The sequence below is a fragment of the Sphingomonas cellulosilytica genome (genome assembly GCF_052321755.1).
Lineage (GTDB): Bacteria > Pseudomonadota > Alphaproteobacteria > Sphingomonadales > Sphingomonadaceae > Sphingomonas.
In genome coordinates this window covers 1-52,214 of sequence record NZ_JBQRTT010000004.1, presented here as the reverse complement: position 1 = coordinate 52,214, position 52,214 = coordinate 1, and the positions used below count along the sequence as shown (strand labels likewise).

Sequence of the window (52,214 nt, the reverse complement as noted above, 5' to 3'; positions counted from 1 at the left end):
CGGATGATCGCGCTGTGCGCGGAAAGCGCCGACGACCGGCCCGAGACGTGGATCAACGGCGGCATCGAGCAGGCCTTCGTGGCGCTGCACCGGCTCGGCTTCGCCCATTCGATCGAATGCTGGGAGGGCGAGGAACTGGTCGGCGGCCTGTACGGCCTGGCGCTGGGGCGGGCTTTCTTCGGCGAATCGATGGTCAGCCGCCGGACGGATGCGTCCAAGGTCGCGCTCGCCTGGCTGGTCGCGCGGCTCAAGGTCGGCGGATTCAGCTTGCTCGACTGCCAGTTCCAGACGCCGCACCTCGCCTCGCTGGGCGCGGTGGAGGTGTCGCGGGCGGATTACTGCGCGTTGCTGGCCGGCGCGCTCGACGGCACCACCGCATCGTCCGCCTCGGCGGCAGGCTCGGCGTCGTCGGCCGCGGGGGACTTCCTTGCGCTCGATCGGCTTGCGCCCCCGCCGCCGGCCGACACCGTGTCCGGGCCCGTCGCGGGCCAGGACATCGTGCAGCTCTTGGTCCACACGTCATAGACCGGATGCTGGACGACATTGAGCGCGGGGCGCTCCTTGAACAGCCAGCCCGAAAAGGCGCGGCGCCAGTGACGATCGCTGCCGCGCACGTCGAGCTGGACGAAGGCGCCGGTCAGCTGATCCTGTTCCCAAGGCGCGGTATGTTCGCACGCGCGCAGGCGGATGATGGCATCGCCGATCCGCACCGCCTGCCCCGGCTTCAGCGTCACGTCGCGGCTGACGCCGTTGCGCTTGTTGAGCAGGCCGACGACCGCGACGCGCTGCGCCATCGGTGTGCCGCCGGTCGGCAGCGCCACGTCGCTGGCGGCGATCGTCTCGATGCCCTCGGCGGCAGGCCGGCTGTCCGGCGCCAGTTCCTGCGCCGCGATCACCGGCCCGCGCTCGTCCGGGCGATGCAGCGCGCGAAACCCGAACACGGCGGCCAGCGCCAGCGCCACCAGCAGGACGCCGGCCGCCAGCCAGCGGCGGCTCACCCTTCGGGCGTCCAGGCTTCGTAATCGCCGGTGGCGGCGGCGCGCTTGCCGCCCTTCTCCAGCGAGCCCGACGGGCGATAGGCGAGCGGCGTGCCGGTCATGTTGGGCATCGCCGGCTTCTGCCACTCACGCACCGGCGGCAGCGCGCGATCGGGCACTTCGTCGATATGATGGTGCAGCCAGCTGAACCATTCGGGCGGCACGCGGCTGGCGTCGTTCGCACCTTCATAGATCACCCAGCGCCGGGCACGGCCGCTGTCGTCGCGACGCCCCTCGTAATAGGCGTTGCCGAGCGAATCGATGCCGACCTGCGTCATGCCGCGCAGACCGTAGAACATCGTGCCCCACGATGCGCCGTTCCACCAGGTGAAGGGATTGAGGTTGATGCCCATGATGCCCCAGCGCTTACCCGCGTCGGCGACGGCCTTCAACCCGTGGATCGCATGTTGCGGGCCAGCACCGCTGTGGCCGTTCCACCTTGGATACCGCAGGCTTTGCGACTAGCGACGCGGCCGCCACCACGCCACTGCCACCATGATCCAGCCGGCAAAGAAAGCGGCGCCTGCGACGCCTCCGGCGAGCAGTGGCAACGGCGGCGCACAATAGTCAAAGCACATCGTGCCTGGCTTGGTAATGGGTTCTAGACCGAAGAAATCGATGAAGCAGTCCCAATGCGCTTGACCCATCACTGCCGCATAAATGTAGAGATTAACGATCGCGACCTGAACCAATCCGGCGACAAGCGAGATCGCAAAGAAAAGCATCGCTATCAACAGACGGCGATCACGTTTCATGCTGCCCTCCCTGACCAGTCCGGATCAAGCTCCGCCATGGGGCATTGATGCCATTCTGCGGCGGTCGCCCCCCGCTATTTCGCCCAGCTTACCTTGTCGCCCTCGGCGATCCCCAGCTCGGCGGTACGCCCGCCGACCAGTTCCAGCACCGCGGCCACCGGCTCGCGCGAGGGCACGGGCGTCTGCGAGAAGGGAACGGTGTTTTCCGCGATCGTCGCGATCGTACCGTCGGCGCGGATGAAGAGGATGTCGAGCGGCGTCGGCGTGTTCTTCATCCAGAAGCTCGCCTCGCGCGGGCCGCCGCCGGTGGCGGGATAGGGGTAGAACGACATGCCGCCATCGGGCTTGAGGTCGGTGCGGTACATCAGGCCCCGCTCCTGCTCGGCTGGCGTCACCGCGCGCTCGACGCGGAAGGCGTGGGTGCCGTTCGCGCTGGTGATCGTCACCGGCAGCGTCGCCTTCGCCGTTTCATCGACGGGCCTGTCATGCGAGAACATGCCGGTGCCTACGGCAACTCCCGTAGCGCCCAACCCCAGCGCCGCGACGATCGCCACGACCGCCTTGGTTCCGATCATGCCCTCAATCCTCTTCGACGCTCACGGCCAGCGGCCCCTTGCGGCCCGCGACGATGCGGGCGCGCAGCCGCTGGTCGGGCTCGATGGCGGCGAGGCCCGCCCGGCGCAAGGTCTCCATGTGGACGAACACGTCGCCGCCATCGCTGTCGCGGACCAGGAAACCATAGCCTTTCAGCCGGTTGAACCATTTGACCTGCACCGGTTCGAAATCGCCCGCGGCGTCGATCAGCGCGACGGGATCGACCCGGTCGACGTTGCGGGGCGGGCGCGGCGGCTCCTCCACCGCCTGGCTGAGGTCGATCGCCACCACCTCGCGCGCCTGGTAGCCGCGGCCGCGCTGGATCGCGAGCGTCTCCACCCGCGCGCCTTCGGGCAGGCTGCGCCGGCCGTGCGGCTGGAGCACGGAGAAATGGATCAGCACGTCGCCGATCCCATCGTCGTCCGCCACCGCGAAGCCGAAGCCCCGCGTCACGTCGAACCATTTGATGACGCCGGCGACCGCGATCGGCCCTGTATCCCGGACGCTGTCGGTGGCCATGTCGCCGCGATCGCCGGGCATCACCCCGTCGTCGCGATCGTCGCCCTCTCGTTGCGGCTCGCTACGCATCACTGCACCCCTGTTGCCGCCACGCTAGCACGGTTCGTCGCTGCTGCAATTGCGAATGGCCGGTTTACCCTGATTCTCCGAGTTCTTCGGTGTCCCGTGCTGCGACAATCCTGCGGGCGAGGGCGAAATCATGCCCCGCGCGCAGCATCGCGGCGAGTTGACGGTCGCGAACGGCGCGATCGTCGACCGCCGCACCGAAGGGTCCGATCCGCCGCCGCCGCGCGAAGGTGAGTGCCGCTTCCCATGCCTGGGCCGCGATGGCGGGCGCCAGCGCCTCCGCATCCGCCTCGTCGACGCGGGCCTGGCGCAGCGCCGCGCCAACCCGGCGCGCGCCGAGCCCGCGCCGGGTCAGCGCCGCCGCCTTGCTCTCGGCATAGAGCCGGTCGTCGACATAGCCCAGTTCCGCCATGCGGCCGGCGAGCGCCTGCGGGTCGGCCGGCTCCCCTTCCCATCCCCGCTCGCGGATCTTGCGGGTCAGGTAATCGGCCAGTTTGCCGCGCGTCGTCGCGAACCGCTCGACATAGCGCAGGGCCAGCCGTTCGAGCGCGGCCGCGTCGAGCGGCGGCGGGGGGCGACGTTCCTGCCTCATGGCCATGTTGTTGCCACAGTGGCAGCGGATTGAGAACGTTGATCCCGCGTTTATACCGCAGAATGACGACGGCCGCGTGACGGCGGCAACGAACAGGAATTTTCCGAATGACCGATCAGTCCGCGCCTTCGCCGACGCCCCGATTGGCCTCCACGCCGACCCTCGACGCGCTGCCGCGCCGCTTCGCCGATTTCGCGACGCTGGGCGAGGCGCTGGATTATGCCGCCAGCGGCACGCGCGGCCTGAACTTCCACGACGCTCGCGGCACCCTGGTGCGGCCCTATCCCTTCGCCGAATTGCGGACCGATGCGATCGCGATGGCGCGCCGCCTGATCGCGGCGGGCGTGCAGCCGGAGGACCGCATCGCTCTGGTTGCCGAGACGGGGCCGGAATTTGCCGCCCTGTTCTTCGGCACGGTCTATGCCGGCGCCTGGCCGGTGCCGCTGCCGCTGCCGACCAGCTTCGGTGGCCGTGATTCGTACATCGAGCAGCTGCGCGTCCAGCTTGCCAGCTGCGACCCCAAAATGCTGATCTTCCCGCCGGAGCTCGCCGCGATGGCGGCGGAGGCGGCGCGGCTTGCCGGCACCGAGGGGATCGACTGGTCGGAATTCGCCGCTCGCGCAGCGCCTGACGCTGCGCTGCCGCAGGCGGATGGGCAGGACATCGCCTATCTGCAATATTCCAGCGGCTCGACGCGCTTCCCGCACGGCGTCGCGATCACCCATCATGCGCTGCTGAACAACCTCGCCGCGCACAGCCACGGCATGCAGATCGACGGCACCGACCGCTGCATCAGCTGGCTGCCCTGGTACCACGACATGGGCCTCGTCGGCTGCTTCCTGTCGCCGATCGCCAATCAGGTATCGACCGATTACCTGAAGACCGAGGATTTCGCGCGGCGTCCGCTGGCCTGGCTGGACATGATCTCGCGCCACGATGGCACCGCCCTCTCCTATTCGCCGACCTTCGGCTACGACATCTGCGCGCGCCGCATGTCGTCGCAGACCAAGGCTGCCGAGCGGTTCGACCTGTCGCGCTGGCGGGTCGCCGGCAACGGCGCCGACATGATCCGTCCCGACGTGATGCAGGCGTTCGTCGATGCCTTCGCCGACGCCGGGTTCAAGGCCAGTGCCTTCCTCCCCTCCTACGGCCTTGCCGAAGCGACGCTCGCCGTCTCGCTGATGCCGCCGGGCGAAGGCATTCGCGTCGAGCTGGTCGAGGAGACGCAGCTGTCGGGTGGCGGCGATTCCCTCGCCGCCAACGACGGCCCCCGCCCGCAGCGGTTCCGCGCCATCGTCAATTGCGGCAAGCCGGTCCGCGACATGACCGTCGAGATCCGCGAGGAGGACGGCACGCCGCTGCCCGACGGCGCGATCGGCAAATTGTGGTGCAAGGGGCCGAGCGTGATGGTCGGCTACTTCCGCGACGATGCGGCGACCGGCGCCTGCATGGTCGACGGCTGGCTCGACACCGGTGACATGGCCTATATGTCCGACGGCTACATCTACATCGTCGGCCGCGCCAAGGACATGATCATCGTCAACGGCAAGAACCATTGGCCGCAGGACATCGAATGGGCGGTGGAGCAGCTGCCCGGCTTCAAATCGGGCGATATCGCCGCCTTCGCGATCACCACGCCGGGCGGCGAGGAGACGCCCGCCGTCCTCGTCCAGTGCCGCAGCAGCGACGATGCCGAGCGCCTGCGCCTGCGCGAGGAGATCCGCGAGCGCGTCCGCTCGGTCACCGGCATGAACTGCGTGATCGAACTGATCCCGCCGCGCACCCTGCCGCGCACCAGCTCGGGCAAGCTGTCGCGTGCCAAGGCGCGCAACCTGTATCTCAGCGGCGACATCAAACCCTACGCGATCGCCGCCTGAACTGACCGCGCTCCCTCGGCCGTCATCCCGGCGCAAGTCGGGATGACGGCGGGGCCGGGCATCCGGCCCGTTCGTGCCCGATCTGTCCATCCGACACGCTTACGCCTGACGATAGGCGCGCATCATCATGCCCCGGCCGCCAGACGGCCAAATCCGGTGCGGCCCTAACCATCCGTCAACCTCGCGCCCCTACAATCCGCCGGGTGAGCCAAGAACCGCCCCCCGCCACCGATCCGCACGCGATCAGCTTCCTGCAACTGCTCGGCTTGCGCGACGGCGCGGATGCGGCGCAATGGGCGCGGATCCGCTCGACGCAGCTCGATGCGGGCCGCCAGCTCGCGCTGCTGCTGCTCGCCGCCAACCTGATCGGTGCCGGCATGACCGTGTCGCTGTTCGCGCCCGACATCGCCCCGCTGCTCCTCGGCGGCTGGGCGGCGCTGACGACGATCGTGTCGGTCGGGATCGCCGTCCGCCGGCTCGGCACCCGCCACCGGCAGGACGGATATGCGACACAGGCCGATGTCCGCGCCACGGTGGTGGAGGGCGTCGCCCTCGCGGTCGCCTGGGCGATACCCTGTCTGGTCTTCAACCCGCCTTCGGGGTCGCTCGCCGCCTATGTCCTGTGGATGATCCTGTCGGTGGTGATGACCGCGGGCGCGGTCGCGATGGCGCCGCTGGCGCTGGCGACGCTGGCCTTTGTCGGCGGGCTCGGCCTGGCGGTCACGGTCAAGCTGCTGATCCTGTACAGCTTCGCCGCTGCCGGTGCGACGGCGGCCTTTACCGCCATGCTGATCGGCATCGCCGTCAACCGCGCCCGGACGCTCGTGGTGATCCGCGCCGCGCAGATGGCGCTCGGCGAACGCGACGAGACGGTCAGCCTGCTGCTGCGCGAGTTCGAGGACAGCAGTGCCGACTGGCTGTGGGAAACCGATTCGGCACGGCGCGTCATCAAGGCCTCGCCGCGCTTCGCCTATGCCTGCGGCCTCGATCCCGTCGCGATCGAGGGCATGCCCTTCCTCCAGGTACTCGCCGGGCCGGCGTGGGAGACGGGGAATTTCTCCGCCGGGCTGCGCACGCTCGCCGACAAGCTCAAGACGCGCGAAAGCTTCCGCGACCTGCGCCTGCCGCTGATCGTCGCCGGCGAAGAGCGCTGGTGGGAACTCGCCGCCAGCCCGCGTTTCGACGAATCGGGTGCATTCTGCGGATTCCGCGGTGTCGGTTCCGACGTCACCGAACAACGCGCCAGCGCCGACAAGATCAACCGCATGGCGCGCTTCGACACGCTGACCGGCCTGCCCAACCGGCTGATGGTCAACGAAACGCTGGTCCGCGCGATGGCGGATGCCGACAAATGGGGCGGACGCTGCGCCTTCATGATGATCGACCTCGATCGCTTCAAGGCGGTGAACGACACGCTCGGTCACCCGATCGGTGACCGCCTGCTCGGCCGCGTCTCCGAACGCCTGAGCCAGTTGATGAGCGACAACACGATGTGCGGCCGCCTGGGCGGTGACGAATTCGCCGTCGTCGTCCGCGACGGGAGCAACACCGCCACCCTGGAGGCACTCGCCCGGCGCATCATCGAAACGCTGTCGCGCCCGTATGAGGTGGATGCGCACACGCTCTATATCGGCGCTTCCGTCGGCCTCGCCGTCGGTCCGCGCGATGGCCGCACGGCCGAGATGCTGATCCGCTCCGCCGACCTGGCGCTCTATCGTGCCAAGGATGCCGGCCGCGGCGTCTATCATGCCTACGAACCCGAACTGCACGTCCAGGCCGAGGAGCGCCGCGTCCTCGAAATGGCGCTGCGCCAGGCGCTCGAAAAGGGCGAGATGCACCTTCACTACCAGCCGGTGGTCGACGCCGGCACCGGCAACCTCACCGGGTTCGAGGCGCTGCTGCGCTGGCAGAGCCCGCAGTTCGGCAACGTCTCGCCGGTCAAGTTCATCCCGCTGGCGGAGGAAGCGCGGCTCATCCAGCCGATCGGCGAATGGGTGGTGCGCACCGCATGCGCGGAGGCGGCAAGCTGGCCCTCCAACGTCCGCGTCGCGGTGAACGTGTCGCCCGACCAGCTGCAGAACCCGAACTTCGTTGCGGTCGTCACCTCCGCGCTCGCCAATTCGGGCCTGTCGGCGGAGCGGCTGGAGCTGGAGGTAACGGAAAGCGTCTTCATGCACGAGGGCCTGGGCGCGACCAAGGTGCTGGAGCGCGTCCTCGACCTCGGCGTCCGCCTCAGCCTCGACGATTTCGGCACCGGTTACTCGTCGCTCGGCTATCTGTCGCGCACGCGCTTCTCGTCGATCAAGATCGACCGCAGCTTCGTTCAGGGCGCATCCAAGGGCGTCAAGGAAGCCATCGCCATCATCCGCGCCGTCGTCGCCCTCGCTCAGAGCTTGGGCATGGCCACCACCGCGGAAGGGGTGGAGACGGAGGCCGAGCATCGCCTGGTGCAGGACCTGGGCTGCACCAAGGTGCAGGGCTATTATTTCGGCCGCCCGCTGCCCGTGGAAGAAGCCCGCACCCTCGCCCATCGCCGCTGGGACGACAGCGCAGCGGCATAACAGGAACGCCCGCGCGGACGATATTCCGTCACCGGAGAGAGGTGCATCCCTGCCGTTCGTGCTGGGCCCGTCGAAGCACGGGTGAGTCTCATGTCCTCCGTCACGGGTAGGACGGGCCAGCGCTCTTGCGTCCAGGAGCGACGAACGCCGCTATTTCTCCGGGTCGTGCCCCCAGTTCATCAGCGAATAGCGCCAGTCGCTTTGCGCCTTGTCCTTGGCCGGGCCGCCCTGCGCCAGATGGCGGTGCACGTAGCCGACCACCTTCTTCATGTGCGCATAGTCATCGTCGGTCAGATCCGCCTTCTTGGTCCGCAGGATCGTGACGATCCGCTCACCCGATTTGTGGCCGACGCTCTCGCCCGATCCCTTGCCGTCCTCGCCCTTCCAGCCGACGCGCTTGCTGTCGTCGCTGTCCAGGAAGCGCTCCAGTTCGGCCGGCGCCATGTTCACCGCCTCGCCGAAATCCTTGTAGATCGTCGCGTGATCGTCCGCCGCAGCCATCGCATCCTCCAGTCTGCCCGCGCCAACGCGCGAGGCGGAAGGCGGGTTGCGGACGTTCAGCCGAGCATGCCGCGATAGGTCTGCGGCGGGGCGGGCAACAGCAGCCGCGCCGTTCCGCCGGCGAGCACCACCAGCGCCACCGCCGCAAGCCCGGCGCGCGGCACCCGCCACCGCCCGAGCATGATCCAGCCGATCGCCGTCGCCGCCATCGGCCACAGGTGATAACGAAGGTCGGAGGCGATGCTGAGCACGCCGAAGCTCATCTCCAGCGCCAGCGCCGACACCAATAGCGCTGCCGCGAGCCGCGACGCCGGATCACTGCCCCGCAACGCGCGCGGCAGCGCGACCAGCGCCAGCACCACCCACAGGACCGGCCAGCCGAGCGGCGTCTCCACCAGCAGCGTGGCGAGTCGCTGCCATGCAAGCGCGGCCCCGCCCGGCGCCGCCAGCCCCAGGCGGTTTGGCTCATTCGCCTCCGGCGGTGCGGCGCCGGGCCAGCGATAGGGCACCAGCCAGCGCCACGTGGAGTTGAGGTGCGCCAGCCGATGCGCTGCGTAGCTCCACGGATGCCGCACTGCCGCCAGCGCCAGCCGTCCGTACAGCACGCCCGGCGGCGCTTCTCGAAGCGGCGCGACCTCCGCCTCGCAGCGCGTCGGCTCGCCCAGCGGATCCCAGAAATAGGGCCGCACGCACGTCCGCGCCGCCAGCCGCGAAATCGCCGGTGCCGGGATGCCGATCGCGGGATCGCCGCTGCGCACGGCGATGCCGGCAAGGTCGTAGATCGGCTGCGTCCGCTCGACGCCGCTGCGTGCCGCCGCGAACAGGTCGTGGTTGATCGGAGAGGCCAATGCGATCACCGCCAAGATGGCGACCAGCGTCGCACCTGCGCCGACACCCGCCTGTCGCAGCGACGGCATGCCTCCCCTGCGACGCAGCAGCATCACGCATAACGGCACGACGGCGAAGACGGCATTCGCCCGCACCAGCATCGCATAGCCGAACAGCAGCGCCACCAGCGACCACACCGCCCGCGGCACCCGGCGTCCTCGCAGTCGCCACCAGCCGATCAGGCCCAAGCCGGCGAGCAGCGCGCCGAGCATCTGGGTGTCCTTCAGCACCACCGGCTGCCAGCCCAGCAGCGGCGGCCACACTGCGACACCGATCAGCAGCGCCGCCGCCCGGCCACGGCCGGATGCCGCCAGCGCCGCCGCCAGCGCACCGAAGCCCAGCCAGTAGCCGCCAAGTTGCAGCACCGCCATCGGCCCCTGCCCCGACGGCCCGAACAGCGACCACAGATGCGCCATGATCGGCGGATGCCAGTCGTCGTAGGTCCCGCTCAGCGCCTGTTGATACTGGACCAGGCTGTCATATTGCAGATAGCCCGGCCAGAAGATCGCCAGCGACGCCACGAATAGCAACGCCGCCGCGCCACCGGCATAGGCGGCGGCGCGGTCATCCCTCATGAGGGTAACGAATGATGTGGAGTCGCTTCGCTCCCTGCCATCCGCCTCGCTCCGCCTAGAAGTGCAGCGCGCGGCCGTAGGCGCTGAGCACGCTTTCGTGCATCATCTCGGACAGCGTCGGGTGCGCGAACACGGTTTCCATCAGCTCGTGCTCGGTCGTTTCCAGCTGGCGGGCGACGACATAGCCCTGGATCAGCTCGGTCACTTCCGCACCGACCATGTGCGCGCCCAGCAATTCGCCGGTCTTGGCGTCGAACACCGTCTTGATGAAGCCTTCCGCCTCGCCGAGCGCGATCGCCTTGCCGTTGCCGATGAAGGGGAATTTGCCCGCCTTCACCTCATGACCGGCTTCCTTCGCCTTGGCCTCGGTCAGGCCGACGCTCGCCACCTGCGGGCGGCTGTAGGTGCAGCCCGGGATGTTCCACGTCTCGAACGGATGCGGATCCTTGCCGGCGATCTTTTCGACGCAGACGATACCCTCATGGCTCGCCTTGTGCGCCAGCCAGGGCGCGCCGGTGACGTCGCCGATCGCATAGATGCCGTCGACATTGGTGCGGCCGAAGCCGTCGACCTTGATGTGCCCGCGCTCCGTCTCGACGCCCAGCGCCTCCAGCCCGATATTTTCGGTGTTGGGGACGATGCCGATCGCGACGATCGCATGGCTGAACTCGGTCGAGGTGACCTTGCCGTCCGCGCCCTTGATCGCTGCGGTGACGCCATTCGCGCCCGGCTCCAGCTTTTCGAGGCCCGACTTGGTGAGGATCTTGATGCCCTGCTTGGTCAGCGCCTTGGTCATGAAATCGCTGACCTCGGCATCCTCGACGGGCAGGATGCGGTCGAGCATTTCGACGATCGTCACGTCGGCGCCCATGTCGTTGTAGAAGCTGGCGAACTCGACACCGATCGCGCCCGATCCGATGACCAGCAGCTTGGTCGGCATCACCTCGGGCACCATCGCGTGGCGATAGGTCCAGATGCGCTTGCCGTCCGCCTTGGCGAAGGGCAGGTCGCGCGCGCGCGCGCCGGTCGCGACCATGATGTGCTTCGCTTCGAGATCGAGCGTCTTGTCGCCCTGCTTGACGGACAGCTTGCCCTTGCCGGTCAGCGCGCCGACGCCTTCGAACACCTGGACCTTGTTCTTCTTCATCAGGCCCTTGACGCCGGCATTGAGCTGCCCCGCGACCTTGCGGCTGCGGTCGACGATCTTCGCAAGGTCGAACCCGACGTTGTCCGCCTTCAGCCCATAGGCGTCGGCGTGGGTCATGTAGTGATAGACCTCCGACGTGCGCAGCAGCGCCTTGGTCGGGATGCAGCCCCAGTTGAGGCAGATGCCGCCCAGCCGCTCGCGCTCGACGATGCCGACCTTGAGGCCGAGCTGGCTCGCCCGGATCGCCGCGACATAGCCGCCCGGACCCGAACCGAGGATGAGGAGGTCGAAGGTGTCAGCCACTGTGAAATCCTTACCGGGGAGGATGAAAGAAGGGAGTCAGGCGATCGGCGCCACGCGGCGGGGCGCGCGATTCTCGTCGGTGGCGACGAAGACGAAGCGCGCCTGCGTCACCTTGCAGGCATCGTCGGCGTGGCGGGCGCGGCGCCAGGCCTCGACCTCGATCGTCATCGACGTGTTGCCGACCGCGGCGAGCCGGGCATAGACCGACACCTCGTCGCCGACGAGGACGGGCGCGTGGAACTTCATCGCATCGCAGGCGATCGTCACCGCCCGGCCGCCGGCATGGCGCGAGGCGACCGAGCCGGCGGCAAGGTCCATCTGGCCCATCAGCCAGCCGCCGAAGATGTCGCCATAGGGGTTGGCGTCCGCCGGCATCGCGGTGACGCGGATCGTCGGCGCATCCGCCGGCAGGCCGCTCATGCCCGCTTCCGATCGATCGTGCGGGCGCGGCGCAGTGGGCCGATGCCCATCAGCACCGTCGCCAGCATCGCGCCCGCGCCGCACCACCAGATCACGTCGCGGCCGAGCGGATAGGCCCAGGCCGCCGCCCAGGTCATCGCCACCGCCGCGACGAGCCCTGCCGCGATGTAGAGCAGCTCGACGGTCGTTCGTGCCACCGCGACCGCCTCAGGCGAGCATGCCGAGCGGCCGCTCGACCAGCTCCTTGAAGACCTTCATCAGCTGAGCGCCGTCCGCACCGTCGATCGCGCGATGGTCGAAGCTGCCGGTCGCGGTCATCACGGTCGCGACGCCGAGCTCGCCATTGACGATGTACGGCCGCTTCTCGCCCGCGCCGATCGCCAGGATCATGCCCTGTGGCGGGTTGATGACCGCCTCGAACTGCTTGATGCCGAACATGCCCATGTTGCTGATCGACGCCGTGCCGCCCTGGAATTCCTCGGGCTTCAGCTTGTTGTCCTTGGCGCGCGCGGCGAGGTCCTTCACCTCGGTCGAGATCGCCGACAGGCTCTTGGTGTCGGCGCCGACCACGATCGGGGTGATGAGGCCGGAGGGCGTCGATACCGCGACGGAGATATCCGCCCGCTTGAAGCTGATGAGCTGGTCGGGCGTGAACATCACGTTGCACTTGGGCACCGCGATCAGCGCACTCGCCAGCGCCTTCACCAGCATGTCGTTAACCGACAGCTTGACGCCGCGGCTTTCGAGGCTGGCGTTGAGCTCGCCGCGCAGCTTCAGCAGCGCATCGAGCTGCACGTCCACCGTCAGGTAGATATGCGGCACCTGCTGCTTCGATTCGGTCAGGCGGCGCGCGATCGTCTTGCGCATGTTGGAAAGCTTGCTCGCCTCGTGCGGGATGTCCGGCACCTGGGCAGGCTTGGGCGCGGGCGCCGGGGCGGCGGCGGCGACCGGCGTCGCCTCGCCCTTCGCCTGGGCGGGCGCGGCGGCGGCTCCGGGCTTCGCATTGTCGACGTCGGCGCGGACGATACGGCCGTTCGGCCCCGATCCGGTCACGCCGGAGAGGTCGATGCCCTTTTCGCCGGCGATGCGGCGGGCGAGCGGGCTCGCCTTGACGCGGCCGCCTGCGGACGGTGCCGGCGTACCGGCATCCGCCGGCTTGCCGTGATCCTCAGCCTGGGTCAGCGTACGCTCGGCGGGCTTCGCCTCGCTGCCGGTCTTGTTGGGGTCGGTCGGCTCTGGGCGGCCCTTGAACTGGTCGTCCTTCGGCTCGGGCGTCTCGCTCTTCGCAGGCGGTGCGGAGACGGCGGAGGCGTCCTCACCCTCTTCGGCCAGGATCGCGATCGCGGCGCCGACCTTCACGTTGTCCGTGCCTTCGGCGATCAGGATCTTGGCGATCACGCCTTCATCCACCGCCTCGAATTCCATCGTCGCCTTGTCGGTTTCGATTTCGGCCATGATGTCGCCGCTCTTCACCGTGTCGCCTTCCTTGACGAGCCACTTGGCGAGCGTGCCCTCTTCCATCGTCGGCGACAGCGCGGGCATCTTGATCTCGATCGACATGCAGGTCCTCTTGCCTGGGGAGCAGGCCCTCCCCTTCGCGCCCCAAGCGCGGGGGGTCAACCCTTGCGCGCGCCGTCCCCACGCGTCACGTAACGTAAAAAGGGGCAAAACCATGCGTATCTACCTCGTGGTCGTCGACGACAGTCCGGAAGCGGAGATCGCGCTGCGCTTCGCCGCGCGCCGCGCGGTGAAGACCGGCGGCGGCGTCGAGATCCTGACGCTGATCCCGCCGCAGGAGTTCATCGCCTTCGGCGGCGTACAGGCGACGATCGAGGACGAGGCGCGGCAACAGGCCGAAGGGCTGGTCGCCGCAGCGGCGGGAACGCTGGTCGCCGAATCGGGGCTGCGGCCCGCGATCACCGTGCGCGAGGGCGATGGCCCCAAGATCATCCGCGAGATCATCGCCGCCAATCCCGACATCGCCGCACTGGTGCTGGGCGCCGCCCCCACCGGCGCGCCCGGCAAGCTCGTCAGCCATTTTGCGGGTTCGGATGCGGGCGCGTTGCCGGTGCCGGTCATGATCGTGCCCGGCTCGCTCACCCGCGAGGCGATCGACCGGCTGAGCTGAAGACGCCTTGTAAAATCGATTGCAAGACAAGGCGTTGCGTCCTTAAAGGGCGCGATGACGCGCAACCCGGCGGCCTCGCTTCCCTATGCAGCCACGCTGGACCTGCTGAGCCGCGCGCTCGCGACCCTGGAAGACCTCGACGAGGGCATCGCCGCCGCACGGCTCTGCGGCGTGATCGATCTCGTCGCGGCACGCCTGGGCGAACACAGCCTGTCGCGGCACTGATCCCTGCCATCCGTCCGCCACGCTCCGCGGGCGGGCATGACGATCCAAACCCTCTTTTCATCAAGCACTTGAGCGAAGGCCCGTAACACGGCACCATCGCGGCCATGCTGCTACCCGTACTTGCCGCCGCGGCCGCCGTCGCCAGCCCCTCGCCCGATGCCGCCCGCCTCAAGGCGAGCGTGTCCGCGCTGGTCGGCTTCGGCACGCGCCATACCCTGTCCTCCGCCACCGATCCCAAGCGCGGGATCGGCGCGGCGCGCACCTGGATGGCGCGGCAGTTCGAGGCGCTGTCACGCGACTGCGGCGGCTGCATCACGGTGGAGCGCATCAATCGCCGCTTCACCGGCCCGCGTGCGCCGAACGGCGTGGTGGTGGAGGACGTGCTCGGCATCCAGCGCGGCCGCGATCCCAACCGTGTCGTCATCGTCGGCGGCCATATCGACAGCCGCGTCACCGACGTGATGGACGCGACCTCGGACGCACCCGGCGCCAACGACGACGCTTCCGGCGTCGCGCTGGTGCTGGAAACGGCGCGCCTGCTTTCCAAGCGCCAGTTCGACGCGACCATCGTCTACGTCGCCTTTTCCGCCGAGGAACAGGGATTGTGGGGCGCCGAACTCCTCGCCGATACCGCGGCCACGCGCGGATGGCAGGTCACCGCGATGCTCAACAACGATATCGTCGGCAACACGATCGGCCAGGGCGGCGTGCGCGATGCCAACCGCGTCCGCGTCTTTTCCGAAGGCATCCGCGCATCGGAGGACCTGCCCCAGCAGATGCGCCGTCGCGGCGAAGGCGGCGAGGACGACGGGCCGAGCCGCGCGCTCGCCAAGGTGATCGACGGGATCGCCGATGCCATTCCCGGCGGCGTCGACGTGGCGATCGAGCGGCGCCCCGACCGGTTCGGGCGCGGCGGCGATCACGAACCGTTCCTGAAGCGCGGCTATCCCGCCGTCCGCTTCTCGGTCGGTGCGGAGAATTGGGACGCGCAGCATCAGGACCTGCGTACGGAGAATGGGGTCGTCTACGGCGACACGATCGACCGGATGGACTTCGCCTATCTCGCCAAGGTCACGGCGATCAACGCCGCCACGATCGCCCGTCTCGCCGCCGCACCGGCGGCCCCGGCCAGCGTCGGCCTGTCCGGCGACCTGTCGCGCGACACGCAGGTCAGTTGGCCGGCGGTGCCCGGCGCTGCCGGCTATCGCATCCGCTGGCGGCCGAACGACACCGCACGCTGGACGCAGTCGCAGGACGTGACCGGAACGGCCGCGACGCTGCGCCAGGTGCCGGTGGACGATACGTTCTTCGCGGTGTCCTCGCTGGCTGCCGATGGCAGCGAAAGCCTGCCGACCTTCGGCGGACGCGCACCCCGCCGCTGACGGGTTGCGCGATGCGCGCGAACTACCCCTTGTTCCCCAGCCATTCCTCCAGGCTGTCGGGAATCTCCTTCGGCCGCCCGGCCTTGGCGAAGCCTTCGGCCAGCATCTTCGCCACCCGCCGATCGCGCGCGACGACCGAGGATTCGCCGATCACCACCGCGATCAGCCGGCGCCCGCCGCGCTTGGCGGAGGCGGCGAGTGCGAAGCCGGCTTCGGCGGTATAGCCCGTCTTGATGCCGTCGGCGCCGGCAAAGCTGCCGAGCAGGTGATTGTGGTTCTGCACGCGCCGACCCGCCCAGCTGAACGACCGGGTGCCGAAGAGCGGATAGCGATCGGGATGATCGCGAAGCAGCGCCAGCGACAGGCGGGCGATATCCTGCGCGGTGGTCAGATTGGCGCCGGGCAGCCCGGTCGCGTTGGTGAAGGACGTATCCTCCAGGCCCAGCACCCGTGCCTTGGCGGTCATCATCCGGGCGAACCGGTCCTCCGTGCCGCCCACCGTCTCGGCCAGCGCGACGGCGATGTCGTTGGCGGAGATCACCGCCACCGCCCGCATCGCCTCCTCCACCGTCATCCGCGTCGCCGGTGTCACCCCGACCCGCGATGGCCGCTGGTTGGCGGCATAGCGCGAGATGCGCACCCGATCGCCCGGCCGCAGCCGCCCCGCATCGAGCGCGTCGAAGACGAGGAACAGCGTCATCATCTTGGTCAGCGACGCCGGCCGGCGGACGATGCCGGCATTCTCGGCGTAGAGGATACTGCCGTCGCGCGCGTCCATCAGGATCGCCGACACCGGCCGCGCCACCGCCGCCGCCGGTGGCACGCCGGCCAGCGCGGACAGCAACAGCGCGCCGCCCCACGCATGCAGCGTGCGCCGCGTCGGATGGGTCATGACCGCTCCCGAACGGTTATTGCGGCGCCTGCCCGTTATCGGTGGGCGGCGGCGGCGCATCGCGCGTCACCCGCGCGGTCATGCCCGTCGCATCGGCATCGTCGAGCATCTGGGCATCGGGCGCGATCTTTTCGGGCGGCGGCGCTTCGTCGACGGCATTGAGGTCGATCGCCGCGGGTTCCGGCGTCGGCTCGGCGCTCGGCAGCGCCTCGGGCGTCGCCGTCTCCAGCGGCGCGACCTCGGCCATGTTGGCCTCCTCCGGCTGCTCCGGCTCGGATCGCGAACATCCCGCCAGCAGCAGCGCGGCTGCCGCCAGCATCGCACCCGTCGTCATCACTCGATTGCGCATCATCGTTCCCCTTACCGTGCCGCGACCATCTGGCGTGCCGAACGCGCCTCGATCTTCGCCGCCAGCGTCGCGTCCCATCCGTACGGATCGTCACGGAAGTTCATCTGGCCGTTGCCGCTCGCAAAGGCCGTCCAATAGAGCAGGAACACCGACACCGGCTGCGGCAGGCGCGCGCGCACCGTGTCGCCCTTGTCGACCGCGGCGGCGATCGCCTCCGGCGTCCAGGCGGGATCGCCCTTCAGCAACAGGTCGGCAAGATCGGCGGGCTTTTCCAGCCGCACACAGCCATGGCTCGCCAACCGGCTGAAGCTCGCGAACTTCGCCCGCGCCGGCGTATCGTGCAGGTAGACGGAAAAGGCGTTGTCGAAATCGAATTTATAGCGGCCGAGCGCGCTCTGGTCGCCCGCCCGCTGCTGCAGCCGCGTGCCGTCGATCACGCGAAATCCGTTGCGCTTCAGGTAGCCCGGGCTCTTCTTTTCCTTCGGCCACAATTCCTTGGTGGCGATAGAGGTCGGTACGTTCCACGGCGGATTGATGACGATGCTGTGGATCGTCGAAGACAGCATCGGCGTCTCGTCGCCCGGCCGCCCGGTCACCGCGCGCATCGACATCACCGGCTGGTCGCCGTCGAACACGGTCAGCACCGCCGCCGCGACGTTCACCTGGATGCGATCCTTGGGCAGTTCCTGCGGCAGCCAGCGCCAGCGCTCCATGTTCGCCATGATCTGGCGCACGCGCGCGGTCGCCGGCACGTTGAGCGCGGCCAGCGTCTGCCCCGCCACCGTGCCGGTGGGGTTGAGGCCATAGCGCCGCTGCGCCCGCCGCACGGCATCGACCAGCTTGGCATCGAAGGTGGCGCCGGTGGTGGCGACGTCCTTGTCCTCCACCGCCAGCCGCTGGCGCAGCGCGATCACCCGCGCACCGCTGGCGCCGAAGGCGAGGTCGGGGCCTGCCGCCAGCGTCGGCCAGCCGCCGTCCGCGGCGATGGCGCGATACCGCTCCAGCCCCGCCTTCAGCCCGTCGTAACCGGCATAGGGCGGCGGCAGGGAGGCAAACCAGGCCGCGATCCGGTCCTGCCGCACCGCATCGGCAAAGCCGGGCAGCGGATCGAACATCGGCGGGCGCAAGCCCCAGTCGCGCTGGAAATCATCCTCCGCCAGCCGTCCGGCATGCACCGCGCGTGCGTAATCCAGCGCATCGCGCACCAGCCGCTCACGCCCGGCGGCATCGAGCGGCGGCGGCGCGACCAGGGTGAGGCCCTGCGCCATGGCGCGCGCGGGCAGCAGCGTGGCAAGCTGCGCCGCCTGCGCCTCAGTCAGTTGCGGCAGCGCCACCGTCTGGATCACCGGCGGCACGGCGACGGCCGGCGCGACCTGCGGCACGACCTGCGCGGGTGCCGCGACCTGCGCGCCCGCCGCCGTCGGCGCGAGCATCGCCGCCATCGTGACCATCGCAATCTTACGGTTCATCATAATCCCCTGAGGCATCGTCCGCCGTTCGCATCGTCCACCTCGCTCTAGGCTGAACGAGCCGCGGATGACACTGGCGAGATGCGGAATTTTGCTTTTCCTACACCGTCATCCAGCGTTCGCCGGATGACCGCAGCGGGGCATCAATAGCCGGCGTAATCGCTGAACTTGGTGATCGTCGGGTCGAACTTCAGCACCACCTTGCCGGTCGCGCCATGGCGCTGCTTGGCGACGATCATCTCGGCGAGGCCATAGACGCGCTCCATGTCGCTCGCCCATTTGGCGTGATCCTCGAACACCTTGGCCTCGTCGCCTTCCATGGGCCGCTTGGGTTCGCGCTGCGCGGTGTAATAATCCTCGCGGAACACGAACCACACCATGTCGGCGTCCTGCTCGATCGATCCCGATTCGCGCAGATCGGACAGCATCGGGCGCTTGTCCTCGCGACTTTCCACCGCGCGGGAGAGCTGCGACAGCGCCAGCACCGGCACGTTCATGTCCTTGGCCAGCGTCTTGAGCCCGCGGGAGATTTCCGAGATCTCCTGCACGCGGTTCTCCTTGCCGCCCTTGCCGCCGCTGGTCAGCAGCTGGAGGTAGTCGACGACGACCAGGCCGATCTGGTTGTTGTGCCGCCGCTGCAACCGCCGCACGCGGGTGTGCAGCGCGCTGATGCTGAGACCGCCGGTATCGTCGATGAACAGCGGCAGCGTCTCCAGCTCCGCCGCCGCCGCGGCGAGCTGCGCGAACTCGGCCTTGCTGATCTTGCCCATGCGCAGGGATTCCGAACTGATCTGCGACTGTTCGGCCAGGATACGCGTCGCCAGCTGGTCGGCGCTCATTTCGAGGCTGAAGAAAACGACCTTCGCCCCCACAGATTCGCTCGGCGGGATGCCGTCCGCCATGTCGCGCATCCAGCGCCGCGCGGCGTTGAAGGCGATGTTGGTGGCGAGCGAGGTCTTGCCCATGCCGGGGCGCCCGGCGAGGATCATGAGATCGCTGTGGTGCATGCCGCCGATCTTGGCGTTGACGCTATCGAGCCCCGTGGTGACGCCCGACAGGTTGCCGCCCGAATTGAGCGCACGCTCGGCCATCTTGACCGCCATGGTGGTGGCCTGCGCGAAGGTCTTGGTGGAATTCTCGACCACGCCGTCGCCGGCGACCTTGTAGAGTTCCTCCTCCGCCGCCTCGATCTGCGCGCGCGGATTGACCTCTTCCGACGTGTCCATCGCCCGTTCGACCAGCGTGCGCCCGACGCTGACGAGGGCGCGCAGCATGGCGAGGTCGTAGATCTGCGTCGCGAACTGCCGCGCGCCGATCAGTCCCGCGCCCGACCCGGTCAGGCTGGCGAGATAGGCCGGCCCGCCCAGCTCACGCATCCCCTCGTCCGCCTCGAACATCGGACGCAGCGTGACGGGCGTCGCCAGCATGTCGTTGACCCGCAGCGTCTTGATCGCGGCAAAGATGCGGCCGTGGACGGGTTCGTAGAAATGCGCCGGCTCCAGCCGATCGACCAGATCGTCGGCGAGTCGGTTGTCGATCATCATCGCGCCGAGCATCGCGGCTTCGGCCTCGACGTTGCGGGGCAGCTGGAGGGGTTCGGCGGGGGCCGCCGGAATCGGAAATGCGAGAGTGGCCATGGGGCGCTTGTAATCCCAAACGCCCCCGCGCGTCACGGCCCCTGCGTCACCGTTTGTCGGATCGGTCCAACCCGACTATCGCAACATCATGGCCGACCCGCGGATCATCGACGTGCACCTGGACGAGCACAGCATCGGCTGGCGTTCGGCCGATGTCGAGCAGGAGCGGCGGATCGCGATCTTCGACCTGCTGGAGGGCAATCACTTCGCCCCGCAGCGCGTCCATCCCGACGGCTATGCCGGTCCCTACCGCATCAAGCTCGAATCGGCGGAGGGCAGGCTCGGCATCCACATCCACCGCGAGGATGACACCCATCTCGAGACGCTGGTGCTGGCGCTCGGCCGCTTTCGCCGGCCGATCAAGGATTATTTCGCGATTTGCGATAGTTACTATCAGGCGATACGGGCCTCCACCCCGCAACAGATCGAGACCGTCGACATGGCCCGCCGTGCCATCCACAATGATGCCGCCCAGCTTCTGAAGGACCGCCTGGAAGGCAAGATCGACGTCGATTTCGACACCGCGCGGCGCCTCTTCACGCTGATCTGCGTGCTGCACCTGCGCGGCTGATGGCTTACGGACTCCTCAAGGCGGCAGGCGTGCTCGTCGCCGCCGGCGCGCTCGGCATCGGCGGCTGGGCATTCGCCACCCACTGGGCGCCCAAGGCCAGCCAATATCCGCTGCAGGGCCTCGACCTCGGCGAGAATCCCGGCGAGGTCGAATGGGGCACCGTGCGCGCACGCGGCGCCGATTTCGCCTATATCGTCGCGACCTCGGGCGCCGATCGCCGCGCGCCGACGTTCGAGGCGAACTGGGCCGCCATACCGGAAGCCGGCCTGCGCCGCGGCGCCGTGCATCTCTTCTCGCTGTGCCAGCTGGCCGCCGATCAGGCCAATGCCTTCAACGCCTTCGTACCGCGCGCCGCCGATGCGCTGCCCGCCGCAGTCGACGTCAGCTATCGCGAGGATTGCACCGCACGCCCCGATCGCGCCGTGCTGGTCGGCGAGCTGGCCACCTTCGTCCGCATGGTGGAGGCGCACACGCGCAAACCGGTGCTGCTGCGCCTGACCAAGGCGGTGGAACGCGATTACCAGCTGACCGCCGCGATCGATCGCCCGGTATGGGCGGTCGCCAACCTCTTTCCCCCAGCCTATGCCGCGCGGCCCTGGCGGATGTGGCGCGCAAGCGACATCCGCCGGGTCGATGGCATCGAAGGCCCCGTCAATTGGGACGTCGTCGCACCATGAGCCAGGAAGCCACCCGCCTGATCGCCGCCGCGCGCGAGGCCGCGACCCGCGCGCATGCTCCCTATTCACGCTTCGCGGTCGGCGCCGCATTGCTGATGACCGACGGGAGCCTCGTCACCGGCGCCAACGTGGAAAATGCGAGCTACGGCCTGTCGCTCTGCGCCGAAACGGTCGCCATCGCCACCGCCAGCGCGGCGGGCCGCCTGCGCGAGGTCGTCGCGGTCGGCGTGATCGGCGGTGCGATGGACGCGGACGGCCACGCGACCGGCACCGCCCCGGTCAGTCCCTGCGGCCGCTGCCGCCAGATCCTGAACGAAGCCGCCCAACTCGGCGGCCGCGACCTCATCGTCCATTGCGGCGGGGCAGAAGGCGACACAATCGCCAGCTATCGCCTGTCGGAGTTGCTGCCGCAGGCGTTCGGGCCGGCGGATTTGGGGATCGGCTGATCGGCGCGGCATCAGCCTGCACTGACGGCCAGTCCGACGCCCACTGCTATCGCGCCCCCTGCGCACGCGATCGCGGCGATCATCACCGCGCCATCGCGGACCATCAGTGCCAGGCCGAACGTCGCGATGGCCGCCATCGGCGCGGTGGTGGCGAGCGGCAGCAGCTCCAGCGGCGGTACGGTCAAGGCAAGTAATATGCACGCGACCGCAGCGACGCGCACTGCCGGTCCTCGGGTGAGCGCGGGCAAGCGACCATGGAACCAGCGATCGGCCCAAGCTGCAGGCTTGCCCGCCTTGCCGGTTGCCTTGCGCACCGTGGCGCTTGCCACCGACCGTCGCTTCAGGACAGCCGGCAACCACAGGTGATCGCGACCGAGTGCCAGTTGCACCGCCACGAGCACGATCACCGCGGCCAGCAGCGAAGGCAGACCGGGGATCGCGCCGATCGGCGATATGTCGATCAACGCAGGCAACAGCAGGAACGGCCCGAACGACCGGCTGCCGAACGCCTCGACCGCATCGCCCAGGGCAACGCGTTCCTGCTGTTCCGACAGGTCGTCCAAGGCCTTAAGGATATCGCCGATGCTGCCGGGACCATCTGCCATGGCAGGCAAACGGAGAGGCATGATCCCGGTTCCGGACAGCGGAGGCGCTCACTCTGCCTGTGGGACTATGCCACGACTGCATCGTACGATGCGTGGCTGACGCAACGCAGCCGTCGTGCCGATCGTCACTACCCGCTTTCTACCTGCCCCAGGCACGACAATGCCGCCCTGCGGGAGTTCGTGCAGGGCGGCATCGCCTCGGCCCCAAGGGGCCGCCCCCCGAGCAAGGGGTTAGAGGTTCGCGCGCGTCAGCGGCAGGCGCACTTGGGTGCGGGGCGCCAGACACGGCGGGTCTTGGTGCGGACCGCCGCCGGCTTGCGCACGTAGGTGACCGCATCCTCGTAGATGTCCGTGGTGGTCGTGGTCACCACCGGCGCGGTCTGCACGACGACGGTCGTGGTGGAGGCGCCGGGATAGTAATAGCCGCCGCGATAATAGCCGCCGGCGCCGCTGGTCGTCGTCACCGTGGTGGTGCCGTCTGCCGAGCGCCACACCGGGTTGCCCGGCGCATAGCCGACGGGAGGCGGCGGCGGAGGAGGAGGTGGCGGCGCGACGTCCGGCGCGACGGGCACGTCGTAGCCGCGGTCGTATTCGCGATAGGCGAGCGGCGGGGGCGGCGCCCGGCGATCCTCGGCGCGATCGATCGCATAGCCCGCGGCGGCACCGACCCCGGCACCGATCAGCGTGCCGCCCAGCCGGTTGCCTCGTCCGGCAATCACATTGCCGGCGACGCCGCCGACTAGGGCGCCCGCCACCGCACCGCCGGCGCCATCATCGCGACGCGCGACGGGCGCATCATACCGGCGGTCGTCATAGCCCCGATCGTCGTAATAGCCGTCTGCATTGCCGGCATAGCCGTCGTCGTAGCGGTCCCAATCGATCCCGGCACGGGTGTCGTACACCGAGCCACGTCCATCGACGAGCACGGCATCATCGTAATAGCGCACCCAGTTATAGCCATAGGCGGGCTGCGTCAGGCCATAGGCCTGCCAGTCGGTGACGTAGAAGCGCGGTGCCACCCAATAGCTTGGCAGAGCCCAGCCGCGATACGGCCGGCGGTAGGCCGACCAACCGCCCGGCGCATTGGCGCCGCCCCACCAGCGGCCGCCGACCTTGCTGCCCCAGCGCGGCTGGCCCTGATGGACGACCGGCGGCCGGACGCCACCCCCGCCACGCGGCGCCTGCCAGCCGGTGCCCTGCCAACCGCCGCCGCGCCGAACCACGGGAGCAGGGGCCATGCCCTGCCCCGGCACGCCGTAGCTCGCCCCCGGGCCATGGGCGACGACGCGTTGCTGCGCGTCGGCCCCACCGGACGCTACCAGCGCCAGCCCGGCCGTCGCGATCAACAGATAACGCATCGTCTTCTCCCTGCAGCCGGCGCCCCCGCCCCGCACCAACAGTTAACAAACCATTGATGAAAGCTGTATCACCGCCGGCCGGGAGTCGCCAGAGCGCCGCCACGGCACGCCCTGTCCCGTTTCGGATCAGCCGATCCGACCGGCGAGCAGCGCCGCCAACACCTCGCAGCCCGCCGCATCCTCTGCGTCGAACCGGGCGGGCTCGGGGCTGTCGAGATCGAGGACGGCGATCACCGCGCCATCGCGCACGATCGGCACCACCAGTTCCGACCGGCTCGCCGCATCGCAGGCGATATGGCCCGGAAAGGCATGCACGTCCTCGACCACTTGCGTGCTGCCCGTCGCCGCCGCCGTGCCGCAGACGCCCTTTCCCATCGCGATCCGGATGCAGGCCGCCTTCCCCTGGAACGGCCCGAGCACCAGCTCATCGCCGATCACGCGGTAGAAACCGGCCCAGTTGAGGTCGGGCAGATACTGCCACACCAGCGCGGCGGCATTGGCCATGTTGGCGATGCCGTCGGGCTCGTCCGCGGTGAGCGCATCGAGCGCAGCGTGGAGGTCGCGGTACAGATCGGCCTTGGAGCCGGCGGAGATGTCGAACTGGTACATGCCCGCGATGTAGGCGCCCGCAGCGCCCGCGTCATCAATCCTCGCGTACCCGGCCGCGCCCCGCCTTCACCGCGCTGCGCCCCTTCTTGGCGTCGACCCGCTTCGCCTTGGCGGCGCGGCTCGGCTTGGTCGGGCGGCGGGCCTTGGGAACGATGGTCGATTCGCGGATCAGCGCGACCAGCCGTTCGCGCACGTCGCGCCGGTTCATCTCCTGCGACCGCGCGCCCTCGCCCCGCAGCGTCAGCACGCCTTCCTTGCTCAGCCGCGATCCCGCCAGCACGCTCATCCGCCGCTTCACCGCGTCGGGCAGGTTGGGCGATCCCCAGACGTCGAAGCGCAGCATCACCGCGCTGTCGGTGGTGTTGACATGCTGCCCGCCCGGACCGGAGGCGCGGGTGAAGCTTTCCTCCAGTTCGCGCTCGTCGATCGCGATCGTGCGGGTGACGGGGATCAGCGGCACCGCCTGCCCCGCCCTATCGCGGCCAGGCGCCGAAACGGTCGGGCAGCGGCGCCTCGGCCCGGATCGGCTCCTTGCCATCGCGCGGCACGGTCAGCGCCGCCGCGTGCAGCAGCATGCCGCCCGCTTCGCCCGCGCCATAGACGGGGTCGCCGACCACCGGCAGGCCCAGCCCGGTCGCAGCGTGCACGCGGATCTGGTGCGTCCGCCCCGTCGTCGGCCGGAACTCGACGAGCGCGCGGCCATCCTGACGGGCGATCACCTGCCACGCGGTACGCGCCGCCTTGCGCGCCGGATCGGCGACGATCCGCCACCCCGCCTCACGCGTGCTCACCTTGCCGAGTGACAGGTCGATCACGCCCTCCTCGCCATCGGGGACGCCGGCAAGTACGGCGAGGTAGCGCTTTTCCACCGCGCCGCGCTCGAACGCCTGCTGGAAGCGGGCATGCGCCTTGGGGTTGCGCGACAGCAGCAGGCAGCCGCTGGTATCGCGATCCAGGCGGTGCACCGGCACCGGCCAGCGCCGGAAGCCGAACTTCAGGGAATCGAGATGGTTTTCCAGGCTCAAGGAGCCGTCGCGGGGCGGATCGACCGGCAGCCCGGCGGGCTTGTCGATCACCAGGGCCTCGCCGTCGAGGAACAATACGCGGTCGCCGTGCATGCGAAACGCCTTGCCACTCCCCGCCGCTTGGCGCCAGAGGCAGCCGCGATGCGCCGGCTCCTCCCGTTCCCCGTCTTCCCGTTTATCGTCCTGCTACCCCTCGCCACGCCCGCCGCTGCGCAGGTCTGCGCCGGGGCTGCGGCCAGCATGGCGCGCGACGGCCGCCTCTACGGTCACCTGCCCTATGGCGACGCGCCGCCGGGCGATCTGGTGCCGGCCCCCGCCGGCTTTGCGCTGCACGGCTGCCTGCTCCGCCGGGACGTGATCCCCGATCTCGAACGGCTGCTCGCCGCGGCCAAGGGCGATCCGGCGGTCGAGGGGCAACTGCGCGCCCTCTCCTGCCATCGTTCGATCATCCAGCAGGCGAGCGTCTTCTGCCGCGAGCATCCCGATGCCGCGACCGATGCCGACGCCACCCGCGCGATCTCCGTCGCGCCGCCCGGTCATAGCGAGCATTCGAGCGGTTATGCTCTGGATTTCGCGGTCCGCCCCGCTAGGGGCTGCCCCGACGCGGAGGCGTGCATGGCAGCAAGCACCGCCGCGCGCTGGCTGGTCCGCAACGCACCCCGGTTCGGCTTCGAGATGTCCTTCCCCGGCGGCAACCGTCAGAACGTCAAGTGGGAGCCATGGCATTGGCGCTGGGTCGGCACCAGCGCAAGCGCACCCGGCGCGGCACGCGCCCGCTTCCTCTTCGCCAAGGCGCGGACCCGCTTTCCTGCCGATCCCGCCGTCGACCCGACGGTGACGATCCTGCGGGTGACGCCGCCTGCCTTCATCACCGTTCCGGCCTGGGTCGCCCCCAAGCCACCGCGCGGCAAGCGCCGTCGCTGACCCGCAGCGCAACGAAAAAGCCATTGCGGCGCCTTGTGTTAGGTTATGATCGCGCCATCGAACCGTGCTATACGGATGCATCCCGTGTGCCGTCCGCCCGGCGAAAAGGCTCAGCGATGATCGTCTGCCTGCAACGTTCCCAGCCCGCCGCGTCATGAATGCCGACCCGTTCGAACGCATCGCCGCGCTGCAGGCCAGTCGCGACCTGCTGCGCGCCACGATGGATGCGTCCACCGACATGATCCAGGTGTTCGAGGCGGTGCGCGACCAGGCCGGCACGATCATAGATTTCCGCTGGGTGCTGAACAACCATGCTGCCGAGGCGCATTACGGCGAGGTACGCGGCCAACGCCTGCTGGAGCGCAATCCCGGCGTGGTCGCGGAAGGTATCTTCGCAGCCTTCTGCCGGGTCACCGACACCGGCATCGCCGAGCAGGCGGAGCGGCACTACGTCCACGAACAGTTCGACGGCTGGTTCTTCCAGTCTGTCGTCAAGCTGGGCGACGGCGTCGCCACCACGACCAAGGATATCAGTGGCTGGAAAGCCTCGCAGGCCGAGGTCCTGCGCCTCCAGCACGAAATGTCGAGCAACCGCCTCGCCGAAAGCGAAAGCCGCCTTGCCGCCATCTTCGCCAACGCGCCGGTCGGCCTGTCGGAGATCACGCCCGATGGCCGGTTCGTACGCGTGAACGCGGAACTGTGCCGCATCCTCGGCCGGTCGCGCGAGGCGCTGCTGCGCTCGACCATCATCGACGTCACGCATCCCGACGACGTCGAACCCAGCCTGGCGGTGCTGCGCGAAGCGGCAGCGACATGGCGATCGGGCACGCTCGACAAACGATACCGGCGGCCCGACGGATCGGAGGTGTGGGCCAGCAGCACCGTATCGCTGCTGCCGCAGTGGGACGGTGAGTCGCGACGCTTCCTGATCGTCACCGCCGACCTCACCGCGCGGCGGCAGGCGGACGAGGCGATCCGCCGCAGCGAAGCACGCCAGCGCGTGCTGGTGGCGGAGCTGCAGCACCGCACCCGCAACCTGATGGGCGTGGTGCGCGCCATCGCCGACAAGACCGCGCGGGCGAGCACGGACCTCAAGGATTTCCTGGCACGCTATCGCGACCGGCTGGACGCGCTCACCCGCGTGCAGCGCCTGCTGTCGCGTACCGACGAGATCACGCGCGTAACCTTCGACGAACTCGTCCGCACCGAACTCGACGCGGTCGGCGGTGGTCTCGATCGCGTCACGCTCGACGGGCCGGCGGGGGTCGCCCTGCGATCGTCCACGGTGCAGGTGCTGGCCATGGCGCTCCACGAGCTGGCGACCAACGCCGTGAAGTACGGCGCGCTCGGCCAGCCGCAGGCACGGCTCGTTATCCGCTGGCGCCTGGGTGGAGCCGCGGCGGACGGGCGCCCATTGCTGCACGTGGACTGGCGGGAACAGGGCGTGACGATGCCTGCCGCCACGGGGCGGCGGACCACCGGTCAGGGCCGTGAGCTGCTGGAAAAGGCGCTGCCCTATCAACTGGATGCCCAGACCAGCTATGCGATCGGCGCGGATGGCGTCCATTGCACCATCGTGCTGCCCGTGTCCCATCGCACGCGCTGACCGGCTATCGACCGCCCGGGCGCAGCGGGGAGCGGCCCGACATGGGACAACACCCGGATTCCACCATCCAAACGCCGCTTTCACATGAACCATTGCCGCCCAGCTGATTTGATACCGATCAGCAACGAGGCCTTATGATGACGATCAAGCCATGCGAGCAATGCTTCACCGTCGCCGCGGAAGAAGGCCATGTCCTCGTCGAGGGGCAACATGGGCTTGCCGCCACGCTTACCCCCGAGGCCGCGATCGACAGCGCGGACCGGATGCTGGAGGAAGCCTCCACCGCGCTCGGCCAGCGGACCATGGCGCGTGTGAAGCGTGAGGTCGAACGCCGTTAGCGCTGAGTGTCGACACGGAACTTAGCTTTGCGCCAGCGCCTCAGAAGCCGTTGCGGATCACGCGCCACCACCGCCTCAAACGCTGCCACCAGCTTTCGCGCGTCGCTTCACGCCAGCGATCGGAGCCGGAGGAGCGGCGGGCGCGGCGATCGGGCGGGCGGCGGGCCATGGCACGTCATCGGCCGTGCCGGGTGCATGGGCGGTGAACAACCTCGCGTGATCGTCAGCTATCCTGTCGAGCCGGTATCGCACCGCCTGCTCGCTTGCCCGTCCGACCGAAGGCCCTACATAGGCGGGATGGAACGCGACGACGTGGAATATTTGCGCAAGCGCGAGGCCGACGAACGCGCCGCGGCCGATGCGGCAGCGTGCATGGCGCGGACGGCGCACGAGGATCTGGCTGACGAATATGCCGACCGTGCGGAGTTGCTGGCGCAGCAGGCAACCGAGAGCGAAGCGCAATTGGCCGCACTCCTCCACCGCATCGACGGCGACGCGGCACCACGAAGCTGACAGGACGCTGCGGCGGATCGGCGGCAATCCGCTATCTGACAGCCGTGACTATCGTCTGGTGATCGGTACCGAGGCTCGCGCAGGGGTCCGCAGCGGTTCCGACGGGGGCTCGTCCCCCGCCGGGTCGTCGAGCCGCGTGGCGTAGAGGCGCCGCAGGATCAGCGCCAGATCGCGCTCGGTGAGTCGCGACGCCGGGTCGATCATCATCCCCTCCGGCAGGGGCTCCACCCACGCGGCAAGCCGGTTGCAGGCCGCCCCCAATTCGGGATCGAAGCTGTCGTCGAAGTCGGCCATCGCCTCACCCCCTGCCGTAACGATCGATTGTGGCGATCATCGGATGCCGAACCCTGCCCTGCTGCCTTCGCCATCGTCGGTCCGGTCACGCCCGGCCAGCACATTCTCCAGCTCGGCGAGGCTATGCGGCACGTCGAGGTGCTGCGCGCCCAGGAACAGGCGTGTGCCCTCGGCCTGCGGGACGGCATGGGTGAGCTTGTCGATATCCACCAGCGCCTTGCCGTCGGGCAGCATCTCGATCTGAACGAACCGCATCATCGTCTCCCCTGCCGAAGCGGCAGTCGCCGTTACATAGGTGGCGACGGCGGCCGTGCTACTGCCGGATATACCTGAAATACCACACCTCGTGCCCCTGCCGGCGTGCCTTGCGCTCGTAGCGCGTCTCCGGCCAGTCGTCAGGGCGGGTCAGGAAATCGGCGGGCTCGCGTGCGGTCCAGGCGAAGTCGCGACGCTGGTTCATCACCATCATCGACCAGCGACAATAGGTCGGATCGTCGGTGCCCAGCCGGAATTCCGCGCCCGGCTTCAGCTTGGCGGCGATAGCATCGAGCGGTCCGTGGTTGACCATGCGGCGCTTGGCGTGGCGCGCCTTGGGCCAGGGATCGGGATGGAGCAGGTAGACGCGGCTGAGGCTGGCGTCGGGCAGGCGTTCGATCACGTCCAGCGCATCGCCCATGTGCAACCGCACGTTGGCAAGGCCGCCGTCCCGGATATGGCCCAGGGCGCCGACGACGCCGTTGAGGAACGGCTCGCAGCCGATGAAGCCGGTGTCGGGGCGCATCGCCGCCTGGCCGGCGAGATGCTCGCCCGCGCCGAAGCCGATCTCCAGTTCCAGCGGCCGATCCGCGCCGAACAGCCGCGCCGCGTCGAGCGGCCCCGCTTCGGGCACGCTGACCGCGGCCAGCGAGTCCTCAACGAGTGCCGCCTGCCCGGCACGCAGTTTGTGGCCCTGGCGGCGGCCGTAGAGGCGGCGGATGGTGACGGGATCGTTCATGCGCGCGGGCCTTAAACTGCAAAGCGCGCGGGAGCAAAGCGGGCGGGTGAACCGTTGCACCGCCGAAATGGCCGATACCGATTCCGACGACGACCTCAAGGCAGCCGATGCCAAGGACCTGCACCGCACGGTGCGCGAGGAGGGCGAGGAGGAATTACGCCGCCCCGCCATGTCGCTGTTCTGGTCGGGGCTGGCGGCGGGCATCGCGATCAGCGTGTCGCTGCTGGCGGAGGCGGCGCTGCATGCCGGCCTGCCCGACGCCCCGTGGCGGGAGCTGGTCGTCGGGCTCGGCTATCCGGTCGGCTTCCTCGTCGTGATCCTCGGGCGGATGCAGCTGTTCACCGAAAGCACGATCACCGCCATGCTGCCGCTGGTGACGCGGCCGTCCACTTGGGCGCTGATGAAGACGCTGCGGCTGTGGGGCATCGTGCTCGGCGCCAACCTGATCGGCACCGCCATCGCCGCGCTGGCACTCGCCACGGGGGTGCTCGGCGATGCGACGTTGCGCGACGCGGCGCTGGCGGTCTCGGCGCACGTCACCGAATTGTCCGCGGGGCGGACGCTGGTGAATGCGGTGCCTGCCGGGTTCATGATCGCGATCCTCGCCTGGGCGCTGCCCAATGCGCGCAGCCAGAGCGTGCTGGTCATCAGCATCTTCACCTATGTGCTGACGGTCGCCGGCTTCAGCCATTCGATCGTCGGGTCCGACCAGGCGTTTCTGTTGATGTTCACCGGGCGGACCGGCGTGTGGCAGACGCTGATGGAGATCGTCGCGCCGGCGGTGCTCGGCAATCTGATCGGCGGTGCGGGCATCTTCGCCCTGCTCGCCCATGCCCAGGTCCGCGGCGAGATGCCCGAAGGAGACGAGCGTTGAAGAAGAAGGCGAAGAAGGCGGCCAAGGCGCTGGCGCGGGCGGACCGGGACACGACCCATGATGCCGCCCGGCACCGCGACCGGCTGCCGGTGCGCGTCGCCGGTTTCCTGGCCGAGGTCGCCGACCAGCCGCAGCTCATCACCGCCTCCGTCGGCACCATCGCGGCAGGACTCGTCGGCCGCCGGCCCGATCTGGTGCGCGGCGGCGCGCGGATGCTCGCCGCCCACCTGCTCGCCACCGCCGCCAAGACCGCGATCAAGCGATCGATCGACCGCACCCGCCCGGAAAAGGCGCTGGAGGACGGCCGCCACCGGTTCACCTCAGGCGAAAGCCACGATCACGCGCTCAATTCCTTTCCGTCGGGCCATACCGCCGGCGCCGTGGCGGTGGCGCGCGCCGCCTCGCGCGAGATCGACGGTGTCGCCGCTCCGGCCGCGCTCGGCGTCGGCGCGGTGGCCGCGGTCCAGCCGGCGGCGGGCAACCACTACCTGTCGGACGTGATCGTCGGCGGGGCGATCGGCTGGGCGGCCGAGGCGCTGGTGGATGCCGCGTTCGAGCGTTTCGCGCCGCGTCGCTGATCGGCGCGTTTTTACCCGACGTTTACCGCTCCGCGTGAGAAACGGACCGAGCCAGCCATGATCGAAACACCGGAATCCTCGCGCGAAAAGCGCAACAGCGTCATCGTCCGCGCCGCGGTCTATCTGCCCGACGGCAGCCATTCGGAGCGGCGGGTGCGCAACCTGTCGCGCTCGGGCGCCTGCATCGAGCATGACGGCGACGTGCGCAGCGGCACCACCGTCCTCCTCCAGATGGGGCGATTGGACGACCTGACGGCCGACGTGGTCTGGGTCCGCGATCGGCTTGCCGGCCTGCGCTTCCACGAGGCGGTCGACCTCGACGAGGCGCGCAAGTCGCGCGGCATCGCCGTGCCGCCGCGCGCGGGTTGGATGACCGAGATGCGCAACGCCTATGGCCGATGAGCAAAACCCTCCCGCGCCTAAGGGCACGAGAGGGTTATGCGTTCCAGCGGTGAAGCGCCTCAGGCGACGGCGGACTTCAACGCGTCGACCAGGTCCGTCTTTTCCCAGGTGAACAGGTCGCCTTCCGGCTCGCGCCCGAAGTGGCCGTAGGCGGCCGACTTGACGTAGATCGGCGCGTTCAGCTTCAGGTGCTGGCGGATACCCTTGGGCGTCAGGCGAACGAGTTGCGGCAGCACCGCTTCCAGCTTCGCTTCGTCCACGGTGCCGGTGCCGTGCGTGTCGACATAGACCGAGAGCGGCTCGGCGATGCCGATCGCGTAGGAGAGCTGGATGGTGCAGCGCTTGGCGAGGCCCGCCGCGACGACGTTCTTGGCGAGGTAGCGCGCGACATAGGCGGCCGAGCGGTCGACCTTGGTCGGGTCCTTGCCGCTGAACGCGCCGCCGCCGTGCGGCGCCGCGCCGCCGTAAGTGTCGACGATGATCTTGCGGCCGGTCAGGCCCGCGTCGCCGTCCGGCCCGCCGATCTCGAACGCGCCGGTCGGGTTGATATAGACCTTGGTCGCGTCGGTGACGAAGCCGTCCGGCAGCACGCTGGTCAGCACGCCCGTCACATAGGCCTTCAGTTCGTCATATTTGGCGGGGTCGGCATTCTGGCCCTGGAGGCAATAGCCCGCCTTGTGCTGGGTCGAGACGACCAGCGCGGTCGCGCGCACCGGCACGCCGTTCTCGTACTGCAGCGTCACCTGGCTCTTGGCGTCGGGCTCCAGGAACGGCGCCTTGCCCGAATGGCGGTCGGCGGCCATCGTCTCGAGGATCTTGTGGCTGTAATAGAGCGTCGCCGGCATCAGGCCCGGCGTCTCGTCGGTCGCGTAGCCGAACATGATGCCCTGGTCGCCCGCGCCCTCGTCCTTGTTCGAGCCCTCATCGACGCCCATCGCGATTTCCGCCGACTGGCCGTGCAGGTTGTTTTCGAAGGTGAAGGTTTCCCAGTGGAAGCCCGACTGTTCGTAGCCGATCCGCTTCACCGTCGCGCGGACCGCCGCCTCGATCTCGGCGAGCGCGCCCTCGGCCCATTCGCCGTTCTCGTACACGCCCTTGCAGCGGATCTCGCCCGCCAGCACGACCAGGTTGGTGGTCGTCAGCGTCTCGCACGCGATGCGCGCTTCGGCGTCCTTGGAGAGAAACAGGTCGACGATCGTGTCGCTGATCTGATCGGCGACCTTGTCCGGATGTCCCTCGGATACCGATTCCGACGTGAAGATGTAATTGCCGCGCATCACTGCCTCATAACGATATAAAGATGCCTTTATATGTCGCTCCTATCGTGGCCTGCGGCGGATGGCAATCGCGGCAGCGAGGAAGGCGAGCCCGACGATGACCGCGGCCCAATTCCCCAGCCGGCTGAACAGCGTCGGGGGCAGCGCCGGCGGCAGCGGCATGGTGATCGCGCCTGCCGTTTCGTGTGGCACGGTGGCGAGCAGGGTCCCGTCGGCGGCGATCACCGCGCTGATGCCGGTCGGCGTCGAGCGGACGATCGGCAGCCCCTCCTCGATCGCGCGCATCCGTGCCTGAGCCAGATGCTGCGGCGGTCCCCATTTGCCGAACCAGGCATCGGTGGAGGGATTGAAGATCATTCGCGGCCGGTGCGCTTCATCCACCACGTGGCCGGAAAAGATGATCTCGTAGCAGGTCTGAAAGCCGATCGGCCCGAAACCGGGGATGACGAGCGTGCGCGGTCCCGGCCCGGCGTCGAAGTCGAAATCCCCCGGCACCAGCCGCGCGAGGCCCAGCGGCCGCAGCAGCCAGGGCATCGGCAGATATTCGCCGTAGGGCACCAGATGCGCCTTGTCGTAGCGGCCGACGATCCGCGCCCTGGCATCGATCGCGAACACCGAGTTGGACGCGCCCACCACATCGCCCGCCGCGTCGAAGCGCAACGGGGCGTGGCCGGTCAGCAGCACGTCGCGGGGGCCGAGCAATTGCGCCAGCCGCCAGCGGTTGAACAGCGGGCTCTGCCCGTCGTAGATCCAGCGCGGATAGCCGCTCTCCAGATAATCGCGCATGACCCCCTCCGGCCACAACACCAGCCGCGGGCGGGCGCCGGGACGGCCGGACCAGCGGGTTAGCGCCGCCAGCATCAGCTCCTGGTCGTTCTCGCCGCGTGCATCCTGGCCGATGTTGGGCTGGACGACCTGGAGCAGCGGTGCGTCCGGCCGGGAGGGTGGCAGGTGTGAAACACTAGAAAAAGCGGCGAAGATCAGCAGCGGCACCAACTTTCCCGCGAGGCGCCAACGACCATCAGCCGCCAACAGCATGGCTCCCGCCATCAGGATCGTGACGCCCGACAGCGCATAGGTGCCGATCCACGCCGACATCCGCGCCATGCCGATCATCGGCAGCCAGATCACCGCGATCGGGTCCCACGCATAGCCGGTAAACAGCACGCTGCGCAGCCATTCACCGGCGATCCACGCCGCCGCGAACACCAGCACATAAGCCTCGTCCGGCCGCTCCCGCCGCCCGAAGCGCCATGCGACCGCGCTGGCGAACATCGGGAAGATGCCGAGGTACAGCGCCAGCCCGACCGCGGCGAAATAGCCGAGCACCGGCGGCATCTTGTCCTGGAAATCGAAGGCGTGCTGGAACCAGTTGTTGTTGATGGTGAAGTGGCCGACGCCCCAGCACCAGCCGATCCACGCCGCATTGCGCAGGGTCGGTGCGCGCTGCACCAGCCAGGCGAGGCCCGCGAGCCCGACCAGCGTCAGCGGCCATAGCTGCCATGGCGCGAACCCCGTGGCGGCGACGGCGCCGAACAGCAGGGCGACTGGGGCGGGACGGCGGGTGAACAACGCGAGCATGCCGCGCGATGTAATGGGGACGCGACGAAAAGTCCTCCCCGGTACGAAGAGGATCTGGACGCTGGCATCGGCGTCGGCCCTCCCCTATCTCACTCCCATGCCGCTACGCCCGTTCCACCTCGCCTTTCCGGTCCACGATCTTGCCGGCGCGCGCGCCTTCTATGGCGGGACGCTGGGCTGTGCGGAAGGACGGTCCAGCGACCGCTGGATCGACTTCGACCTGTTCGGCCATCAGATCGTCGCCCATCTCGACCCGGCGGCAGGACCGGCGGGCGTCACCAATCCGGTGGACGGCCACGACGTGCCGGTGCCGCACTTCGGCGTGGTACTGACCATGGCCGACTGGCAGGACTTGAGCGAACGCGTCGCCGCCGCCGGCATCCGCTTCGGCATCGCGCCCCACATCCGCTTCAAGGGCGAGGCGGGCGAGCAGGCGACGATGTTCTTCCACGATCCGTCCGGCAATGCACTGGAGTTCAAGGCGTTCGCCGACGACGCCATGCTGTTCGCGACAGAAAAGGACCCCGCATGACCGCGCCGATCGAGATCAACATCCCCCATCAGCTCGGCAAGCAGGCGGTCCGCGACCGGCTGGACGGCGGCATTGGCAAGATCGGCCGGCTGATCCCCGGCGGCGCGCAAGTCGATCATCGCTGGGAGGGCGACACGATGCACTTCACCGTCGGTGCGATGGGCCAGCAGATCGGTTGCCGCGCCACCGTGTCGGACAGCAACGTCCATGCCATCGTCGACCTGCCCGGCTTCCTGGCCCTGTTCGCGGGCAAGATCCGCGACGTGATCCAGCAGGAAGCGCCGAAGCTGCTCAAATAGGGTCGTCCCGCGTACCGCCGAGGGTCGATCATCCCATGTGGCGCTTGTCCAATTTGCGCGCCAGCGTCCGGCGGTGCATGCCGAGGCGCCGGGCCGCTTCGGAGATGTTGAAGTCGGCATCCGCCAGCGTCTGGTGGATATGCTCCCATTCGAGCGTCTTGATCGAGGTGGGCGGGACGGCCGCGATCGTCGCGCCGGCATCGCCGTCGACGCGGGCGAACGCGGCCTCGATGTCGTCGGTGTTGGCGGGCTTGGTCAGGTAATTGGTCGCGCCGAGCTTGATCGCCTCCACCGCCGTCGCGATGCTGGCGAACCCGGTCAGCACGACGATCCGCATCGCCGGATCGAGCGCGTGCAGCGCCGCGACGCAGGCGAGGCCCGACGCACCGCCCAGCCGCAGGTCGACCACCGCATGGTCGGGGCGGAAGCGCGCGACCTCCGCCTCCAGCCCGTCGGGTCCCGGCAGCATCGCGACCGTGTCGCCACGCCGTTCGAACGAGCGGCCGAGCGTGCGGGCGAAATTGGCGTCGTCCTCGACGATCAGCAGCCGCCGGCCGCTCATCGCGATCCCTCCAGCGCCAGGCTGACGAGCGGCAGGCGCAGGATCGTCTCGGCTCCGCCCTCCGGCCGGTTGCGCGCCTGCACGGTGCCGCCGAGCGTCCGCAGCACGTTGGTCGCGAGGAACAGGCCGAGGCCCGCGCCGCGCCGATCCTTGCTGGTGTTGTAGGGGCGACCGAGCGCGGCGAGCACCGCCGCGGGAAAGCCGCTGCCATCGTCCGCCACCGTCAGCACCAGCATCGTCTCCTCCAGCTTCGCGGTCAGCAGGATCGCCGATGCCCCCGCCTCCGCCGCATTGTCGAACAGGTTGGTCAGCGCCTGCGCTAGGGCGCGGTCGGCGACGATGCCGCGATCCTCGCCGAGCCGGTCTTCGAAGGTCACCTGGCCGGGCCAGGCCGCGACGATGCCGCCGAGGAAGCGGCGCAGAGTCGTGCGTTCGGGCGCTTCGCCGGTCACCTCGCCCGCCGCGAACAGGATGCCCGACACGATCGTCTTGCAGCGCATCACCTCTGCCTGCATCTCGTCCACCTCCGCCGCCAGCCGAGGATCGGCACGGATCGCCGCCTCCCCCTTCCAGTCGCCGAGCAGCACCGAGATCGACGACAGCGGCGTGCCGAGCTCATGCGCCGCGCCGCTCGCGAGCAGGCCCATGCGGACGATATGGTCCTCCTCGGCGGCGCGCTGGCGCATCGCGGCAAGGTGTGCATCGCGGCTGCGCAGGTTGGCGGCGATGCGGGTGACGAACAGCACCAGCAGCACCGCCGCCAGCACGAAATTGCACCACAGGCCGATGACGTAGACGGGCGACAGCGTGGTTGCGAACCACGGTGGCAGCGCCAGCGGCGGGCTGAGCCACGCCACCAGGCCGAGCGCCAGCGACGTCAGCCCGACCAGCGCCCAGCTCGACCAGGCGTGCAGCAGCACCGCACCCATCACCACCTGCAACAGGTAGAGCGAGACGAACGGGTTGCTCGCCCCGCCGCTGAGGTAGAGTTGCACGCTCAGCGCCACCACGTCGCAGGCGAGCGTGCCGAACAGCTGGAAATTGGTCACCGGCCAGTGCGGATGACCCAGCCACGTCATGACGTTGAGCATGACCAGCGCCGCCAGCACCACGATCATCGGCGCGATCGGCAGGCGGATGTCGAGACCGTAATGCACGATCAGGATCGTCGCCAGCTGGCCGCCGACCGCCAGCCAGCGCAACAGCACCAGCAGCCGCATGTTGCGCGCCGCCGCGTCTTCGGGCGCGGGCGGCGGCAGGCGGGGCGGCTGGGTCGACATGCCGCCGGTGTAGGTCGGATCGGCGGGAAGAGCGAGCCGCACCTTCCCTATGTCATCCCGATGCACGTCGGGATCCATGGATACGGTCGGCCGTTGGATCGCCTCGCAACAGACCGATCGGGTCCATGGACCCCGGCGTTCGCCGGGATGACGCAAGTGGGGTCTTACCCTGCCAGCTTCGCTGCGGTTTCGGCGATGCGCTTGCCCTGGTAGCGGGCGCCGGCGAGTTCCTCCTCGTGCGGCTGGCGCGAACCGTCGCCGCCGGCGATCGTCGTCGCACCATAAGGCGAACCGCCGCGCACCTCGTCGACGCCCATCTGGCCCTGGAAGCCGTAGTCCAAGCCGACGATGGTCAGGCCGTGATGCAGCAGATTGGTCAGAATCGAGAACAGGGTCGTCTCCTGCCCGCCGTGCTGGCTGGCGGTGGAGGTGAAGGCGCCGCCGACCTTGCCGATCAGCGCACCCTTGGCCCACAGGCCGCCGGTGGTGTCCCAGAAGCTCGCCATCTGGCTCGGCATGCGGCCATAGCGGGTCGGCGCGCCGACGATGATCGCGTCGTAGCCGGCAAGTGCGTCGGGGCTCTCGATCAGCGGATGCGCGGTGTCCGTCTTGAAGTGCGCGGCCTTCACGATCGCCTCGGGCGCCGTCTCGGCGACGCGGCGGATGTCGACCTCGGCGCCGCCCGCACGCGCGCCTTCGGCGACGGCGTCGGCCATCTGCTCGATATGGCCGTAGGACGAATAATAGAGCACCAGAACCTTGGTCATGCGAACGTCTCCGTGGCTTCGAGCGACCCAGATGGCGGCGCGCAGGCCGCGGGTAAACGGAAAGCGTGGAAACCGATCGTTTCCACGCTAAGTTCCTGCCACCACCCGGAGACACCGTTCGCATGCGCCTGCCTGACCTGGAAGCCTGGGCGATCTTCGCCGCCGTCGTCGAGCATCGCTCGTTCAGCGGCGCGGCCGATGCGATCGGCCTCAGCAAGGCGACGGTATCCAAGGCGATCACCCGGCTGGAGGCGCAGATCGGCCAGTCGCTGTTCCACCGCACCTCACGCCACCTCGCCTTGACCGAGGCGGGCAAGCCGCTCGCCGACCATGCCGCGCGCATCCTCGCCGAGGCCAAGGCCGCCGAAGAGGCCGCGCGCGATGCCGCCAGCGCGCCGACCGGCCGGGTCCGGCTGGCCACCCCGATGAGCTTCGGGATCAGCAACGTCGCGCCACTCATCGCCGCCTTCCTGGCCGAGCATCCGGCGGTGGAGATCGACCTCCACTGCTCCGATGCGCGGGTCGACATCGTTGCGGAAGGGTTCGACGTCGCGCTGCGCATCGGCGACCTGCCCGACAGCAGCCTGCGCGCGCGGCGGCTGTGCGATATCGCGGCGCACCTAGTCGCCGCGCCCGCCTATCTCGACGCGCATGGCACGCCGCAGCACCCCACCGACCTCGCCGGCCATCGCGTGCTCGGCTATTCCAATGTCGCCGGCCCCTTGCGGTTCAGCCATGCCGACGGGCGCGAGGTGGCGGTGCGGGCGAGCGGGCCGCTTACCGCCAACAGCGGCGAGGCGCTGCTGCCCGCGCTCGTCGCCGGGCTCGGCATCGTCCGGCTGCCGGGCTTCATCGTCGGACCGTATATCGCTAGCGGCGCGGTGCGCGTTCTCCTGCCCGAATGGGCGCCGGCGCCGATCGGCCTCCACATCCTGACGCCGCCGAGCCCGCTGCGCCCGGCGCGCGTCGAGGCGCTGATCGCCTTCCTGTCCGCCCGCCTGCGCGATCCCTGCGCCACGGCGGCGCAGCCGGGCGCGCCCCTCCCCCATCCAGACGCCGCGCTGGTTGGCGCATAGAGGGCCGCGCGCCCTATCCTGCCCGCGCCACCTGGAAACCGGCGAACGACTGGCTGACCGGCATCAGTTCCAGGCGGTTGATGTTGAGGTGCGCCGGCAGCGTCGCCACCCACAGCATGGTCGCCGCGATGTCCGCCGCCGTCATCGGCTCGGCACCGCGGTACAGTGCATCGGAAGCGGCCTGATCCCCGCCGGTGCGCACGGTGGTGAATTCCGTCTCGACCATCCCCGGTTCGATCGAGGTGACGCGCACGCCCGTGCCATGCAGGTCGGACCGCAGGCCGAGCGAGAATTGCTCCACGAACGCCTTGGTACCGCCGTAGACGTTGCCGCCGACATAGGGGTAGGTCGCCGCCACCGACGACAGGTTGATGATCGCCCCCCTCCGCGCGATCAGCCCCGGCAGCAGCCGGTGGGTCAGGGCGACGAGGCCGGTGACGTTGGTGGCGATCATCGTGCGCCAGTCGTCCATCCGCGCATCCTGCGCCGGCTTCGTACCGAGCGCGAGCCCCGCGTTGTTGACCAGCAGGTCGATCGCCTGCCAATCCGCCGGCAACCCGTCCAGCGCCGCCGCCATCGCCGCATCGTCGGCCACGTCGAACGCGAGGGTATGCACCGCCTCCTCGCCCAGCCTGGCGCGCAACGCATCCAGCCGCTCCGCACGCCGGCCGGTCGCGACCACCCGCCACCCTGCGCCCACGAACGCCTCCGCCGCCGCCGCGCCGATACCGGATGTCGCACCGGTGATGAATGCCGTCTGGGTCATGCTGCCTCTCACGTGTGGGGACAGCCCAGTAGCGCGCGCGATGCGTGCGGTGAAGCCGCCTGTCACCCGCCACGTCGCGGCGATGCCTGCGCACGGGCGCCGAGTGTGGCGCCACCGGCACCGGTTGGGGACTGCCGATCGTCTTTCAACGCACCGGGCGCGGAACGCCTTTCCATGGCATTGAGATTGCTGTTAACTTTGGCCTCTTCCAAGGAGTCAAACGCGTCATGAAGCTCATCCTCACAGCAGCACTCGTCGCTATTGCCCTGCCCGGCGTGGCGCCGGCACAGGACGCCAAGCCCAAGAAGGAAAAAAAGGTCTGTCGACAGACCAACCCGACGGGCAGCCGCTTCAAGGTCAGTGAATGCCACACGGAGGCCGAGTGGGCCGAGATCGACGCCGCGAATCAAAGCAGCGCCGACGCGAATGGACGAGGAAGTCGCCGGCCCGCCGGCCGCTGAGCGCTGAACACCTGATATGATCGGGCGCCGGCTTGCCGCCTGCCTTCAGGGGCGTGTTGCACCGGCGCAAGATCTTCGCCCGCAGGCGAGGGACCAGAAATGCGTGCTGGCGCACCCGACAGGATTCGAACCTGTGGCCTCTGCCTTCGGAGGGCAGCGCTCTATCCAGCTGAGCTACGGGTGCCTGGGGGGTCCGCCTAGCAAAGGCGGGCGGCGGGCGCCAGCGGTTTATGCGGGTGGCGGGGTCTTGGGCTTGTAGGCGCACAGGTCGGCGACGATGCAGCGCCAGCATTCGGGACGCCTCGCCTTGCAGACGTAGCGGCCGTGCAGGATCAGCCAGTGGTGGGCGTGGAGGCGGAAGGGCTGCGGCGTCGCAAGATCGAGCTTCAGCTCGACGGCGAGCGGCGTCTTGCCGCGGGCGAGGCCGGTGCGGTTGCCGACGCGGAAGATGTGGGTGTCGACCGCGAAGGTTTCCGCGCCGAAGGCGACGTTCATCACGACGTTGGCGGTCTTGCGGCCGACGCCGGGCAGGCGCTCCAGCGCGTCGCGGTCGGCGGGGACCTGGCTGGCGTGATCGGCGATCAGCGCCTGCGACAGGGCGATGACGTTCTTCGCCTTGGTGTTGAAGAGGCCGATGGTGCGGATGTGGTGCTTCAGCGCATCGAGGCCGAGCGCCACCATCTGTTCGGGGGTGTGGACCTCGGCGAACAGCGCGCGCGTCGCCTTGTTGACGCCGGCGTCGGTCGCCTGGGCCGAGAGGACGACGGCGACGAGCAGCTGGAAGGGATTGCCCGATTCTAGCTCGGTTTCGGGATGCGGATTGGCCTCTGCCAGCCGGCGGTAGAATTCGAAGACGTCTGCCTTTTTCACGCGCGCGCCTTTCTCACAGGCCGAGCACGTCGCCCATGCGATAGCGGCCGGCGGGCCGGCCGGCGAGCCACAGCGCCGCGCGCACCGCACCACGCGCGAAAATGCCGCGGTCCTGCGCGAGGTGCGACAGCTCGATACGCTCGCCCTCGCTGGCGAAGACGACATGGTGGTCGCCGACGATCGATCCGCCGCGCAAGCTGGCCATCCCGATCGTCCCTTCGGTCCGCGCGCCGGTGAGGCCGGCGCGGCCGTCGACGCGCAGTTCGGACAGGGTCGTCCCCCGCCCCGCTGCCGCCGCCTCGCCGAGCAGGATGGCGGTGCCCGATGGCGCGTCGACCTTGTGACGGTGGTGGCTCTCGACGATCTCGATATCCCAGTCGGTGCCGAGACGGGCCGCCGCCTCGCGGACCAGCTGCGCGAGCAGCGTGACGCCGAGCGAGGTGTTGCCGGTCTGCAGCACCGCGATCTCGGCGGCGGCGGCGTCGATCGCGGCATGCTGCGCCTGGCTGAGGCCGGTGGTGCCGATGACGATCGGCGTGCGGGCGGCGCGGGCGATGGCGAGATGGTGTTCGAGCGCGCCGGGCGCGGAGAAATCGACCAGCACGTCGGCGCTGCGCGCCAGCGCGGCGGGATCACCGTCCGTGTCGACGCCGCCGGCGAGGCGGGCGCCCTCCGCCTCGATCTGCGCCGCGATGGCGCGGCCCATGCGGCCGCCGCTGCCGTAGATGCCGATCGCGGTCATGCGCGGCTCCAAAGGTCACAAAAGTCTCGCCCACGCACTGTGTGTCGGCGGTCCGGGCGCGGTGCGGTGGAGGTCATGCATCGGCGTGTGGCACAAGATCGGGGCATAGGACAGGCTTTCGGCTAACCGCCTGGATCGGCACGACGTTATGGCGCGGCGATCCTATCGCGCGGCCGTCAGCGGTTCCTGCGGCGGGCGGGGGATGATAGGCGATGGGCATGAGCCGCATCCGCAACATCGTCGTCCTGACCGGCGCCGGCATCTCCGCCGAATCGGGCATCGCCACCTTTCGCGGCCCCGGCGGGCTGTGGGAGGGGCATCGCGTCGAGGACGTCTGCACGCCCGAGGCGCTGGCGCGCAATCCTGAGCTGGTGCATCGCTTCTACGATCTCCGGCGCGCGGCGCTGGAAACCGTGGAGCCCAATGCGGCGCATCGGGCGCTGGCGCGGCTGGACCGGGAATGCCCGGGCGAGCTGCTGATCGTGACGCAGAACGTCGACGACTTGCACGAGCGGGCGGGCGCGGCGCGGCTGCTGCACATGCATGGCGAATTGCAATCGGCACTGTGCGGCGCCTGCGGCATCCGCCATGGCTGGACCGGCGCGCTGCCGCCCGACATGGAATGCCCGGATTGCGGCTCGCCGGCGCTGCGGCCCGACATCGTCTTCTTCGGCGAGATGCCCTACCAGATGGAGCGGATCGAGGCGGCGCTGGCGGCCTGCGACCTGTTCGTGTCGATCGGCACGTCGGGCGCGGTCTATCCGGCGGCGGGGTTCGTGCAGCTGGCGGAGGCCTATGGCGCGGAGACGCTGGAGCTGAACCTGGAGCGGTCGGCGGGCAGCGGCTGGTTCGGCGAGACGCGGCTGGGCGCGGCGGGGGTGCTGGTGCCGGCGTGGGTGGAGGCGGTGCTGGCGGAGGTGTGAGGGGCCGGCGTCTCGCCTGCGGCTGCCCCTCCACCACGGCCTGCGGCCGCGGTCCCCCTCCCCTGCGGTGCAGGGGAGGACTTGGGGCTCACTCCACCCAGTCGAGGCCGATGTCGCGGTAGACGTCGCGGTCCTCGTCCCAGCCGGGCTTGACCTTGACGTGGAGGTAGAGGTGGACGGGCGCGCCGAGGATGCCGGCGAGTTCGGTGCGGGCGCGGGCGCCGATTTCCCGGATGCGGGCGCCGCCCTTGCCGAGCACGATCGCGCGCTGCGTCGGGCGTTCGACGAGGATCTGCTGGTGGATTTCGACCGATCCATCCTCGCGCTCGCTGTATTTCTCCGTCTCGATGGTGCTGGCGTAGGGCAGTTCGGCGTGGAGCTGGAGGTAGAGCTGTTCGCGCGTCACCTCGCTTGCCAGCGCGCGTTCGGTGGCGTCGGACACCTGGTCTTCCGGATAATGCCACGGCCCGGCCGGCATCGCGGCGGCGAGCGCCGATTTCAGTTCGGCAAGGCCGTCGCCGGTCTGCGCCGAGACGAACCAGGTGTCGGCGAAGTGCAGCAGCGCGTTGAGCTTTTCGGCATGCAGCAGCAGCTTGGGCTTGTCGGCGACGTCGACCTTGTTGAGGACGAGGATCTTGGGTTCCGGCCGGTCCTTCAGCGCCTCGGCGATGCGTTCGACCTTGGGGCCGATGCCGCCCTTGCCGTCGACGACGAGGGCGATGAGGTCGGCGCCCTCGGTGCCGCTCCACGCCGCCGACACCATCGCGCGGTCGAGCCGGCGCTGCGGTTCGAAGATGCCGGGGGTGTCGACGAGCAGGATCTGCGCATCATCCTGGATGGCGACGCCCAGAAGCTTGGTGCGCGTCGTCTGCGCCTTGGGACTGACGATCGCGACCTTCTGGCCGACGAGGGCGTTGACCAGCGTGGACTTGCCGGCGTTGGGCGCGCCGACCACGGCGACGAGGCCGCAATGTTGGGTTTGGGTCATGGGACTTTCTTACGATCAGTTGGACGACCGGGCGACATCAATTCCTCCCAAAGCCGTGGGAGGCAAAGCGGCAGGCACGCAGCGTGAGGAAGGCCCCCTCCGCCATGTCGCTGCACAAAGGATCCACCTCCCCGGCTGCGCCGAAGGGGGGCTAAATCAGGAACGACACCATTTCTACCCGTCATTGCGAGCGCAGCGAAGCAATCCAGAGCCGGACCAGGACGCCCTGGATTGCTTCGCTGCGCTCGCAATGACGACGTGAAGCGTAATCATGTCATCGCTTTACGGTGTGACCTTCGCCAGCAGGGCCTTGGCGGCGGCCGTTTCCGCTTCCTGTTTGTTGGTGCCGGTGGCGGTGGCGTCGGCGAAGGTGCCGATCCTGACCTGGACGGTGAAGCGGGGGGCGTGGTGGGGGCCGGAGCGGTCGACGATGCTGTATTCCGGCGGGCGGCGGCCGGCGGCGGCGGCCCATTCCTGTAGCGCGGACTTGGGGTGTTGCGGCGCCTTGTCCGTGCTGTGCACGCGGCTGGCCCAGGCGCGGCGGACGAAGGTGCGGGCGGCGTCGAGGCCGGCTTCGCGATACCAGGCGCCGATCAGCGCCTCCATCACGTCGCCGAGGATGTTGTCGCTTTCGTAGGCGCCATCGTCGCGCGCCTGCTTGCCGAGGCGCAGGTGGGCGCGCACGCCGAGGGTGCGGGCGACGTCGGCGCAGACCGCGCCGGTGACCAGCGCATTGAGGCGCTTGGACAGCTGCCCCTCCGCCTCCTTGGGGAACAATTCCCACAGCCATTCGGCCATGACGAGGCCGAGCACGCGGTCGCCGAGGAATTCGAGCCGTTCGTAATTGGCCGCCGCCTGGCTGCCGTGGGTCAGTGCGCGCTCGTACGGGGCGAGATCGGCAGGCATGCGGCCGAACAGGCCGGCTAGCCAGTCGCGAAAGGCGGTGTTCAGAAGCCCTCTCCTATCCGGTTCCAGCGTGCGGCGGTGAACCAGCTGACCGGATTGTACCAATGCGCATCGCCGTTGGTGGAGAAGAAGGTGACGACGGCCTTGCCCTCGATCCGCTCCATCGGGATGTAGCCCATGCCGAGCGGCGCGGGGAAGCGGCTGTCGGCGCTGTCGTCGCGGTTGTCGCCCATCAGGAACACGTCGCCCGCCGGCACGGTGTAGAGGCCGGTATCGTCCGCCTGCGGGATCTCCGCCTGATCGAGCACCATGTAGCTCTTGCCGTTCGGCAGCGTCTCGCGGAAGCGCGGGTAGCGGCAGATCGGCGTGCCCTTCGCATCGACGTCGACGAAGGTCGCGCCGCATTTCTGCGCGTCGAAATTGTCGGACAGCGGCAGCACGAAATCGGCGACGCGCTGCTTGGGGATGGCGCGGCCGTTGAGGATCACCTGGCCGCGGCGGACCTGGATGGTGTCGCCGGGCAGGCCGATCACGCGCTTGATGACGTCATGGTCGTCGGGTTCGGGCGAACGGAAGACGACGACGTCGCCGCGGGTCGGATCGCGGCCGAGGATGCGGCCCGGAATCGGCGGGAAGCCATAGGGCAGCGACCAGCGCGAATAGCCGTAATTCCACTTGGTGACGAACAGATAGTCGCCGATCAGCAGCCGCGGCAGCATCGATTCGGAGGGAATCGAATAAGGCGCGAAGATGAAGCTCCTGAGGATCAGCACGGCGATCGCCAGCTTCACCAGGAAGCGGATCGTCTCGGCGGTTTCGGAGCGCTGCGGCTTGGGTGGTACCTGTGTGTCGGCCATAGGCCGGGAGCCTTAGCGCTCCCTGTGCGTCCTCACCAGTCGTCCCGCATCGCACCGAAGGGCTTGCCCGCACCGGCTGGTTCGATACGGGACTGTCACGACTCCCCCCTCCCCGAAGGATGGAATGCGAACATGAGCGACTGGTCCGCGATCGAAGCCCTGCCCTCCCCCAAGCTTACCGACCTGTTCGAGGCGGACGGCGACCGGCTGGCGACATTCAGCCTGGACGTGGCGGGCATCCACTTCGACTGGTCGAAGACGCACCTGACGCAGGACGCGGTGCAGGCGTTCGCGGCGCTCGCCCAGGCGAAGGACCTGGCGGGCAAGCGCGATGCCATGTTCGGCGGCAGCCACGTCAACGTCACCGAGGACCGCCCGGTCGAGCACACCGCCGAACGCGGCGAGGGCAACCCCGAGAGCGTCGCGCGCGCCCGGAAACTCCACGAGCGGATGCGGTCGCTGATCGACGCGATCGAGGCGGGTGCGCTGGGCGACGTGCGCCACGTGCTGCATATCGGCATCGGCGGATCGGCGCTGGGGCCGCACCTGCTGGTCGATGCGCTGGGGCGCGAGGACAAGCGCTATGACGTGGCGATCGTCTCCAACGTCGATGGCGTCGCGCTGGAGGATGCGATCAAGGATTTCGATCCGGCCGCGACCTTGGTGGTGGTGGCGAGCAAGACGTTCACCACGACCGAGACGATGCTGAACGCCGCATCCGCGCTGCAGTGGATGACCGAGCATGGCGTCGAGGACCCCTATGGCAAGGTGATCGCGCTCACCGCCTCGCCCGACAAGGCGATGGAATGGGGCGTCGACGAGACGCGCATCCTGCCGTTCAGCGAAGGCGTCGGCGGGCGCTATTCCTTGTGGTCTTCGATCGGCTTTCCGGCGGCGGTGGCGCTGGGCTGGGGCGCGTTCGAGGAGCTGCTGGAGGGCGCGGCGGAGATGGACCGCCATTTCCGGCTGACCGCGCTGCACGAGAACGCGCCGGCGCTCGCCGCGTTCGCCGACCTCTATTACACGCAGGTCCGCCATGCCGAGACGCGGGCACCCTTCGCCTATGACGAGCGGCTGCGGCTGCTGCCGAGCTACCTCCAGCAGCTGGAGATGGAATCGAACGGCAAGGGCGTGACCGTCGATGGGCAGCCGGTCGGGCGACCGACCGCGGCGATCACCTGGGGCGGCGTCGGCACCGATGCGCAGCATGCGGTGTTCCAGCTGCTCCACCAGGGCACGCACCTGGTGCCGGTGGAGTTCATCGCGGTGATCGAGCCGGGCGATACGCTGGCCGAGGATCATCACCGGCAGCTGCTGCTCAATGCCTTTGCGCAAGGGGCGGCGCTGATGAAGGGCAAGCAGGCGGAGGACCCGGCGCGCAGCTATTCGGGCGACCGGCCGTCGTCGACCTTGCTGCTCGACACGCTCGATCCGCGGACGCTGGGGGCGCTGATCGCCTTCTACGAGCATCGCGTGTTCGTGAACGGGGTGCTGCTCGGCATCAATTCCTTCGACCAGTTCGGCGTCGAGCTGGGCAAGGAGATGGCCAAGGCGGCCGACCAGGGCGGGCAGTCGTTCGACCCCTCCACCACCGACCTGATCCGCCGCGCCCGGCTGGATTGAGGCAGCGAACGGGATCGTCGCGCGTTGAGGCGCGATGATCCCGATCCTGCTCGCCGCGGCGCTGGCCGCACCGACCACGCTCGCCGAGATGCGCTGGCACAAGCGGGTGCTGCTGGTCGCGGCACCGGCCGCGGACGATGCCGGGATCGCCGGGCAGCGCCGGGCGCTCGCCGGCTGGGACAAGGGCGCGCGCGAGCGGGACCTCGCGATCGTCACCGTCATCGGCGACCGCGTGACCGGGGCGACCGACAGCGCCGCCGCCCTGCGCACGCGCCACCGGTTGCCGCGGGATCGCTTCGTCGCGATCCTGATCGGCAAGGACGGCGGCGAGAAGATGCGCGCCGGATCGCCGATCCCCGCCGAGACACTGGCGGAGACGATCGACGCGATGCCGATGCGGCGGGCGCGACTGGATTGACCGTTCGCGGATCGCTATGTGTCGGGTCGAGCGGAGCGGTACACATGCGGACCAACATCGAGATCGACGAGCAGCTGATGGCCAAGGTCATGGAGGCGTTCAACGTCACCAGCGAGAGCGCGGCGATAGACGAGGCGCTGCGCACGGCCCTGAGGCTGGCCCGTCAACGCGAAATGCACAACCTGCGTGGCAAGGTCGAATGGGATGGCGATCTCGACGCCATGCGGCGCGATTGATCCTGGTCGACACCAGCGTCTGGCTGGACTTCTTCGTCGATGCGCCAACCCGTCAGGTCGCGGTTCTGGCAGAAAAGATCGATCTGGGGGAGGTCATCGTCGGCGACCTCGTCCTGATGGAGATGCTTCAAGGCTGCCGCAGCGACACACAGGCGCATGAAATCCAACGCATCACGACGGCGTTCGACCATATCGAGATCAGCGACCGGTATATGGCCGTGGAGGCCGCCCGCAACTACCGCCACCTGCGCGGCCTCGGCATCACCATCCGCAAGACCATCGATACGCTGATCGCGACGCGCTGCATCCTCGACCGGCTTCCCTTGTTATACAGCGATCGGGATTTCGATCCCTTCGTGCAGCATCTCGGCCTGCGGTCGGCGATGGCAGAGACCACCGGAGTGAATTGATGTCCGACTATGATTACGACCTTTTCGTCATCGGCGCGGGGTCGGGGGGCACGCGGGCGAGCCGGGTCGCGGCGGCGCACGGCGCGCGCGTGGCGGTGGCGGAGGAATATCGCGTCGGCGGCACCTGCGTGATCCGCGGCTGCGTGCCCAAGAAGCTGCTCGTGTACGGCGCGCATTTCGCCGAGGACCTGAAGGATGCCAAGCGCTTCGGCTGGCAGGTGCCCGACCAGTGCGCGTTCGACTGGACGACGCTGCGCGACAATGTGCTGGCCGAGGTCGACCGGATCAACGGCGCCTATACCCAGACGCTGGAGACGCATGGCGTCGAGATCATCCACCAGCGCGCCACCGTGACCGGCCCGCACAGCGTCCGGCTGGCCGACGGGACGGAGAAGACCGCCGAACGCATCCTGATCGCGGTCGGCGCGCGGCCGGCGGTGCCAAAGTGCCCCGGTGCCGAATACGGCATCACCAGCAACGAGGCATTCCACCTCGATGCGATCCCCAAGCGCGTGCTGATCGCCGGTGCCGGCTATATCGCCAACGAGTTCGCCGGCATCTTCCACCAGTTCGGCGCGCACGTCATCATCATGAACCGGACGCAGGACATCCTGCGCGGCTACGACCTGTCGATCCGCGACCGGCTGTTGCAGATCAGCATGATGAAGGGGCTGGAATTCCGCTTCGACGCCAATTTCGAAGGCATCGACAAGAGCGACGACGGCTGCCTGACCGTCCGCATGTCGGGCCACGAGCCGGTGACGGTCGACATGGTGATGTTCGCCACCGGCCGCGTGCCGAATACCGAAGACCTGGGGCTCGAAGAGGCGGGCGTGGCGCTGGAGAAAGGCGCGGTGGTGGTCGACGACCACAACCGGTCGAGCGTCGAGAGCATCTTCGCGATCGGCGACGTGACCAACCGCATCCAGCTGACCCCGGTCGCGATCCGCGAGGGGCAGGCGTTCGCCGACACCTATTACGGCGGCAAGCCGACCACGGTCGACTATGCCACGATCCCCTCCGCGGTGTTCAGCCACCCGCCGCTCGCCGGCGTCGGCATGACCGAGAGCGAGGCGAAGCAGAAGCTGGGATCGATCAGCGTCTATTCGTCCGATTTCCGGCCGATGAAGAACGTGCTGGCCGGGCGCAACGAGCGGGCGCTCTACAAGATGGTGTGCGACGGCGAAACGGGGCGGATCGTCGGGCTGCATATGATCGGGCCGGACGTACCCGAAATCCTGCAAGCCGCCGCAATCGCAGTGAAGGCGGGCCTCACCAAGGCGCAGTTCGACGAAACGGTCGCGCTGCATCCCACGATGGCGGAAGAGCTGGTGCTGATGAAGTAGCGCGGCTTCCCCCGCAGCGGGATCGCGGGTAAGGCATGGCCGTACCCGATCCTTGAAAAGGCCTGCCCGATGCGTGACGCTGCGATCGTTTCCACCGCCCGGACGGGCATCGGCAAGGCCTATCGCGGCGCGTTCAATGCGACCGAGGCGCCGGTGCTCGCCGGGCATGTGATGAACGCGGCGATCGATCGCGCCGGCATCGATCCGGCGCGGATCGACGACATCTTCTGGGGCGTCGGCAACCAATGGGGGACGACCGGCGGCAATGCCGGGCGGATGGCGGTGTTCGCGGGCGGCCTGCCGGAAAGCGTGCCGGCGTTCACGCTCGACCGCAAATGCGGATCGGGCCTCAACGCGGTGGCGCTGGCGGCGCGGACGATCATGTGCGGCGAGGCGGACGTGGCGCTGGCCGGCGGCATGGAATCGATCAGCCATACCGTCACCAAGGATGCCCCCCGCTACGTCAACCAGAGCGTCGTCGCGCGGGAGCCGGCCGCCTATATCCCGATGATCGAGACGGCGGAGATCGTCGCGGCGCGTTACGGCATCAGCCGCGCGGCGCAGGACGCCTATGCCGCCGCGAGCCAGCAGCGCGCCGCCGCGGGGCTCGCCAACGGGGCTTTCGCCGAGGAGATCGTGCCGATCACCGTCGAAAAGGCGCTGTTCGACAAGGCGGGCAACCGGACGGGCAGCGAGACGGTGACGGTGACGCAGGACGAAGGCATCCGTCCCGGCACGACGGCCGAAGCGCTCGCCGGGCTGAAGACGGTGTGGGCGGGCGGCGCCTTCAGCGGACCTGGTGAATATGTCACCGCCGGCAATGCCAGCCAATTGTCCGATGGCGCCTCCGCACAGATACTGATGGACCGGGCGACCGCGGAAGCGGAGGGCAAGGACATCCTGGGCATCTATCGCGGTTTCCAGGCGGCGGGCTGCGGGCCGGACGAGATGGGGATCGGGCCGGTGTTCGCGGTGCCGAAGCTGCTCGCGCGCGCCGGGCTGTCGGTGGCGGATATCGGATTGTGGGAGCTGAACGAGGCCTTCGCGTCGCAATGCCTGTATTGCCGGGACACGCTGGGGATCGACCCGGAACGCTACAACGTCAACGGCGGTGCGATCGCGGTCGGGCATCCGTTCGGCATGTCGGGCAGCCGGCTGGTCGGCCATGCGCTGATCGAGGGGCGCAAGCGCGGCGTGCGCTGGGTGGTGGTGACGATGTGCACCGCCGGCGGCATGGGCGCGGCGGGGTTGTTCGAGATCGTGTGAGGCGTTTTGGCGAAGGCGGGCAATCGGGTTCGCGCGAAGCCGCGAAGGGGGCACGCCTGGCCGCTCATGCCGCCCTTCATCATCGGCTGGTGACGTGCAAGGGCGCTGGCGCGCGAGACATCTGCGCGTCTTTGCGGCTTCGCGTGAACACCACTGCCCCGCTGTTCACCGCTGCGCCTGGAGGTAGGCGATGACGTCGGCGCGATCGAGCGGATCGGCAAGGCCGGGGAAGCCCATCGAGGTGCCGGGGGCGAAGCGTTGCGGGGCGGCGAGCCAGGCGTCCATCCGGGCGGGCGTCCAGCGGCCTCCGACCTGGCGGAGCGCCGCGGTATAGCCGAAGCGCGGGCTGGTGCCGGCGATATCGTTGCCCATCACGCCGAACAGGTTGGGGCCGTTGCGATCGGGGGCGCCGCGTCGGATCGCGTGGCAGGCGGCGCAGCGGCCGAACAGGCGCTGGCCCGCCGCCGGGCTGGCGACCCGCAGCAGCGCCGCCGGATCGGGGGACGGACCCGCAGCGCGCCGGCGCGCCTCACGATCGTCGTTGGTGCAGGCGGTCAGCAGCACGGCCGCGGTGAGCGTGATCGTCCATCGCATGGCATCACGGCTCATCAGGCCGTTTCGGTCCTGTTTACCTGTTCGCCTTATGCTCCGGCGCCATGCCACGTCTGTTCGCCCTCGCCCTGCTCGCCGCCATGGTGCCGCAACCGGCGCACCCGCTGCCGCAGCCAACGCGCACGGTCACGCTTTCGGCGCAAGGCGCGCGGCAGCATGCCTATTTCGCGCAGCGGCTGGCCGGGACAGCGCTGCGCATCGAGCGGCGGCAGCGGGCGCGCATCCTGTCGCGCGGACAGGCGGCGTTCATGCAGCAGGACCTGATCCGGGTCGGCGACGGCATCGGCATGATCCTGCGTCGCAGCGTCGCGCTGAGCCCGGAGGAGGAGCGCAGTTACCGGGCGATGCTGGACCGCGTCGATACGCGCCTGCTGCGGGCCGAGGCGAAACGCGCGGTGCGCCTCGCCGGTTATCGCATATGGCGATGATGGCTGCCGGCTTTGGGGGGAAGGGGCATGCCATTCCCGGCATCCTTCGTCACCCCGGACTTGGTCCGGGGTCCACCGTGCCGCAGAATCAATAGATTATGGGTATGCGGCACGGTGGATGCCGGACTAGGTCCGGCATTGTCTGTTGGAAAGGGTGTAGGGAGGGGACGTTCCGCGATGAGCGGGATGCCCGGGTCGGGTGGCCACCCGACCCGGGCGCGGACAGCGTGACCGTTCCGGCATAGGGCCACAAGGCC

63 protein-coding genes, 1 tRNA gene and 1 pseudogene (1 of these 65 running past the window's edge) are annotated in these 52,214 nt (G+C 69.1%); 28 read left to right on the top strand and 37 right to left on the bottom strand.

The annotated features are described in order from the left end of the window. Positions 1-525, top strand: the 3' portion of a protein-coding gene (aat, locus tag ACTZQ5_RS07675) for a leucyl/phenylalanyl-tRNA--protein transferase (protein ID WP_443584584.1). It extends 207 nt beyond the left edge of the window; 525 of the gene's 732 nt are visible here — the last part of the coding sequence; the start codon falls outside the window, past its left edge; its stop codon occupies positions 523-525. Positions 526-560: 35 nt separating this feature from the next. On the opposite strand, the pseudogene ACTZQ5_RS07670 reads toward aat, so the two are convergent. The 6 genes and pseudogenes from ACTZQ5_RS07670 to ACTZQ5_RS07645 form a co-directional block, all read right to left on the bottom strand. Continuing rightward, positions 561-794, bottom strand: a pseudogene (locus ACTZQ5_RS07670) (DUF2155 domain-containing protein); the annotation flags it as partial. A gap of 200 nt (positions 795-994) precedes the next feature. Continuing rightward, on the bottom strand, positions 995-1,390 hold the full coding sequence (locus tag ACTZQ5_RS07665) for an NADH:ubiquinone oxidoreductase subunit NDUFA12 (RefSeq protein ID WP_443584914.1): 396 nt from the start codon (positions 1,388-1,390) through the stop codon (positions 995-997). A 108-nt stretch (positions 1,391-1,498) separates the two neighbouring features. Continuing rightward, on the bottom strand, positions 1,499-1,792 hold the full coding sequence (locus ACTZQ5_RS07660) for a hypothetical protein (protein WP_443584583.1): 294 nt from the start codon (positions 1,790-1,792) through the stop codon (positions 1,499-1,501). Between the two features lie 74 nt (positions 1,793-1,866). Next, positions 1,867-2,367 carry a DUF192 domain-containing protein gene (locus tag ACTZQ5_RS07655; protein ID WP_443584582.1) on the bottom strand — a complete coding sequence of 167 codons (501 nt, stop codon included), beginning with the start codon at positions 2,365-2,367 and terminating at the stop codon, positions 1,867-1,869. A gap of 4 nt (positions 2,368-2,371) precedes the next feature. Continuing rightward, positions 2,372-2,974, bottom strand: a complete 603-nt coding sequence (locus ACTZQ5_RS07650; RefSeq protein WP_443584581.1) for a cold-shock protein — start codon at positions 2,972-2,974, stop codon at positions 2,372-2,374. 64 nt (positions 2,975-3,038) lie between these two features. Beyond that, on the bottom strand, positions 3,039-3,569 hold the full coding sequence (locus ACTZQ5_RS07645) for a regulatory protein RecX (RefSeq protein WP_443584580.1): 531 nt from the start codon (positions 3,567-3,569) through the stop codon (positions 3,039-3,041). Between the two features lie 101 nt (positions 3,570-3,670). Here ACTZQ5_RS07645 and ACTZQ5_RS07640 point away from each other — a divergent pair, with 101 nt between their 5' ends. Together ACTZQ5_RS07640 and ACTZQ5_RS07635 are read left to right on the top strand one after the other, a co-directional pair. Then, positions 3,671-5,440: a fatty acyl-AMP ligase gene (locus tag ACTZQ5_RS07640; protein WP_443584579.1), complete on the top strand. Its 1,770-nt coding sequence runs from the start codon at positions 3,671-3,673 to the stop codon at positions 5,438-5,440. Between the two features lie 203 nt (positions 5,441-5,643). Next, complete coding sequence (locus ACTZQ5_RS07635; RefSeq protein ID WP_443584578.1) at positions 5,644-8,001, top strand: putative bifunctional diguanylate cyclase/phosphodiesterase; 2,358 nt, start codon at positions 5,644-5,646, stop codon at positions 7,999-8,001. A gap of 150 nt (positions 8,002-8,151) precedes the next feature. Here the strand turns inward: ACTZQ5_RS07635 and ACTZQ5_RS07630 are convergent, their stop codons facing one another. The 6 genes from ACTZQ5_RS07630 to ACTZQ5_RS07605 are packed head-to-tail and all read right to left on the bottom strand — an operon-like array spanning position 8,152 to position 13,395. After that, positions 8,152-8,502: a DUF3140 domain-containing protein gene (locus ACTZQ5_RS07630; protein ID WP_443584577.1), complete on the bottom strand. Its 351-nt coding sequence runs from the start codon at positions 8,500-8,502 to the stop codon at positions 8,152-8,154. 56 nt (positions 8,503-8,558) lie between these two features. Further along, complete coding sequence (locus ACTZQ5_RS07625) at positions 8,559-9,965, bottom strand: hypothetical protein (RefSeq protein WP_443584576.1); 1,407 nt, start codon at positions 9,963-9,965, stop codon at positions 8,559-8,561. A 55-nt stretch (positions 9,966-10,020) separates the two neighbouring features. Further along, entirely contained in the window at positions 10,021-11,415 is a 1,395-nt protein-coding gene (lpdA, locus tag ACTZQ5_RS07620) for a dihydrolipoyl dehydrogenase (RefSeq protein WP_443584575.1), read from the bottom strand. 36 nt (positions 11,416-11,451) lie between these two features. Further along, complete coding sequence (locus tag ACTZQ5_RS07615) at positions 11,452-11,835, bottom strand: acyl-CoA thioesterase (protein ID WP_443584574.1); 384 nt, start codon at positions 11,833-11,835, stop codon at positions 11,452-11,454. Next, on the bottom strand, positions 11,832-12,032 hold the full coding sequence (locus ACTZQ5_RS07610) for a hypothetical protein (protein WP_443584573.1): 201 nt from the start codon (positions 12,030-12,032) through the stop codon (positions 11,832-11,834). The genes ACTZQ5_RS07615 and ACTZQ5_RS07610 overlap by 4 nt, the downstream gene beginning before the upstream one ends. 10 nt (positions 12,033-12,042) lie before the next feature. Beyond that, positions 12,043-13,395, bottom strand: coding sequence for a pyruvate dehydrogenase complex dihydrolipoamide acetyltransferase (locus ACTZQ5_RS07605; protein WP_443584572.1), 1,353 nt, complete (start codon positions 13,393-13,395; stop codon positions 12,043-12,045). A gap of 112 nt (positions 13,396-13,507) precedes the next feature. Here ACTZQ5_RS07605 and ACTZQ5_RS07600 point away from each other — a divergent pair, with 112 nt between their 5' ends. From ACTZQ5_RS07600 to ACTZQ5_RS07590, 3 genes are all read left to right on the top strand, one after another. Further along, positions 13,508-13,963 carry a universal stress protein gene (locus tag ACTZQ5_RS07600; RefSeq protein WP_443584571.1) on the top strand — a complete coding sequence of 152 codons (456 nt, stop codon included), beginning with the start codon at positions 13,508-13,510 and terminating at the stop codon, positions 13,961-13,963. Between the two features lie 54 nt (positions 13,964-14,017). Continuing rightward, on the top strand, positions 14,018-14,188 hold the full coding sequence (locus tag ACTZQ5_RS07595; RefSeq protein WP_443584570.1) for a hypothetical protein: 171 nt from the start codon (positions 14,018-14,020) through the stop codon (positions 14,186-14,188). 104 nt (positions 14,189-14,292) lie between these two features. Continuing rightward, the gene (locus ACTZQ5_RS07590) at positions 14,293-15,570 is read left to right on the top strand and encodes a M20/M25/M40 family metallo-hydrolase (protein WP_443584569.1); all 1,278 of its coding nucleotides are present in this window, start codon (positions 14,293-14,295) and stop codon (positions 15,568-15,570) included. A 22-nt stretch (positions 15,571-15,592) separates the two neighbouring features. Here ACTZQ5_RS07590 and ACTZQ5_RS07585 read toward each other — a convergent pair whose 3' ends face one another. The 4 genes from ACTZQ5_RS07585 to ACTZQ5_RS07570 all read right to left on the bottom strand — a co-directional run bounded on the left by ACTZQ5_RS07585 (position 15,593) and on the right by ACTZQ5_RS07570 (position 19,917). Further along, positions 15,593-16,462 carry a D-alanyl-D-alanine carboxypeptidase family protein gene (locus ACTZQ5_RS07585; protein WP_443584568.1) on the bottom strand — a complete coding sequence of 290 codons (870 nt, stop codon included), beginning with the start codon at positions 16,460-16,462 and terminating at the stop codon, positions 15,593-15,595. A 16-nt stretch (positions 16,463-16,478) separates the two neighbouring features. After that, positions 16,479-16,814, bottom strand: coding sequence for a hypothetical protein (locus tag ACTZQ5_RS07580; RefSeq protein ID WP_443584567.1), 336 nt, complete (start codon positions 16,812-16,814; stop codon positions 16,479-16,481). An 8-nt stretch (positions 16,815-16,822) separates the two neighbouring features. Next, a complete protein-coding gene (locus tag ACTZQ5_RS07575; protein WP_443584566.1) occupies positions 16,823-18,280 on the bottom strand; it encodes a L,D-transpeptidase family protein in 1,458 nt (485 codons plus the stop codon). Between the two features lie 143 nt (positions 18,281-18,423). Next, positions 18,424-19,917, bottom strand: coding sequence for a replicative DNA helicase (locus ACTZQ5_RS07570; RefSeq protein ID WP_443584565.1), 1,494 nt, complete (start codon positions 19,915-19,917; stop codon positions 18,424-18,426). An 88-nt stretch (positions 19,918-20,005) separates the two neighbouring features. On the opposite strand from ACTZQ5_RS07570, the gene ACTZQ5_RS07565 reads away from it, so the two are divergent. The 3 genes from ACTZQ5_RS07565 to ACTZQ5_RS07555 are packed head-to-tail and all read left to right on the top strand — an operon-like array spanning position 20,006 to position 21,611. Then, the gene (locus ACTZQ5_RS07565; protein WP_443584564.1) at positions 20,006-20,488 is read left to right on the top strand and encodes a UPF0262 family protein; all 483 of its coding nucleotides are present in this window, start codon (positions 20,006-20,008) and stop codon (positions 20,486-20,488) included. Further along, on the top strand, positions 20,488-21,165 hold the full coding sequence (locus ACTZQ5_RS07560; protein ID WP_443584563.1) for a GH25 family lysozyme: 678 nt from the start codon (positions 20,488-20,490) through the stop codon (positions 21,163-21,165). Before ACTZQ5_RS07565 ends, ACTZQ5_RS07560 begins: the two co-directional genes overlap by 1 nt. Beyond that, positions 21,162-21,611, top strand: coding sequence for a cytidine deaminase (locus tag ACTZQ5_RS07555; protein ID WP_443584562.1), 450 nt, complete (start codon positions 21,162-21,164; stop codon positions 21,609-21,611). Before ACTZQ5_RS07560 ends, ACTZQ5_RS07555 begins: the two co-directional genes overlap by 4 nt. An 11-nt stretch (positions 21,612-21,622) precedes the next feature. Here ACTZQ5_RS07555 and ACTZQ5_RS07550 read toward each other — a convergent pair whose 3' ends face one another. From ACTZQ5_RS07550 to ACTZQ5_RS07530, 5 genes are all read right to left on the bottom strand, one after another. Beyond that, positions 21,623-22,174 carry an exopolysaccharide biosynthesis protein gene (locus tag ACTZQ5_RS07550; RefSeq protein WP_443584561.1) on the bottom strand — a complete coding sequence of 184 codons (552 nt, stop codon included), beginning with the start codon at positions 22,172-22,174 and terminating at the stop codon, positions 21,623-21,625. Positions 22,175-22,464: 290 nt separating this feature from the next. Further along, on the bottom strand, positions 22,465-23,574 hold the full coding sequence (locus tag ACTZQ5_RS07545) for an RcnB family protein (protein ID WP_443584560.1): 1,110 nt from the start codon (positions 23,572-23,574) through the stop codon (positions 22,465-22,467). 126 nt (positions 23,575-23,700) lie between these two features. Next, the gene (msrC, locus tag ACTZQ5_RS07540) at positions 23,701-24,183 is read right to left on the bottom strand and encodes a free L-methionine (R)-S-oxide reductase MsrC (protein WP_443584559.1); all 483 of its coding nucleotides are present in this window, start codon (positions 24,181-24,183) and stop codon (positions 23,701-23,703) included. A gap of 34 nt (positions 24,184-24,217) precedes the next feature. Beyond that, complete coding sequence (gene arfB / locus ACTZQ5_RS07535; protein ID WP_443584558.1) at positions 24,218-24,643, bottom strand: alternative ribosome rescue aminoacyl-tRNA hydrolase ArfB; 426 nt, start codon at positions 24,641-24,643, stop codon at positions 24,218-24,220. Positions 24,644-24,656: 13 nt separating this feature from the next. After that, entirely contained in the window at positions 24,657-25,301 is a 645-nt protein-coding gene (locus ACTZQ5_RS07530) for an RluA family pseudouridine synthase (protein ID WP_443584557.1), read from the bottom strand. A 48-nt stretch (positions 25,302-25,349) separates the two neighbouring features. Between ACTZQ5_RS07530 and ACTZQ5_RS07525 the strand changes: the two genes are divergently transcribed. From ACTZQ5_RS07525 to ACTZQ5_RS07510, 4 genes are all read left to right on the top strand, one after another. Then, a complete protein-coding gene (locus ACTZQ5_RS07525) occupies positions 25,350-26,132 on the top strand; it encodes a M15 family metallopeptidase (RefSeq protein ID WP_443584556.1) in 783 nt (260 codons plus the stop codon). Between the two features lie 154 nt (positions 26,133-26,286). After that, positions 26,287-27,738, top strand: coding sequence for a sensor histidine kinase (locus tag ACTZQ5_RS07520; protein WP_443584555.1), 1,452 nt, complete (start codon positions 26,287-26,289; stop codon positions 27,736-27,738). A gap of 137 nt (positions 27,739-27,875) precedes the next feature. Beyond that, on the top strand, positions 27,876-28,076 hold the full coding sequence (locus ACTZQ5_RS07515; RefSeq protein ID WP_443584554.1) for a hypothetical protein: 201 nt from the start codon (positions 27,876-27,878) through the stop codon (positions 28,074-28,076). A gap of 297 nt (positions 28,077-28,373) precedes the next feature. Continuing rightward, positions 28,374-28,589 carry a hypothetical protein gene (locus tag ACTZQ5_RS07510; RefSeq protein ID WP_443584553.1) on the top strand — a complete coding sequence of 72 codons (216 nt, stop codon included), beginning with the start codon at positions 28,374-28,376 and terminating at the stop codon, positions 28,587-28,589. Between the two features lie 48 nt (positions 28,590-28,637). Here the strand turns inward: ACTZQ5_RS07510 and ACTZQ5_RS07505 are convergent, their stop codons facing one another. From ACTZQ5_RS07505 to trmB, 3 genes are read right to left on the bottom strand one after another with little or no spacing between them, the layout of a single operon-like run. Next, the gene (locus ACTZQ5_RS07505) at positions 28,638-28,883 is read right to left on the bottom strand and encodes a hypothetical protein (protein WP_443584552.1); all 246 of its coding nucleotides are present in this window, start codon (positions 28,881-28,883) and stop codon (positions 28,638-28,640) included. Positions 28,884-28,919: 36 nt separating this feature from the next. Continuing rightward, positions 28,920-29,141 (bottom strand): hypothetical protein, encoded by a 222-nt coding sequence (locus ACTZQ5_RS07500; RefSeq protein ID WP_443584551.1) that lies wholly within the window; start codon positions 29,139-29,141, stop codon positions 28,920-28,922. Positions 29,142-29,196: 55 nt separating this feature from the next. Next, positions 29,197-29,877 carry a tRNA (guanine(46)-N(7))-methyltransferase TrmB gene (trmB, locus tag ACTZQ5_RS07495; protein ID WP_443584550.1) on the bottom strand — a complete coding sequence of 227 codons (681 nt, stop codon included), beginning with the start codon at positions 29,875-29,877 and terminating at the stop codon, positions 29,197-29,199. 67 nt (positions 29,878-29,944) lie between these two features. On the opposite strand from trmB, the gene ACTZQ5_RS07490 reads away from it, so the two are divergent. Genes ACTZQ5_RS07490 through ACTZQ5_RS07480 form a run of 3 tightly spaced genes read left to right on the top strand, consistent with a single transcriptional unit; the run spans position 29,945 to position 31,731 of the window. Next, positions 29,945-30,751 carry a formate/nitrite transporter family protein gene (locus ACTZQ5_RS07490; RefSeq protein ID WP_443584913.1) on the top strand — a complete coding sequence of 269 codons (807 nt, stop codon included), beginning with the start codon at positions 29,945-29,947 and terminating at the stop codon, positions 30,749-30,751. Next, positions 30,748-31,329, top strand: coding sequence for a phosphatase PAP2 family protein (locus ACTZQ5_RS07485; protein WP_443584549.1), 582 nt, complete (start codon positions 30,748-30,750; stop codon positions 31,327-31,329). The genes ACTZQ5_RS07490 and ACTZQ5_RS07485 overlap by 4 nt, the downstream gene beginning before the upstream one ends. A 57-nt stretch (positions 31,330-31,386) precedes the next feature. Then, positions 31,387-31,731 (top strand): PilZ domain-containing protein, encoded by a 345-nt coding sequence (locus tag ACTZQ5_RS07480; protein ID WP_443584548.1) that lies wholly within the window; start codon positions 31,387-31,389, stop codon positions 31,729-31,731. A 59-nt stretch (positions 31,732-31,790) separates the two neighbouring features. Here the strand turns inward: ACTZQ5_RS07480 and metK are convergent, their stop codons facing one another. Continuing rightward, entirely contained in the window at positions 31,791-33,008 is a 1,218-nt protein-coding gene (gene metK, locus ACTZQ5_RS07475; protein WP_443584547.1) for a methionine adenosyltransferase, read from the bottom strand. Between the two features lie 42 nt (positions 33,009-33,050). Then, the gene (lnt, locus tag ACTZQ5_RS07470; protein ID WP_443584546.1) at positions 33,051-34,589 is read right to left on the bottom strand and encodes an apolipoprotein N-acyltransferase; all 1,539 of its coding nucleotides are present in this window, start codon (positions 34,587-34,589) and stop codon (positions 33,051-33,053) included. A gap of 97 nt (positions 34,590-34,686) precedes the next feature. Between lnt and ACTZQ5_RS07465 the strand changes: the two genes are divergently transcribed. Both ACTZQ5_RS07465 and ACTZQ5_RS07460 read left to right on the top strand, forming a co-directional pair. Next, positions 34,687-35,121: a VOC family protein gene (locus ACTZQ5_RS07465; RefSeq protein ID WP_443584545.1), complete on the top strand. Its 435-nt coding sequence runs from the start codon at positions 34,687-34,689 to the stop codon at positions 35,119-35,121. After that, complete coding sequence (locus ACTZQ5_RS07460) at positions 35,118-35,420, top strand: polyhydroxyalkanoic acid system family protein (RefSeq protein ID WP_443584544.1); 303 nt, start codon at positions 35,118-35,120, stop codon at positions 35,418-35,420. Before ACTZQ5_RS07465 ends, ACTZQ5_RS07460 begins: the two co-directional genes overlap by 4 nt. A gap of 28 nt (positions 35,421-35,448) precedes the next feature. Here the strand turns inward: ACTZQ5_RS07460 and ACTZQ5_RS07455 are convergent, their stop codons facing one another. The 3 genes from ACTZQ5_RS07455 to wrbA all read right to left on the bottom strand — a co-directional run bounded on the left by ACTZQ5_RS07455 (position 35,449) and on the right by wrbA (position 38,029). Next, positions 35,449-35,982 carry a response regulator transcription factor gene (locus tag ACTZQ5_RS07455; RefSeq protein ID WP_443584543.1) on the bottom strand — a complete coding sequence of 178 codons (534 nt, stop codon included), beginning with the start codon at positions 35,980-35,982 and terminating at the stop codon, positions 35,449-35,451. After that, entirely contained in the window at positions 35,979-37,262 is a 1,284-nt protein-coding gene (locus ACTZQ5_RS07450; RefSeq protein WP_443584912.1) for an ATP-binding protein, read from the bottom strand. Before ACTZQ5_RS07450 ends, ACTZQ5_RS07455 begins: the two co-directional genes overlap by 4 nt. A 164-nt stretch (positions 37,263-37,426) precedes the next feature. Then, a complete protein-coding gene (gene wrbA, locus ACTZQ5_RS07445) occupies positions 37,427-38,029 on the bottom strand; it encodes an NAD(P)H:quinone oxidoreductase (protein WP_443584542.1) in 603 nt (200 codons plus the stop codon). Positions 38,030-38,151: 122 nt separating this feature from the next. Here wrbA and ACTZQ5_RS07440 point away from each other — a divergent pair, with 122 nt between their 5' ends. Next, a complete protein-coding gene (locus ACTZQ5_RS07440) occupies positions 38,152-39,105 on the top strand; it encodes a LysR family transcriptional regulator (protein ID WP_443584541.1) in 954 nt (317 codons plus the stop codon). 13 nt (positions 39,106-39,118) lie between these two features. On the opposite strand, the gene ACTZQ5_RS07435 is transcribed toward ACTZQ5_RS07440, so the two are convergent. Continuing rightward, positions 39,119-39,871 carry an SDR family NAD(P)-dependent oxidoreductase gene (locus ACTZQ5_RS07435; protein ID WP_443584540.1) on the bottom strand — a complete coding sequence of 251 codons (753 nt, stop codon included), beginning with the start codon at positions 39,869-39,871 and terminating at the stop codon, positions 39,119-39,121. A 227-nt stretch (positions 39,872-40,098) separates the two neighbouring features. On the opposite strand from ACTZQ5_RS07435, the gene ACTZQ5_RS07430 reads away from it, so the two are divergent. After that, positions 40,099-40,332, top strand: a complete 234-nt coding sequence (locus tag ACTZQ5_RS07430) for a hypothetical protein (protein ID WP_443584539.1) — start codon at positions 40,099-40,101, stop codon at positions 40,330-40,332. A gap of 107 nt (positions 40,333-40,439) precedes the next feature. Here ACTZQ5_RS07430 and ACTZQ5_RS07425 read toward each other — a convergent pair. The 3 genes from ACTZQ5_RS07425 to dapB form a co-directional block, all read right to left on the bottom strand. Then, positions 40,440-40,516: transfer RNA gene (locus ACTZQ5_RS07425), tRNA-Arg, on the bottom strand. Between the two features lie 44 nt (positions 40,517-40,560). Next, the gene (nth, locus tag ACTZQ5_RS07420; protein ID WP_443584538.1) at positions 40,561-41,202 is read right to left on the bottom strand and encodes an endonuclease III; all 642 of its coding nucleotides are present in this window, start codon (positions 41,200-41,202) and stop codon (positions 40,561-40,563) included. A 13-nt stretch (positions 41,203-41,215) separates the two neighbouring features. Next, complete coding sequence (gene dapB, locus ACTZQ5_RS07415; protein WP_443584537.1) at positions 41,216-41,944, bottom strand: 4-hydroxy-tetrahydrodipicolinate reductase; 729 nt, start codon at positions 41,942-41,944, stop codon at positions 41,216-41,218. Between the two features lie 218 nt (positions 41,945-42,162). On the opposite strand from dapB, the gene ACTZQ5_RS07410 reads away from it, so the two are divergent. Continuing rightward, the gene (locus ACTZQ5_RS07410) at positions 42,163-42,867 is read left to right on the top strand and encodes an NAD-dependent deacylase (protein WP_443584536.1); all 705 of its coding nucleotides are present in this window, start codon (positions 42,163-42,165) and stop codon (positions 42,865-42,867) included. Between the two features lie 88 nt (positions 42,868-42,955). Here ACTZQ5_RS07410 and era read toward each other — a convergent pair whose 3' ends face one another. The 3 genes from era to lepB form a co-directional block, all read right to left on the bottom strand. Next, positions 42,956-43,855 carry a GTPase Era gene (gene era / locus ACTZQ5_RS07405; RefSeq protein ID WP_443584535.1) on the bottom strand — a complete coding sequence of 300 codons (900 nt, stop codon included), beginning with the start codon at positions 43,853-43,855 and terminating at the stop codon, positions 42,956-42,958. A gap of 282 nt (positions 43,856-44,137) precedes the next feature. Then, a complete protein-coding gene (gene rnc / locus ACTZQ5_RS07400) occupies positions 44,138-44,761 on the bottom strand; it encodes a ribonuclease III (RefSeq protein ID WP_443584534.1) in 624 nt (207 codons plus the stop codon). A gap of 41 nt (positions 44,762-44,802) precedes the next feature. Further along, on the bottom strand, positions 44,803-45,618 hold the full coding sequence (gene lepB, locus ACTZQ5_RS07395; RefSeq protein WP_443584533.1) for a signal peptidase I: 816 nt from the start codon (positions 45,616-45,618) through the stop codon (positions 44,803-44,805). A 132-nt stretch (positions 45,619-45,750) separates the two neighbouring features. Between lepB and pgi the strand changes: the two genes are divergently transcribed. The 6 genes from pgi (at position 45,751) to ACTZQ5_RS07365 (ending at position 50,917) form a co-directional block, all read left to right on the top strand. Beyond that, positions 45,751-47,241, top strand: a complete 1,491-nt coding sequence (gene pgi, locus ACTZQ5_RS07390) for a glucose-6-phosphate isomerase (protein WP_443584532.1) — start codon at positions 45,751-45,753, stop codon at positions 47,239-47,241. 34 nt (positions 47,242-47,275) lie between these two features. Next, a complete protein-coding gene (locus ACTZQ5_RS07385; protein ID WP_443584531.1) occupies positions 47,276-47,659 on the top strand; it encodes a DUF4174 domain-containing protein in 384 nt (127 codons plus the stop codon). Between the two features lie 44 nt (positions 47,660-47,703). Then, positions 47,704-47,895, top strand: coding sequence for a type II toxin-antitoxin system VapB family antitoxin (locus ACTZQ5_RS07380; protein WP_443584530.1), 192 nt, complete (start codon positions 47,704-47,706; stop codon positions 47,893-47,895). Further along, the gene (gene vapC / locus ACTZQ5_RS07375; RefSeq protein WP_443584529.1) at positions 47,892-48,305 is read left to right on the top strand and encodes a type II toxin-antitoxin system VapC family toxin; all 414 of its coding nucleotides are present in this window, start codon (positions 47,892-47,894) and stop codon (positions 48,303-48,305) included. Before ACTZQ5_RS07380 ends, vapC begins: the two co-directional genes overlap by 4 nt. Then, positions 48,305-49,651, top strand: a complete 1,347-nt coding sequence (gene gorA, locus ACTZQ5_RS07370; RefSeq protein WP_443584528.1) for a glutathione-disulfide reductase — start codon at positions 48,305-48,307, stop codon at positions 49,649-49,651. The genes vapC and gorA overlap by 1 nt, the downstream gene beginning before the upstream one ends. Before the next feature lie 69 nt (positions 49,652-49,720). Beyond that, positions 49,721-50,917 carry an acetyl-CoA C-acyltransferase gene (locus tag ACTZQ5_RS07365; protein WP_443584527.1) on the top strand — a complete coding sequence of 399 codons (1,197 nt, stop codon included), beginning with the start codon at positions 49,721-49,723 and terminating at the stop codon, positions 50,915-50,917. 165 nt (positions 50,918-51,082) lie between these two features. On the opposite strand, the gene ACTZQ5_RS07360 is transcribed toward ACTZQ5_RS07365, so the two are convergent. Next, positions 51,083-51,526, bottom strand: coding sequence for a c-type cytochrome (locus ACTZQ5_RS07360; protein WP_443584526.1), 444 nt, complete (start codon positions 51,524-51,526; stop codon positions 51,083-51,085). A 47-nt stretch (positions 51,527-51,573) separates the two neighbouring features. On the opposite strand from ACTZQ5_RS07360, the gene ACTZQ5_RS07355 reads away from it, so the two are divergent. Beyond that, positions 51,574-51,957, top strand: coding sequence for a hypothetical protein (locus ACTZQ5_RS07355; protein WP_443584525.1), 384 nt, complete (start codon positions 51,574-51,576; stop codon positions 51,955-51,957). Positions 51,958-52,214 lie beyond the last annotated feature (257 nt).

Bases quoted from the DNA above. Each gene is read 5' to 3' on its own strand.
- ACTZQ5_RS07665 (WP_443584914.1), bottom strand. From the start codon at position 1,390: ATGGGCATCAACCTCAATCCCTTCACCTGGTGGAACGGCGCATCGTGG.
- ACTZQ5_RS07660 (WP_443584583.1), bottom strand. From the start codon at position 1,792: ATGAAACGTGATCGCCGTCTGTTGATAGCGATGCTTTTCTTTGCGATC.
- ACTZQ5_RS07655 (WP_443584582.1), bottom strand. From the start codon at position 2,367: ATGATCGGAACCAAGGCGGTCGTGGCGATCGTCGCGGCGCTGGGGTTG.
- ACTZQ5_RS07650 (WP_443584581.1), bottom strand. From the start codon at position 2,974: ATGCGTAGCGAGCCGCAACGAGAGGGCGACGATCGCGACGACGGGGTG.
- ACTZQ5_RS07645 (WP_443584580.1), bottom strand. From the start codon at position 3,569: ATGGCCATGAGGCAGGAACGTCGCCCCCCGCCGCCGCTCGACGCGGCC.
- ACTZQ5_RS07640 (WP_443584579.1), top strand. From the start codon at position 3,671: ATGACCGATCAGTCCGCGCCTTCGCCGACGCCCCGATTGGCCTCCACG.
- ACTZQ5_RS07630 (WP_443584577.1), bottom strand. From the start codon at position 8,502: ATGGCTGCGGCGGACGATCACGCGACGATCTACAAGGATTTCGGCGAG.
- ACTZQ5_RS07625 (WP_443584576.1), bottom strand. From the start codon at position 9,965: ATGAGGGATGACCGCGCCGCCGCCTATGCCGGTGGCGCGGCGGCGTTG.
- ACTZQ5_RS07615 (WP_443584574.1), bottom strand. From the start codon at position 11,835: ATGAGCGGCCTGCCGGCGGATGCGCCGACGATCCGCGTCACCGCGATG.
- ACTZQ5_RS07605 (WP_443584572.1), bottom strand. From the start codon at position 13,395: ATGTCGATCGAGATCAAGATGCCCGCGCTGTCGCCGACGATGGAAGAG.
- ACTZQ5_RS07600 (WP_443584571.1), top strand. From the start codon at position 13,508: ATGCGTATCTACCTCGTGGTCGTCGACGACAGTCCGGAAGCGGAGATC.
- ACTZQ5_RS07595 (WP_443584570.1), top strand. From the start codon at position 14,018: ATGACGCGCAACCCGGCGGCCTCGCTTCCCTATGCAGCCACGCTGGAC.
- ACTZQ5_RS07590 (WP_443584569.1), top strand. From the start codon at position 14,293: ATGCTGCTACCCGTACTTGCCGCCGCGGCCGCCGTCGCCAGCCCCTCG.
- ACTZQ5_RS07585 (WP_443584568.1), bottom strand. From the start codon at position 16,462: ATGACCCATCCGACGCGGCGCACGCTGCATGCGTGGGGCGGCGCGCTG.
- ACTZQ5_RS07580 (WP_443584567.1), bottom strand. From the start codon at position 16,814: ATGATGCGCAATCGAGTGATGACGACGGGTGCGATGCTGGCGGCAGCC.
- ACTZQ5_RS07575 (WP_443584566.1), bottom strand. From the start codon at position 18,280: ATGAACCGTAAGATTGCGATGGTCACGATGGCGGCGATGCTCGCGCCG.
- ACTZQ5_RS07570 (WP_443584565.1), bottom strand. From the start codon at position 19,917: ATGGCCACTCTCGCATTTCCGATTCCGGCGGCCCCCGCCGAACCCCTC.
- ACTZQ5_RS07565 (WP_443584564.1), top strand. From the start codon at position 20,006: ATGGCCGACCCGCGGATCATCGACGTGCACCTGGACGAGCACAGCATC.
- ACTZQ5_RS07560 (WP_443584563.1), top strand. From the start codon at position 20,488: ATGGCTTACGGACTCCTCAAGGCGGCAGGCGTGCTCGTCGCCGCCGGC.
- ACTZQ5_RS07555 (WP_443584562.1), top strand. From the start codon at position 21,162: ATGAGCCAGGAAGCCACCCGCCTGATCGCCGCCGCGCGCGAGGCCGCG.
- ACTZQ5_RS07545 (WP_443584560.1), bottom strand. From the start codon at position 23,574: ATGCGTTATCTGTTGATCGCGACGGCCGGGCTGGCGCTGGTAGCGTCC.
- msrC (WP_443584559.1), bottom strand. From the start codon at position 24,183: ATGTACCAGTTCGACATCTCCGCCGGCTCCAAGGCCGATCTGTACCGC.
- ACTZQ5_RS07530 (WP_443584557.1), bottom strand. From the start codon at position 25,301: ATGCACGGCGACCGCGTATTGTTCCTCGACGGCGAGGCCCTGGTGATC.
- ACTZQ5_RS07525 (WP_443584556.1), top strand. From the start codon at position 25,350: ATGCGCCGGCTCCTCCCGTTCCCCGTCTTCCCGTTTATCGTCCTGCTA.
- ACTZQ5_RS07520 (WP_443584555.1), top strand. From the start codon at position 26,287: ATGAATGCCGACCCGTTCGAACGCATCGCCGCGCTGCAGGCCAGTCGC.
- ACTZQ5_RS07515 (WP_443584554.1), top strand. From the start codon at position 27,876: ATGACGATCAAGCCATGCGAGCAATGCTTCACCGTCGCCGCGGAAGAA.
- ACTZQ5_RS07510 (WP_443584553.1), top strand. From the start codon at position 28,374: ATGGAACGCGACGACGTGGAATATTTGCGCAAGCGCGAGGCCGACGAA.
- ACTZQ5_RS07505 (WP_443584552.1), bottom strand. From the start codon at position 28,883: ATGGCCGACTTCGACGACAGCTTCGATCCCGAATTGGGGGCGGCCTGC.
- ACTZQ5_RS07500 (WP_443584551.1), bottom strand. From the start codon at position 29,141: ATGATGCGGTTCGTTCAGATCGAGATGCTGCCCGACGGCAAGGCGCTG.
- trmB (WP_443584550.1), bottom strand. From the start codon at position 29,877: ATGAACGATCCCGTCACCATCCGCCGCCTCTACGGCCGCCGCCAGGGC.
- ACTZQ5_RS07490 (WP_443584913.1), top strand. From the start codon at position 29,945: ATGGCCGATACCGATTCCGACGACGACCTCAAGGCAGCCGATGCCAAG.
- ACTZQ5_RS07480 (WP_443584548.1), top strand. From the start codon at position 31,387: ATGATCGAAACACCGGAATCCTCGCGCGAAAAGCGCAACAGCGTCATC.
- metK (WP_443584547.1), bottom strand. From the start codon at position 33,008: ATGCGCGGCAATTACATCTTCACGTCGGAATCGGTATCCGAGGGACAT.
- lnt (WP_443584546.1), bottom strand. From the start codon at position 34,589: ATGCTCGCGTTGTTCACCCGCCGTCCCGCCCCAGTCGCCCTGCTGTTC.
- ACTZQ5_RS07465 (WP_443584545.1), top strand. From the start codon at position 34,687: ATGCCGCTACGCCCGTTCCACCTCGCCTTTCCGGTCCACGATCTTGCC.
- ACTZQ5_RS07460 (WP_443584544.1), top strand. From the start codon at position 35,118: ATGACCGCGCCGATCGAGATCAACATCCCCCATCAGCTCGGCAAGCAG.
- ACTZQ5_RS07455 (WP_443584543.1), bottom strand. From the start codon at position 35,982: ATGAGCGGCCGGCGGCTGCTGATCGTCGAGGACGACGCCAATTTCGCC.
- ACTZQ5_RS07450 (WP_443584912.1), bottom strand. From the start codon at position 37,262: ATGTCGACCCAGCCGCCCCGCCTGCCGCCGCCCGCGCCCGAAGACGCG.
- wrbA (WP_443584542.1), bottom strand. From the start codon at position 38,029: ATGACCAAGGTTCTGGTGCTCTATTATTCGTCCTACGGCCATATCGAG.
- ACTZQ5_RS07440 (WP_443584541.1), top strand. From the start codon at position 38,152: ATGCGCCTGCCTGACCTGGAAGCCTGGGCGATCTTCGCCGCCGTCGTC.
- ACTZQ5_RS07435 (WP_443584540.1), bottom strand. From the start codon at position 39,871: ATGACCCAGACGGCATTCATCACCGGTGCGACATCCGGTATCGGCGCG.
- ACTZQ5_RS07430 (WP_443584539.1), top strand. From the start codon at position 40,099: ATGAAGCTCATCCTCACAGCAGCACTCGTCGCTATTGCCCTGCCCGGC.
- dapB (WP_443584537.1), bottom strand. From the start codon at position 41,944: ATGACCGCGATCGGCATCTACGGCAGCGGCGGCCGCATGGGCCGCGCC.
- ACTZQ5_RS07410 (WP_443584536.1), top strand. From the start codon at position 42,163: ATGAGCCGCATCCGCAACATCGTCGTCCTGACCGGCGCCGGCATCTCC.
- era (WP_443584535.1), bottom strand. From the start codon at position 43,855: ATGACCCAAACCCAACATTGCGGCCTCGTCGCCGTGGTCGGCGCGCCC.
- rnc (WP_443584534.1), bottom strand. From the start codon at position 44,761: ATGCCTGCCGATCTCGCCCCGTACGAGCGCGCACTGACCCACGGCAGC.
- lepB (WP_443584533.1), bottom strand. From the start codon at position 45,618: ATGGCCGACACACAGGTACCACCCAAGCCGCAGCGCTCCGAAACCGCC.
- pgi (WP_443584532.1), top strand. From the start codon at position 45,751: ATGAGCGACTGGTCCGCGATCGAAGCCCTGCCCTCCCCCAAGCTTACC.
- ACTZQ5_RS07385 (WP_443584531.1), top strand. From the start codon at position 47,276: ATGATCCCGATCCTGCTCGCCGCGGCGCTGGCCGCACCGACCACGCTC.
- ACTZQ5_RS07380 (WP_443584530.1), top strand. From the start codon at position 47,704: ATGCGGACCAACATCGAGATCGACGAGCAGCTGATGGCCAAGGTCATG.
- gorA (WP_443584528.1), top strand. From the start codon at position 48,305: ATGTCCGACTATGATTACGACCTTTTCGTCATCGGCGCGGGGTCGGGG.
- ACTZQ5_RS07365 (WP_443584527.1), top strand. From the start codon at position 49,721: ATGCGTGACGCTGCGATCGTTTCCACCGCCCGGACGGGCATCGGCAAG.
- ACTZQ5_RS07360 (WP_443584526.1), bottom strand. From the start codon at position 51,526: ATGAGCCGTGATGCCATGCGATGGACGATCACGCTCACCGCGGCCGTG.
- ACTZQ5_RS07355 (WP_443584525.1), top strand. From the start codon at position 51,574: ATGCCACGTCTGTTCGCCCTCGCCCTGCTCGCCGCCATGGTGCCGCAA.